Annotated in this window: 49 protein-coding genes and 2 pseudogenes (1 of these 51 cut by a window edge); 15 read left to right on the forward strand and 36 right to left on the reverse strand. The window is 72.8% G+C overall.

Features of this window, described 5'->3' with window-relative positions; translation table 11 throughout:
* Nucleotides 1-431 precede the first annotated feature (431 nt).
* The gene (locus ACZ7RU_RS29720; protein ID WP_470344056.1) at nucleotides 432-911 is read left to right on the forward strand and encodes a hypothetical protein; all 480 of its coding nucleotides are present in this window, start codon (nucleotides 432-434) and stop codon (nucleotides 909-911) included.
* A 24-nt stretch (nucleotides 912-935) separates the two neighbouring features.
* On the opposite strand, the gene ACZ7RU_RS29725 is transcribed toward ACZ7RU_RS29720, so the two are convergent.
* Nucleotides 936-2393 carry an AfsR/SARP family transcriptional regulator gene (locus ACZ7RU_RS29725; RefSeq protein ID WP_470344057.1) on the reverse strand — a complete coding sequence of 486 codons (1458 nt, stop codon included), beginning with the start codon at nucleotides 2391-2393 and terminating at the stop codon, nucleotides 936-938.
* 127 nt (nucleotides 2394-2520) lie between these two features.
* Here ACZ7RU_RS29725 and ACZ7RU_RS29730 point away from each other — a divergent pair, with 127 nt between their 5' ends.
* From ACZ7RU_RS29730 to ACZ7RU_RS29745, 4 genes are all read left to right on the forward strand, one after another.
* On the forward strand, nucleotides 2521-5448 hold the full coding sequence (locus tag ACZ7RU_RS29730; RefSeq protein ID WP_470344058.1) for an AfsR/SARP family transcriptional regulator: 2928 nt from the start codon (nucleotides 2521-2523) through the stop codon (nucleotides 5446-5448).
* A 132-nt stretch (nucleotides 5449-5580) separates the two neighbouring features.
* Complete coding sequence (locus ACZ7RU_RS29735) at nucleotides 5581-6483, forward strand: CAP domain-containing protein (protein WP_470344059.1); 903 nt, start codon at nucleotides 5581-5583, stop codon at nucleotides 6481-6483.
* 45 nt (nucleotides 6484-6528) lie between these two features.
* On the forward strand, nucleotides 6529-7392 hold the full coding sequence (locus tag ACZ7RU_RS29740) for a peptidoglycan-binding protein (protein WP_470344060.1): 864 nt from the start codon (nucleotides 6529-6531) through the stop codon (nucleotides 7390-7392).
* A gap of 38 nt (nucleotides 7393-7430) precedes the next feature.
* Complete coding sequence (locus ACZ7RU_RS29745; protein WP_470344061.1) at nucleotides 7431-7994, forward strand: RICIN domain-containing protein; 564 nt, start codon at nucleotides 7431-7433, stop codon at nucleotides 7992-7994.
* Nucleotides 7995-8053: 59 nt separating this feature from the next.
* On the opposite strand, the gene ACZ7RU_RS29750 is transcribed toward ACZ7RU_RS29745, so the two are convergent.
* On the reverse strand, nucleotides 8054-8773 hold the full coding sequence (locus ACZ7RU_RS29750; RefSeq protein WP_470344062.1) for a nucleotidyltransferase domain-containing protein: 720 nt from the start codon (nucleotides 8771-8773) through the stop codon (nucleotides 8054-8056).
* A gap of 296 nt (nucleotides 8774-9069) precedes the next feature.
* Here ACZ7RU_RS29750 and ACZ7RU_RS29755 point away from each other — a divergent pair, with 296 nt between their 5' ends.
* Complete coding sequence (locus ACZ7RU_RS29755) at nucleotides 9070-9777, forward strand: hypothetical protein (RefSeq protein WP_470344063.1); 708 nt, start codon at nucleotides 9070-9072, stop codon at nucleotides 9775-9777.
* A 53-nt stretch (nucleotides 9778-9830) separates the two neighbouring features.
* Here ACZ7RU_RS29755 and ACZ7RU_RS29760 read toward each other — a convergent pair whose 3' ends face one another.
* Nucleotides 9831-10481, reverse strand: coding sequence for a TetR/AcrR family transcriptional regulator (locus ACZ7RU_RS29760; RefSeq protein WP_470344064.1), 651 nt, complete (start codon nucleotides 10479-10481; stop codon nucleotides 9831-9833).
* Nucleotides 10482-10789: 308 nt separating this feature from the next.
* Here ACZ7RU_RS29760 and ACZ7RU_RS29765 point away from each other — a divergent pair, with 308 nt between their 5' ends.
* From ACZ7RU_RS29765 to ACZ7RU_RS29775, 3 genes are all read left to right on the forward strand, one after another.
* Nucleotides 10790-11248, forward strand: a complete 459-nt coding sequence (locus ACZ7RU_RS29765; RefSeq protein WP_470344065.1) for a DUF6542 domain-containing protein — start codon at nucleotides 10790-10792, stop codon at nucleotides 11246-11248.
* A complete protein-coding gene (locus tag ACZ7RU_RS29770) occupies nucleotides 11241-12878 on the forward strand; it encodes an LCP family protein (RefSeq protein WP_470344066.1) in 1638 nt (545 codons plus the stop codon). Before ACZ7RU_RS29765 ends, ACZ7RU_RS29770 begins: the two co-directional genes overlap by 8 nt.
* Nucleotides 12879-13045: 167 nt before the next feature.
* Nucleotides 13046-13426, forward strand: a complete 381-nt coding sequence (locus tag ACZ7RU_RS29775) for a VOC family protein (protein ID WP_470344067.1) — start codon at nucleotides 13046-13048, stop codon at nucleotides 13424-13426.
* 95 nt (nucleotides 13427-13521) lie between these two features.
* Here ACZ7RU_RS29775 and ACZ7RU_RS29780 read toward each other — a convergent pair whose 3' ends face one another.
* The 20 genes and pseudogenes from ACZ7RU_RS29780 to ACZ7RU_RS29875 form a co-directional block, all read right to left on the reverse strand.
* Nucleotides 13522-14577, reverse strand: a complete 1056-nt coding sequence (locus tag ACZ7RU_RS29780) for a 2-oxoacid:ferredoxin oxidoreductase subunit beta (RefSeq protein ID WP_470344068.1) — start codon at nucleotides 14575-14577, stop codon at nucleotides 13522-13524.
* Nucleotides 14578-14650: 73 nt separating this feature from the next.
* Nucleotides 14651-16648, reverse strand: coding sequence for a 2-oxoacid:acceptor oxidoreductase subunit alpha (locus ACZ7RU_RS29785; protein ID WP_470344069.1), 1998 nt, complete (start codon nucleotides 16646-16648; stop codon nucleotides 14651-14653).
* A 295-nt stretch (nucleotides 16649-16943) separates the two neighbouring features.
* Nucleotides 16944-17606 carry a response regulator gene (locus ACZ7RU_RS29790; protein ID WP_470344070.1) on the reverse strand — a complete coding sequence of 221 codons (663 nt, stop codon included), beginning with the start codon at nucleotides 17604-17606 and terminating at the stop codon, nucleotides 16944-16946.
* A 125-nt stretch (nucleotides 17607-17731) separates the two neighbouring features.
* Nucleotides 17732-18742 carry a polyprenyl synthetase family protein gene (locus ACZ7RU_RS29795; protein ID WP_470344071.1) on the reverse strand — a complete coding sequence of 337 codons (1011 nt, stop codon included), beginning with the start codon at nucleotides 18740-18742 and terminating at the stop codon, nucleotides 17732-17734.
* Nucleotides 18743-19053: 311 nt separating this feature from the next.
* Nucleotides 19054-20676, reverse strand: coding sequence for an NADH-quinone oxidoreductase subunit NuoN (gene nuoN, locus ACZ7RU_RS29800; RefSeq protein ID WP_470344233.1), 1623 nt, complete (start codon nucleotides 20674-20676; stop codon nucleotides 19054-19056).
* A gap of 11 nt (nucleotides 20677-20687) precedes the next feature.
* The gene (locus tag ACZ7RU_RS29805; RefSeq protein ID WP_470344072.1) at nucleotides 20688-22337 is read right to left on the reverse strand and encodes an NADH-quinone oxidoreductase subunit M; all 1650 of its coding nucleotides are present in this window, start codon (nucleotides 22335-22337) and stop codon (nucleotides 20688-20690) included.
* 34 nt (nucleotides 22338-22371) lie between these two features.
* Complete coding sequence (gene nuoL, locus ACZ7RU_RS29810) at nucleotides 22372-24285, reverse strand: NADH-quinone oxidoreductase subunit L (protein WP_470344073.1); 1914 nt, start codon at nucleotides 24283-24285, stop codon at nucleotides 22372-22374.
* 14 nt (nucleotides 24286-24299) lie between these two features.
* A complete protein-coding gene (nuoK, locus tag ACZ7RU_RS29815) occupies nucleotides 24300-24599 on the reverse strand; it encodes an NADH-quinone oxidoreductase subunit NuoK (protein WP_195911268.1) in 300 nt (99 codons plus the stop codon).
* Nucleotides 24596-25537, reverse strand: a complete 942-nt coding sequence (locus ACZ7RU_RS29820; RefSeq protein WP_470344074.1) for an NADH-quinone oxidoreductase subunit J — start codon at nucleotides 25535-25537, stop codon at nucleotides 24596-24598. Before ACZ7RU_RS29820 ends, nuoK begins: the two co-directional genes overlap by 4 nt.
* Complete coding sequence (gene nuoI / locus ACZ7RU_RS29825; protein ID WP_470344075.1) at nucleotides 25534-26142, reverse strand: NADH-quinone oxidoreductase subunit NuoI; 609 nt, start codon at nucleotides 26140-26142, stop codon at nucleotides 25534-25536. Before nuoI ends, ACZ7RU_RS29820 begins: the two co-directional genes overlap by 4 nt.
* Before the next feature lie 6 nt (nucleotides 26143-26148).
* Nucleotides 26149-27477 carry an NADH-quinone oxidoreductase subunit NuoH gene (nuoH, locus tag ACZ7RU_RS29830; RefSeq protein WP_470344076.1) on the reverse strand — a complete coding sequence of 443 codons (1329 nt, stop codon included), beginning with the start codon at nucleotides 27475-27477 and terminating at the stop codon, nucleotides 26149-26151.
* Nucleotides 27478-27635: 158 nt separating this feature from the next.
* Nucleotides 27636-30128: pseudogene (locus ACZ7RU_RS29835) on the reverse strand (NADH-quinone oxidoreductase subunit G); the annotation flags it as partial.
* A complete protein-coding gene (gene nuoF, locus ACZ7RU_RS29840) occupies nucleotides 30125-31486 on the reverse strand; it encodes an NADH-quinone oxidoreductase subunit NuoF (RefSeq protein WP_470344077.1) in 1362 nt (453 codons plus the stop codon). The gene nuoF and the pseudogene ACZ7RU_RS29835, both read right to left, overlap by 4 nt.
* The gene (gene nuoE / locus ACZ7RU_RS29845) at nucleotides 31486-32286 is read right to left on the reverse strand and encodes an NADH-quinone oxidoreductase subunit NuoE (protein WP_470344078.1); all 801 of its coding nucleotides are present in this window, start codon (nucleotides 32284-32286) and stop codon (nucleotides 31486-31488) included. The genes nuoF and nuoE overlap by 1 nt, the downstream gene beginning before the upstream one ends.
* Nucleotides 32283-33623: an NADH-quinone oxidoreductase subunit D gene (locus ACZ7RU_RS29850; protein ID WP_470344079.1), complete on the reverse strand. Its 1341-nt coding sequence runs from the start codon at nucleotides 33621-33623 to the stop codon at nucleotides 32283-32285. Before ACZ7RU_RS29850 ends, nuoE begins: the two co-directional genes overlap by 4 nt.
* Nucleotides 33623-34399: pseudogene (locus ACZ7RU_RS29855) on the reverse strand (NADH-quinone oxidoreductase subunit C); the annotation flags it as partial. The gene ACZ7RU_RS29850 and the pseudogene ACZ7RU_RS29855, both read right to left, overlap by 1 nt.
* The gene (locus ACZ7RU_RS29860; protein WP_355265622.1) at nucleotides 34333-34887 is read right to left on the reverse strand and encodes a NuoB/complex I 20 kDa subunit family protein; all 555 of its coding nucleotides are present in this window, start codon (nucleotides 34885-34887) and stop codon (nucleotides 34333-34335) included. The gene ACZ7RU_RS29860 and the pseudogene ACZ7RU_RS29855, both read right to left, overlap by 67 nt.
* A gap of 128 nt (nucleotides 34888-35015) precedes the next feature.
* Nucleotides 35016-35375, reverse strand: a complete 360-nt coding sequence (locus ACZ7RU_RS29865; protein ID WP_030060100.1) for an NADH-quinone oxidoreductase subunit A — start codon at nucleotides 35373-35375, stop codon at nucleotides 35016-35018.
* 476 nt (nucleotides 35376-35851) lie between these two features.
* Nucleotides 35852-36550, reverse strand: coding sequence for a response regulator (locus ACZ7RU_RS29870; RefSeq protein ID WP_470344080.1), 699 nt, complete (start codon nucleotides 36548-36550; stop codon nucleotides 35852-35854).
* A gap of 34 nt (nucleotides 36551-36584) precedes the next feature.
* On the reverse strand, nucleotides 36585-37664 hold the full coding sequence (locus ACZ7RU_RS29875; protein ID WP_470344234.1) for a sensor histidine kinase: 1080 nt from the start codon (nucleotides 37662-37664) through the stop codon (nucleotides 36585-36587).
* A gap of 202 nt (nucleotides 37665-37866) precedes the next feature.
* Here ACZ7RU_RS29875 and ACZ7RU_RS29880 point away from each other — a divergent pair, with 202 nt between their 5' ends.
* Complete coding sequence (locus tag ACZ7RU_RS29880; RefSeq protein ID WP_470344081.1) at nucleotides 37867-38442, forward strand: hypothetical protein; 576 nt, start codon at nucleotides 37867-37869, stop codon at nucleotides 38440-38442.
* Nucleotides 38443-38476: 34 nt separating this feature from the next.
* Here ACZ7RU_RS29880 and ACZ7RU_RS29885 read toward each other — a convergent pair whose 3' ends face one another.
* Both ACZ7RU_RS29885 and ACZ7RU_RS29890 read right to left on the reverse strand, forming a co-directional pair.
* The gene (locus ACZ7RU_RS29885; protein ID WP_470344082.1) at nucleotides 38477-39451 is read right to left on the reverse strand and encodes a DMT family transporter; all 975 of its coding nucleotides are present in this window, start codon (nucleotides 39449-39451) and stop codon (nucleotides 38477-38479) included.
* A gap of 176 nt (nucleotides 39452-39627) precedes the next feature.
* Nucleotides 39628-40320, reverse strand: a complete 693-nt coding sequence (locus tag ACZ7RU_RS29890) for a CatB-related O-acetyltransferase (protein WP_470344083.1) — start codon at nucleotides 40318-40320, stop codon at nucleotides 39628-39630.
* A gap of 69 nt (nucleotides 40321-40389) precedes the next feature.
* On the opposite strand from ACZ7RU_RS29890, the gene ACZ7RU_RS29895 reads away from it, so the two are divergent.
* The 3 genes from ACZ7RU_RS29895 (at nucleotide 40390) to ACZ7RU_RS29905 (ending at nucleotide 42389) form a co-directional block, all read left to right on the forward strand.
* Nucleotides 40390-41076, forward strand: a complete 687-nt coding sequence (locus ACZ7RU_RS29895; protein ID WP_470344084.1) for a TetR/AcrR family transcriptional regulator — start codon at nucleotides 40390-40392, stop codon at nucleotides 41074-41076.
* Nucleotides 41077-41160: 84 nt separating this feature from the next.
* Nucleotides 41161-41868, forward strand: a complete 708-nt coding sequence (locus tag ACZ7RU_RS29900; RefSeq protein WP_470344085.1) for a peptidylprolyl isomerase — start codon at nucleotides 41161-41163, stop codon at nucleotides 41866-41868.
* A gap of 164 nt (nucleotides 41869-42032) precedes the next feature.
* The gene (locus ACZ7RU_RS29905; RefSeq protein WP_470344086.1) at nucleotides 42033-42389 is read left to right on the forward strand and encodes a MazG-like family protein; all 357 of its coding nucleotides are present in this window, start codon (nucleotides 42033-42035) and stop codon (nucleotides 42387-42389) included.
* Between the two features lie 56 nt (nucleotides 42390-42445).
* On the opposite strand, the gene ACZ7RU_RS29910 is transcribed toward ACZ7RU_RS29905, so the two are convergent.
* From ACZ7RU_RS29910 to ACZ7RU_RS29940, 7 genes are all read right to left on the reverse strand, one after another.
* Nucleotides 42446-43756, reverse strand: a complete 1311-nt coding sequence (locus ACZ7RU_RS29910) for a geranylgeranyl reductase family protein (RefSeq protein WP_470344087.1) — start codon at nucleotides 43754-43756, stop codon at nucleotides 42446-42448.
* Between the two features lie 198 nt (nucleotides 43757-43954).
* Nucleotides 43955-44650 carry a demethylmenaquinone methyltransferase gene (locus tag ACZ7RU_RS29915; protein ID WP_470344088.1) on the reverse strand — a complete coding sequence of 232 codons (696 nt, stop codon included), beginning with the start codon at nucleotides 44648-44650 and terminating at the stop codon, nucleotides 43955-43957.
* A 161-nt stretch (nucleotides 44651-44811) separates the two neighbouring features.
* Complete coding sequence (locus ACZ7RU_RS29920) at nucleotides 44812-45399, reverse strand: hypothetical protein (RefSeq protein WP_470344089.1); 588 nt, start codon at nucleotides 45397-45399, stop codon at nucleotides 44812-44814.
* A gap of 250 nt (nucleotides 45400-45649) precedes the next feature.
* Entirely contained in the window at nucleotides 45650-46351 is a 702-nt protein-coding gene (locus tag ACZ7RU_RS29925) for an amidohydrolase family protein (RefSeq protein WP_470344090.1), read from the reverse strand.
* 76 nt (nucleotides 46352-46427) lie between these two features.
* Complete coding sequence (mqnC, locus tag ACZ7RU_RS29930; RefSeq protein WP_470344091.1) at nucleotides 46428-47648, reverse strand: cyclic dehypoxanthinyl futalosine synthase; 1221 nt, start codon at nucleotides 47646-47648, stop codon at nucleotides 46428-46430.
* 176 nt (nucleotides 47649-47824) lie between these two features.
* Complete coding sequence (locus ACZ7RU_RS29935) at nucleotides 47825-49603, reverse strand: serine/threonine-protein kinase (RefSeq protein ID WP_470344092.1); 1779 nt, start codon at nucleotides 49601-49603, stop codon at nucleotides 47825-47827.
* 145 nt (nucleotides 49604-49748) lie between these two features.
* Nucleotides 49749-50615, reverse strand: a complete 867-nt coding sequence (locus ACZ7RU_RS29940; protein ID WP_470344235.1) for a menaquinone biosynthetic enzyme MqnA/MqnD family protein — start codon at nucleotides 50613-50615, stop codon at nucleotides 49749-49751.
* Nucleotides 50616-51073: 458 nt separating this feature from the next.
* Here ACZ7RU_RS29940 and ACZ7RU_RS29945 point away from each other — a divergent pair, with 458 nt between their 5' ends.
* A complete protein-coding gene (locus ACZ7RU_RS29945) occupies nucleotides 51074-51277 on the forward strand; it encodes a cold-shock protein (RefSeq protein WP_189920031.1) in 204 nt (67 codons plus the stop codon).
* Nucleotides 51278-51559: 282 nt separating this feature from the next.
* Here ACZ7RU_RS29945 and ACZ7RU_RS29950 read toward each other — a convergent pair whose 3' ends face one another.
* Nucleotides 51560-52900, reverse strand: coding sequence for a dicarboxylate/amino acid:cation symporter (locus tag ACZ7RU_RS29950; RefSeq protein ID WP_470344093.1), 1341 nt, complete (start codon nucleotides 52898-52900; stop codon nucleotides 51560-51562).
* Between the two features lie 470 nt (nucleotides 52901-53370).
* Here ACZ7RU_RS29950 and ACZ7RU_RS29955 point away from each other — a divergent pair, with 470 nt between their 5' ends.
* Complete coding sequence (locus tag ACZ7RU_RS29955; protein ID WP_470344094.1) at nucleotides 53371-54579, forward strand: MFS transporter; 1209 nt, start codon at nucleotides 53371-53373, stop codon at nucleotides 54577-54579.
* Between the two features lie 143 nt (nucleotides 54580-54722).
* Here the strand turns inward: ACZ7RU_RS29955 and ACZ7RU_RS29960 are convergent, their stop codons facing one another.
* From ACZ7RU_RS29960 to ACZ7RU_RS29970, 3 genes are all read right to left on the reverse strand, one after another.
* Nucleotides 54723-55889: a LacI family DNA-binding transcriptional regulator gene (locus ACZ7RU_RS29960; protein ID WP_470344095.1), complete on the reverse strand. Its 1167-nt coding sequence runs from the start codon at nucleotides 55887-55889 to the stop codon at nucleotides 54723-54725.
* Nucleotides 55890-55917: 28 nt separating this feature from the next.
* On the reverse strand, nucleotides 55918-56262 hold the full coding sequence (locus ACZ7RU_RS29965; protein ID WP_470344096.1) for a DUF4229 domain-containing protein: 345 nt from the start codon (nucleotides 56260-56262) through the stop codon (nucleotides 55918-55920).
* A 123-nt stretch (nucleotides 56263-56385) separates the two neighbouring features.
* A protein-coding gene (locus ACZ7RU_RS29970; RefSeq protein WP_470344097.1) for a GNAT family N-acetyltransferase crosses the window boundary here: on the reverse strand, nucleotides 56386-56803 show its 3' portion. Its footprint extends 110 nt past the window's final position; only the last 418 of its 528 coding nucleotides appear in the window; the start codon falls outside the window, past its right edge — the gene reads right to left on this strand; the stop codon is at nucleotides 56386-56388.

Genomic DNA, 56803 nt, shown 5'->3' on the forward strand with positions numbered 1-56803 from the left:
TCATCCAACTCGCCGGTGTCTTCCGGGGTTTGACGCCCTGTCCGACGTTTCAAACTCTAGCCGATCCCCGCTCCGAAAAGCGAATCCAGCCGCAACCCAATTAGACGCGCACGCCGAATAAGCACCAGGCCACGACGCAGACAAGGCGAAGCGACCCGGCCCGAACCGGGAAGTGGTGTTTCAGAGGATTGGCCGCCCCGGGACCGTCCGCGCTGATGCGTGTCCGGTGCTCCCTGTCGAGCGACTAGAGAACACTACTCCCTCTCCGCTCCCAGGCCAAACGCCCTGTCCCGATCCCACCTCGTCCAGCCCCAGGACGCCGATCAACGCGGGCGTTCATCGTTTGTCTACCGCGTTCCTCCATGATCGTTCCCATCGGACGCCACGAAGACCTCGTCGGCGCCGACAGCACGAGAGAGGTCCACGGGGACATGAAGACGACGAAGACGCTGCGACACATGGTCATCGGGCTGGCGGCCAGCATGTTGGCGTTGGTCGGGGCGATGTCCTCGACCGGGACCGCGCAGGCCGCCACCGCGCACGGATCGACGTTGGACGAGCCCGGAGTGCTCTACCCGGGCGACTACCTCGAGTCCGACGACACCCGGCTGTACATGCAGGGCGACGGCAACTTCGTCCTCTACAAGTACGCCACGTGGAACCCGACGCCGGTCTGGGTCGCCCCGGGCACCCAAGGCTGCGGCCAGAAGGCGATCATGCAGGGCGACGGCAACCTCGTCGTCTACGGCGCCGGCAACCGCATCTGCTGGGCCCGCGGCGTCTACAAGAGCAGCTCCCTGCAGACCGCCAGCCTGGTGGTGTCCCCCAAGGGCGGCCTCGCGGTCGTCTACGTCACGCCCCGCCAAATGAGCATCGTCACGGACACGCTCCGTAGCTCGGACCTGTACTGAACCGTTTCCCCGCCACCCGGGCGCTCAGCCCCGTTCGGCGAACCACCGGACCAGCTCGGCCACCGACCACTGCGGCCGGGCTGCCAGCCGGTCCGCCGCCGTCCGCAGCAGGACCGGCAGGTGACCGCAGAGCGCGGCCAGCTCGGCCACCGCCTCCGGCTCCCGCCGGATCCGCTCCGCGCCGACGATCCGGGCCAGCAGCTCGTAGGCGTCGTGCGGCTCCAGCGGTCCCAGCGCCAGCCGCACGGCGTCCTCGGGCAGCGCGCCGGGCTCCGCGCCCGCCACCACCGCGGCGCAGCCAGGCACCGTCGGCAGCAGCGGCCCCGGCTCGGCCACCCCGTCGAGCAGCACCAGCACCCGGCGCCCGGCGAGTGCGGCGCGGTAGCGCGCGGACAGCTCGTCGAGGCCTGCCGAGGAGTCCGTCCGTTCTCCCAGCGCCCGTAGGAAGCCGGCCAGCACCGCGCCGGCGTCGCCACCGCCCGGGTGCTCACGCCCGCCCGCGTACGACTGCCCGCCCGCGTACAGCTGCCCGTCCGGGAAGGCGTCCTGGACGGCGTGCGCCACGTGCACCGCCAGCGCCGACGCGCCGCTGCCCGCCGGGCCCGACAGCCCCAGCACCGGCGCCCCGCCCGCCCGCAGCACCCGCTCCGCCTCCCGCAGCTGCGCCGCCCGCCCGACCAGGTCCGGGATGTCCGGCGGCAGCTGTCCCGGCCTCGGCAGCCGCCGCAGCAGTACGGGGGCGTCCCCGCGCCGGATCTGCTCGGCCAGCTCGACCAGTGCCGGGGCGGGTTCGAGCCCGAGCTCCCCGTCCAGCCGTTCCCGCAGTTCCTCGTACACGGCCAGCGCCTGCGCCGTCCGGCCGCAGCGATGCAGCGCCAGCAGGTGCAGCCGGTGCACCTCCTCGTCCTGCGGGTGCCCGGCCGCCAGCCCGGCCAGCGGCTCCAGCGCCTCGGCGTGCCGGCCGAGGGCCAGGTCCAGGCCGTGCAGCGCCTTCACCGCCGCGAACCGTCCGGCCGCCAGCCGCTCCCGGACCCGCTCGGCGAACGCCCCGGGCACGCCGTCCAGCGCCCGCCGCCCCTGCCAGGCCGCCAGGGACCGCTCCAGCACCTCGCGCGCCCGCAGCGGATCCTGGTGACGCAGCGCGACTGCCTCCGCCACCCCGGCCTCGTAGGCGAAGAGGTCCACCGCCGTGCGCGGCACCTCCAGCCGGTAGCCGCCCGCGGCCCCGACCAGCAGCCCGGGCGCGCCCAGGGCCCGCCGCAGACGGTGCACATGGGTGCCGATCTGCCCGACCGGGTCCTTCGGCCAGCGGGTGTCGTCCCCTCCCCACAGGTCCTCGACCAGCCGGTCCGTCGCCACCAACTGCCCCGGCGGGATCAGCAGCGCCGCGAGCACGGCCCGCTGCTGCGGCCGGCCGAGGTCGAGCTCCCGGTCGTCGCACCGGGCCCGCAGCGGCCCCAGCAGGCTGAAAACGAGCCCCACGGGCCACCCCTCGAACCCTCTAGCCATGCACAATCAGTGACAGAGCATAAGCCGCCGGGACACGGGGGCGCCGCTGTCCGGTCGGAAGTGGCGGGATCCCGGCACTGAACGACTTTCGGGACGGGACATGGCTGACATGGGGGGATCCGGGCTGCGGTTCGGACTGCTGGGACCGCTGCGGGCCTGGTACGGGGAGCGGGAACTGGAGCTGGGCAGGCCGCAGCAGCGGGCCGTGCTCGCCGTGCTGCTGGCCGCCGCCGGACGGACGGTGGCGGTCCCGGTGCTGGTCGAGGGGGTGTGGGGCGGGGCCGCGCCGACCGACCCGCGCAAGGCCGTCCAGCTGGCCGTCTCCCGGCTGCGCACCGCCTTCCGGCCGTACGCGGGGGACGACCCTCAGCGGATGCCGCTGGTCCGGGTCGGCGACGGGTACGCGCTGCGGGTGCCCGGAGCCGAAGTGGACTCGGCCGCCTGGGAGGCGCTGCTGGCCGAGGCCGGACGGCTGCGCGCCGCGGACGCGCCGCCGCAACAGGTCCGGGAGGTGCTGCGGCGCGGCCAGCGGCTGTGGGTCGGCGAGCCGCTGGCCGGGCTGCCGGGGCCGCACGCCGAGGCCGTCCGCGCCGGGCTCACCGAGCAGCGGATCTCGGCCAAGGAGACGGAACTGGAGCTGGACGCCGACCTCGGCGACCGCACCGACCTCACCGCGGCGGCCGCCGCCCTCGCCCTGGAGCACCCCGGCCGGCCCCGGCTCATCACCGTCCTGATGCGCGCCCTCTACCAGGCCGGGCGCAAGGCCGAGGCACTCGCCGTGTACGAGGACGCCCGCCCCTCGCTCCCGCCGGGCGAGGACGGACCGGCCGCCCTGCAACTGCGCATCCTGCGCGAGGACGCCTCGCTGCTCCCCGCCGGCGCGGCCGCCGACCCGGTCGAACCCGCCGCCGACGCCGACCGCTGGCAGGCACCCGACCAGCTCCCCTCCGGCCTGCCCGACTTCACCGGCCGCACCGAGGAGGCCGAGACCCTCACCGACCGGCTCTCCGCCGCCGGCGGGCGGGCCGTCGTGGTCTCCGCCCTGGACGGCATGGGCGGCGTCGGCAAGACCACCCTCGCCGTGCACGTGGCCCACCGGGTCCGCGACCGGTTCCCCGACGGGCAGCTCTTCGCCGACCTGCGCGGCGCCGACCGCATCCCGCCCGACCCCGGCACGGTGCTCGCCGGCTTCCTGCGCGACCTCGGCGTCGACCCGGGTGAGATCCCGCCGGACACCGGCGAGCGCAGCGCGCTCTACCGCTCGGCCCTGGCCGGACGGCGCGTCCTTGTCGTCCTCGACAACGCCGCCACCCCCGGCCACGTCGAACCGCTGCTGCCCGGCTCACCCGGCTGCGCCGTCCTCGTCACCAGCCGCCACCGGCTGACCGGCCTCGCCGGGGCCCACCAGCTGCGCCTGGACACCCTGCCGCCCGAGCAGGCGCTGGAGCTGCTCACCCGCATCGTCGGCGCCGAACGGGTCGCCGCCGAACCCGGGGCCGCCGAGGAGGTCGTCCGGGCCTGCGGACTGCTGCCGCTCGCCGTGCGCATCGTCGCCTCCCGGCTCGCCGCCGACCCGGCGCTCACCCTGGCCGCCCTCGCCGAAGGCCTGCGCCGGGAGCACCGGCTGGCCGAACTCAGCGACGGCGAAAGGACGGTGGAGGCCAGCTTCGCGCTGTCCTACCGCCGTCTCGACGCCGAGCTCGCCCGGGCCTTCCGGCTGCTCGCCCTGCCCGACGCCCCGGACGTCCCGCTGCCCTGCGCCGCCGCCCTGCTCGACCGCACCGAGGCCGAGACCGGCGAACTGCTCGAAACCCTCGTCGACCTCAACCTGCTGCAATCCCCCCGCTTCGGCCGCTACGGCTTCCACGACCTCGTCCGCGCCTACGCCCGCGCCCGGCTCGCCGCCGAGGACGGCGCCGCCGCACGCACCGCCGCCACCGACCGGCTGCTCGACTTCTGCCTCGCCACCGCCCGCAACGCCGACCTCGCCGCCCGCAAGGCGGACCCGGCCGAGCTCAGCCTGCTCGACGTGCCCGTGACCCATCCCGGCCGACCGGTCGCCGACGGCGCCGAGGCGGTGCGCTGGATGCGCGAACAGGCCGAGGTGCACGCCGCCGTCATCGCCCTGAGCTGCGCCGAACCGGCCCTGCCGCTCGACCGCGCCGCCGAACTCGCCGACCGGATGGGCTCGGTGCTCGCCGAACGCACCCGGACCACCGTCATCGCCGACCTCGCCGAACGCCTCGCCGACGAGGCCGAAGCCCGCGGCGAGCACGGCCCGCTCGCCCTCGCCCGCTACCTGCGCGGCGCCATGCTCTGGCACGTCAACCGCTACGCCGAGTCGGAGCGGGAGATCCGCCGGGCCGTCGACCTCTGCGCCTCGCCCGCCACCGAGCGCGTCCTCGCCAAGGCCCTGCTCACCCTCGGCGGCAACGCCCGGATCCACGGCCGCTACGCCGAGGCCGCCGGACACGCGGGCCGGGCCGCCGAGTTGTTCCACCGTCTCGGCGCCGAACGCTCCGAGGGCAGCGCACTGGGCGAGTTCGCCTTCAGCGCCGCCCAGACCGGCCGGCTCGCCGAGGCCCGGGCGGCCGCCGAACGCGGCGCCCGCCTGATGAGCGGCTCCGGCCCGGTCTCCGCCGCGACCGGCCGCTACTACCTCGCCCGGGTCCTGCGGCTGTGCGGCGACCCGGAGGCGGCGCTGGCCCACGCCGTCGGCGCCCGGGAGGAGTTCGCCGCCCTCCAGGTCACCGTCTTCGCCGCCGCGTCCGGGGACCTCGCCGCCCGCATCCACGCCGAGGCCGGCCGCTGGCTGCTCGCCGTCGACGCCGCCGAGGCCGTCCTGCCGCTCGCCCGCCGCACCAGCGCCGCCCTGGAGGCCGCCCTGCTGCGCACCCTCGGCACCGCGCTCACCGGCCTCGGCCGCCCGCGCCAGGCCCGGGCCTGTCTGACGGACTCGCTGGAGGTGTACGAGCGGCTGGGCCTCCAGGAGGAATCGGCGCAGGTCAGGGCGGATCTGGCACGGTAGACACGGCATCAACGGAGGCGCGGGCTACGCGCGTTGACCGGCCGTCTACCGCCGTGCCGGAACGTCTCTCCCGTCAGGCCCCGGGCCGCAGCGGTTGCGGCCCGGGGCGACTCACAGACGAGAGGCGCAACCATGCCCACGCTCCCGCAGCACGGCCAGACCTGGACGCTCAAGTCCGCCAACGGAACCGTCGCCGACCTCCGCTCCAGCCAGACCGCCGCCGGCACCGCCATCCAGTCCTGGGGCCCCAACGGCACCGCCGCCCAGGGCTGGACCTTCTGGGCCAAGGAGAACGGCAGCTTCCTCCTGGAGACCCAGCTGACCGTCGGCAAGCACGTCGGCGGCCAGGCCATGGTCATGGACTTCAACTACTCCATCGGGCAGACCTGGCTGTACAACGAGCACAACCAGCCCAACCAGCACTGGTGCTTCGAGCCGCTCGACAACGACTGGATCCGCATCCGCACCACCCGCACCAACGAGGGCATGCTCTTCCTCACCGCGGCCGCCCCCGGCTCGCCGCTCACCCTGGCCGGGCAGGACGACGGTAACCCGGCGCAGCGCTGGCAGCTCGTCCCGGCCGGCGGCGTCAGCGGCGGCGGCCAGCAGCAGCAGCCCCAGCCACAACCGCAGCCCCAGCCCGGCGGCGGCGGTGACTTCCGCACCGAGATGCTGAACTCCGTCAACGCCGAGCGCGGCCGGGTCGGCGCTCCGCCGGTGCGCCTGGACGACCGCCTCAGCGCGGCCGCCCAGCGCCACGCCAACGACATGGCCTCGCACGACCTCACCCAGCACAACGGCACCGACGGCAGCAGCCCCTGGGACCGCATCAAGGACGCCGGCTTCGTGTCGCGCGCCTCCGCCGAGAACGTCACCCCGGGCAACAGCGTGCCGGAGGCGATGCAGATGTGGATGAACAGCCCCGGCCACCGGGTGAACATCCTCAACCCCGACTACAACTGCATCGGCATCGGCTACACCCCCCGCCAGCGCGGCAACTGGGGCCGCTACGTGCAGACCTTCGGCAAGGCCTGAGCCCCCGACCGACACCCTTCCGGCAACAACAAGGAGTCCACACCCATGTCCTCGAACGCGGCGGACCTGATCCGCATCGCCCGAGACGAGGTCGGCTACCACGAGGGTCGCAGCGGCGGGCACTGGAACAACGTCCAGAAGTTCTCCCCCGCCGTCGCCGGCCTGGAGTGGTCCCAGGGCGAGGCCTGGTGCGCCACCTTCGTCGCCTGGTGCGCCGAGCGGTCCGGCAACGGCGGCCTCTTCCCGGTGACCGCCTCCTGCGCGGAGGGCGTCGCCTGGTTCAAGGAGCGCGGCCGCTTCACCGAGTACCCGGTGATCGGCGGCCAGGTCTTCTTCGGGCCCGGCGGCGGCAGCCACACCGGCATCTGCATCGCCTACACCAGCTCCACCATCACCACCGTCGAGGGCAACACCAACGACGGGGGCAGCTCCGAGGGCGACGGCGTCTACCTCAAGACCCGTGACCGCCGCTCGGACTGGGTCCACGGCTACGGCATCCCGGACTTCGGCGAGGGCGTGGTCCTCGCCGACCCGGAGTGGAAGGACCGGCCCGGGGCGCTCTACTTCGGGCAGGAGGCGTCCGTCGACGACCGGCCGGGCGGCGGCGACGGCCCGTCCGGTGCCGCTCCGGCGGCCGACGGCGGCGGCAGCGGCGACGGCGGCTGCGAGCCCTTCCCCGGCGCCGACTTCTTCCACGACGGCCGGAAGAGCGACGTCATCACGCGGATGGGCGAGCGGCTCGTCGCCGAGGGCTGCTCCGCCTACGCCGAGGGTCCCGGGCCCGAGTGGTCCGACGCGGACCGCGAGTCCTTCCGCAACTGGCAGCACAAGCTCGGCGACTCGGGCGCGGACGCCGACGGGATCCCCGGCCCCCAGCAGTGGGCCGCCCTCGCGGTGCCGCGCGGCTGACACCCGGGTCCGTCCACCACACCAGAAGGAGAAACCCCATGAGCACCATCACCCGTACCCGCGGATTCCTCGCCTCGCTCGGGGCCGTCGCGGCCGTCGCGGGGGCGGTCGTGGCGGGCGCGCCCGCCGCGCAGGCGGCACAGACCGGCGAGTGCGACCTGTCGCCGGCCGTGGGCGGCCGGACGGCCGTGAACAACGGCTCCGGGGCCGGCGCGCTCGACCTGTACCAGGGCGCCGAGGTCAACGGTCAGCCGATCGTCGTCTGGTCGGCCAACGCGTCGCCCGCGCAGACCTGGACGTTCTGGAAGTACTGCGACGGCACCACGGCGATCTCGCACGGGCAGAGCAAGGTGATCGACCTCGACACCGGCTCGGGCGCGGTCCGCCTCTGGGACACCCCCGGCGGGCTGGACGGCCTCAACCAGCCGACCGGCGACTGGATGCCGGCCAACCAGAAGTGGCGCCTGACCGACGAGGACCGCGGCTGGTACCTGGTCCGCAGTGTGGCCACCGGGCAGTGCCTCACCTCCAACGGCGGCGGCCGGGCCACCGGGGTGGCCTCCTGCGACGCCGGCAGCCCGGCCCAGCGCTGGCTGGTCTGATCCCCGCTCCCGGTCCTCCCGTCGGCGCCGACGGGAGGACCGGGCCTTCTGTCCTCTTCCTAGACCGTCCGCTCGATGGCGCCCCGCCAGGTCCGGCGGTAGCCCTCCGAGAGCGGGCCGCCGACCAGGTCGAGCACCGCCCGGGCGGCCTCCGTCAGCGGCCGTGCATCGCCTTCCCGGCAGAGCCTCAGGTGGCCCCCGACCAGGGCCGGGCCGAGCTCCGGGTCGGCGGCGAGGAGGCGGCGCGGCAGCCATTTGCCGGCGCCGGTCCAGACCCGGCGGTGGTCGAGGAGCAGGTCGGCGGCGGCGCCGAGCACGTCCGCGCCGACCGTCAGGCGCTCGGCATCGTCCGCGGCGTCCGCCAGGTCGTCCAGCAGATCGGTCAGGCCGTACCGCCTGGTCTCCACCGCGTCCGCGCCCAGCGCGGGCGGGCCCTGGCGCAGCTCGGCCCGGGCGCGTTCCCGGGCGCGGGCGCCGTGGCCGTCCGGGTCGGTGAGCAGCAGGCCGGCGGCGTACATGTGCTGGAGCACCGCCCGGCGCGAGGCGGCGTCGACGGCGAACAGCTCGCCGAGGCCGGCGGCGGTGTGGACGAAGAGCTCGGCCGCCCGGCCCTCGAAGCGCACCGTCTCCCGGTAGGTCTCGCCGCCGTCCGGGACCAGGACGGCGATGTCCAGGTCGCTGGTCGCGGTGGCGCGCCCGGCCGCCGCGGAGCCGGCCAGCAGCGCGGCGAGCGCGTCGGGGAAGCGGTCGGCCACCAGCCGACGGGCCTGATCGATCATCTCCGGAACCATGGCGGAAAGGATCGCAGGCGGCCGCCCATGGCTCGCGTACGGGCCCCTCACCCGCCCCGCACGGCTGCCCCACAGCCTCCTTACCCGCCCGGACGCCGCCTCGGCGGCCCGGCCCGGGGCGGTTTGATCACGACTCGGTTTCCCTTGTCACAACCGCGCCAGGGACTCGTCACGACCTCGTCAGGGCGGGGTCGGATCCATGGCCCCGGTCATTCGCGCTGCGCTATGAACGTCCCTCAGGAGGATCGCCGGCACCGGGGGTCCGCAACCACGGGGGACCTCACGTGAAGCCCATCCGCAGCAGTCGCCGTGCCCTGGCCCTGGCCTCGATGGCCGCGGTCGGCGCGCTCACCCTGACCGCCTGCAACGACGACGCCGGGGCGGCCGACACCCCGACGACCCCGCCGGCGACCGGTGCGCCCGCCACCCAGGCCGCCTCGCCGACGGCCGCGGCCACCACCCCGGCCGCCTCCGGTTCGGCCTCCGCCCCGGCGGGCGGCGCCGCGTCCGGTGCGCCCGCCGCGCCCGCGCCGGCCGGCAGCGCCCCGGCGGCCGGCACCACGCTGAAGCTCGGCGAGGCCGCCACCATCCCGTTCAGCTCGGGCAGCACCAAGGGCACCATCACGCTCGCGGTCACCTCGATCGAGAAGGGCGACCCGGCCGACCTCGCCTCGCTCAACCTGGGCGACAAGGCCAAGGGCCTGGTGCCGTACTACATCCACTACAAGGTGACCAACGCCGGCAGCACCGACCTGGCCTACACCAGCGTCAACCACATGAAGGGCCTGCTGGCGGACGGCACCGAGGCGCAGGAGCTGATGGTCATCGGCTCCTTCCCCAAGTGCAAGAGCGATTCGCTGCCCAAGGGCTTCACCAACGGGCAGTCCGCCACCTCGTGTGCGGTGGCAATGTCCCCGGAGGCGTCCAGGATCGCGGGCGCCGAGTACTGGGGCGACCCGTACACCCTCGGCAAGGGCCTCAACTGGAAGTGATCCACGGGCGGTCCGGGCGGGGGCGGCGCACGGCCGCCCCCGCCCGGGCGTCCTCAGCCCCGCGGTGACGCCGCCGACGTGCCGTGGATCCGCAGGAAGGCGTCCACACCGGCCGTCGCGACCCGCTCGACCTCCTCGTCCGCGATCGGGAGCGCGCCCCAGAAGGAGCGCTCGGCGATGCCGTGGAAGGTCAGCAGGGTGAACTGCTCCGCGGCCAGGCCGGCGTCCTCGACCGCGAGCAGTCCGCGCCCGGCGAGCGCCTCGAAGTGCGCCGCGAGTTCGCGCTGGGAGGCGATCGGCCCGGCCTCCAGCCAGGCCGCCAGGACGTCCGCCGGGATGTTGGCCACCTCGGCCCGGATCGCCCGGCCGAGCGCGCCGTGCTCGGCGGCGGACAGCACGGCGCGGGCCCGCTCAACGGCGAAGTCGATCAGGTCCCGGCGCGGTTCCACCACCCGGCCTAGGTACTTCGCCATCAACTCCCCGATCCGCTCGGTCAGTTCCACCGAGTTCTGCAGGGCCACCGACAGGAAGAGGTTCTCCTTGTCGGCGAAGTGGTTGTAGACCGTCCGCTTGGACACCCCGGCCTCGGCCGCGATCGCGTCCATGCTGGCCCGGGCGTACCCCTCGCGCCCGAACACCACCGTCGCGGCCCGGGTGATCGCCTTGCGCTTCTCCGGTCGCCCCGCTCCGCCCGTCGCCGCCACGGCCCTCTCCTCCTCCGTCGGCCCCTCGCCGACCGTCGCAAAAACTAGCCGGTGTAGTTTATCCGGGTCGCCACGAACCGGGCGCGCCACCGAACAGACGTGCTCTATGCTGCGTACGACTTCTACACCTGTGTAGAAACAATGGGAAGCGCCTCCGCCCCGGACGGCCGGGCCCCGCACGGGAACCGGCCGACCGGAAAGCGGCGTCCGGAACTGGCAGCGCCACGAACAGACTTCCGGACCGACGGACGGCATGCGGCGCAGGCGCCACCGTGGCGCGCGGGACACGGGAACACCGGGGTGAGGGCGTGACGGGGCAACGAGGACGGCCGGCCGGCCAGCGGGCACGCCGACGAACGGCGGACGGGCCCCCCGGGCACATACGCCCCCTGCCCGGCGGCCCCGCGCTGCCGGTGGCCCTCGCCCTCGGGCTGCCCCTGGCCGGCGCCGCGGTCGACGAGCTCTCCGGCCCCGGCACCGGTCCGGCCCTCGCCGTGACCGCGGTGCTCGGCACCGGCCTGGCGGCCGCGCTGAGCAGCCGCAACGGCTGGTGGTGGGTGCTCGCCGCCTCGCCGCTGGTCGTCCTGGGCGTGACGGCCGCCGTCGAGCTGACCGCCCACCGCGACCGGTACGGGGGCAAGGGCCTGGCCACCGGGGCCGCCAAGTGGGTGGTGCACGGGTTTCCCGTGATGGCCGGGGCCGCGGCCGCGGCCGTCGTCGTGATCACGGTCCGGCTGGTCCGGGCGAGGAGGAGGCGGCATGGCTGACGACACCGGGAACGGCGCGGGCGCCGAGGCCCGCCGCACCTCCCCCGCGCTGATCGCGGGCCGGGCGCTGGCCTGCACCGTCGGGTTCGCGGTGTTCGCCGCCAGCGGGGTGGTCTGGTACGAGTACAAGCAGCTCACCGACGGGATGACCACCTCCGGCGTCATCGCCGAGACCAAGAAGGACGCGCCCAGGCACCTCGACAACTCGGTCAACCTGCTGCTGATCGGGCTCGACAGCCGCAAGAACATGGACGGCACGGACCTCCCGCCCGAGTTCGTCCAGGACGAGCTGCACGCCGGCCACAGCTCCGACATCGGCGGCTACAACACCAACTCCCTGATCCTGCTGCACATCCCGGCGAACGGCGGCAAGGTGCAGGCCGTCTCGATACCCCGCGACGACTACGTGATGACCTACGGCGCGGACGGCTCCCAGCTGGGCATGGCCAAGATCAAGGAGGCCTACGGCGCGGCCAAGGAGAAGGCCGACGCCGGCCTGCGCGCCAAGGGCCTCAAGGGCGCCGACCTGGAGAAGGCCGGCCGGGACATCGGCCGCGCGGCCACCATCCGCACCGTGCAGAAGTTCCTCGACCAGCCTGTCGACCACATCGCCGAGGTCAACCTGATGGGCTTCTACGACATCGCCAAGGCCCTCCAGCCGATCGACGTCTGCCTCACCCACGACACCAAGGACCCGGCCATGGAGGGCCAGGGCTCCGGCGCCGACTTCCACAAGGGCGTCAACCACCTGAACGCCTCGCAGGCGCTCTCCTTCGTCCGCCAGCGCCACAACCTGGACGGCCCGGACGGCAACACCGGCGACTTCGCCCGCACCCACCGCCAGCAGGCCTTCATCTCCTCGGTGGTGCACAACCTCAAGCAGAAGGGCATCCTCGGCGACCTCGCGAAGATGCAGGAGCTGATGGGCGTGATGCAGAAGGACCTGGTGATCGACAACGAGTGGAACGTGCTCGACTTCGCCCAGCAGGCCCCCAACCTCACCGGCGGCAACGTCGAGTTCAACACCCTGACCTTCGACGGGTTCGGCACCAGGAACGGCCAGGACGTCAACCTGGTGACCCCGGCGAAGGTCCAGAAGGTGGTCAAGCAGCTCTTCGGCTACGCCGACGCCGCCCCCGCGCCGGCCCCGGCCGACCCGACGGGCGTCCCCGGCAGCCCGGCTTCCGCCGCCCCGACCGCCACCGCTCCGCCGGCCGCGACCACGCCGCCGGCCGCCGCCAGGCCCGTCACCGTGGACGTCTTCAACGCCTCCTCCGCCGCCGGGGTCACCTCCGCCACCGAGGCCAAGGCCCTGGTCGCCATGGGCTTCAGGGAGGGCCGCACCGGCCCGGCCGCCACCCGGCCGAAGGCCACCACCGTCAGCTACGGCAAGGGCGCCAAGGAGGCGGCCGCACAGATCGCGGCCCGCTACGGGGTGACCGCCACCGAGTCCGCCGCCACCGCCGCCGACCACGTCGTCGTCACCCTGGGCACCACTTTCACCGGCGTCGCAGCCGACCAGCCCGCCGCCCCGGCCGGTGCCGCCCCGACCGACCCGGCCGCCAACCTGCCCATGCAGGGCCCCGCCGTGGACGCCCAGTCCGACGGCGGCATCCCCTGCGTCTACTGACGCGGCCTTCGATCGATCAAGGGAGGCTCCCCGCGCCGGGGAGCCTCCCTTCGTCGCTCCCGCCCCGGAAGGATCTCCTCGGAAAACCCTGGCGCAATTCTCCGTACTATGTATAGTGTACTGCGTACGGGATAATCGCACGAGCACCGACGAGAGGGTCATCCGCCTTGCAGATCACCAAGTCCGCCGTTTCCCTGACCGTCGAGGACGTCACCACCTCCGCCGCCTTCCTCCAGCGGCACTTCGGCTACACCGAGGAGATGTCGGCCGACGGCTTCGTCTCGCTCGCCCACCCCGGCGGTGGGGTCAACGTCGTCTACCTGCGGCGCGGCCTCGAAGTCCTGCCGGAGGAGCAGCGCCACCGGCTCGCCGACGGCGTGATCCTGGCGTTCGTCGTCGAGGACATCGCGGCCGAGGAGCGGCGGCTGCGCGAGGAGGGGGTCGTCATCACCCTGCCGCTGCGCGAGGAGCCGTGGGGCGAGAAGCTCTTCCAGGTCGCCGACCCGAACGGGGTGGTGATCGAACTGGTCGAGTGGGTCGCGCAGTAGGACAGTAGGACAGTCGGGCAGTAGGGCAGTAGGAACGACGACGGCGCCCCTCGTCCCGGCCGGGACGAGGGGCGCCGTCGCGCGTCGGAGGACGGTCAGTCCACCGTCCAGGTGTCGTTGCCGGCGAGCAGCGCGGCCAGGTCGCCCCGGCCGCGCTGGGCGGTGGCGGCGGCCAGCTGGTCCGCCATCAGCTCGTCGTAGACCGGCCGTTCGACACTGCGCAGCACGCCGATCGGCGTGTGGTGCAGGGTGTCCGCGTCGGCGATCCGGGAGAGCGCGAAAGCGGTGGCGGGGCTGGCCGCGTGCGCGTCGTGGACCAGTACGTCCGCCTCGTTGTCCGCCGTGACCGGGGCGGTGAACAGCTCGCCGTCCGGGCCCCGGAAGACACCGTTCGCCAGGTCCGCGCCGAAGCGGACGGGCTGCCCGTGCTCCAGCCGGATCAGCGCCTCGTCCCGGCTGCCGGGCTCCTTCAGCACCTCGAAGGCGCCGTCGTTGAAGATGTTGCAGTTCTGGTAGATCTCCACCAGCGCCGTGCCCTCGTGCCGGGCGGCCGCCCGCAGCACCGACTGGAGGTGCTGGCGGTCCGAGTCGATGGTGCGGGCGACGAAGGTGGCCTCGGCACCGATCGCCAGCGACAGCGGGTTGAACGGCGCGTCCAGCGAGCCCATCGGGGTGGACTTGGTGATCTTGCCGATCTCGCTGGTGGGCGAGTACTGGCCCTTGGTGAGGCCGTAGATACGGTTGTTGAACAGCAGGATCTTCAGATTGACGTTCCGCCGCAGGGCGTGGATCAGGTGGTTGCCGCCGATCGACAGCGCGTCGCCGTCCCCGGTCACCACCCAGACGCTCAGGTCCTGGCGAGCGGTGGCCAGCCCGGTGGCGATCGCCGGGGCCCGGCCGTGGATCGAGTGCACCCCGTAGGTGTTCATGTAGTACGGGAAGCGCGAGGAGCAGCCGATGCCCGAGACGAACACCGTGTTCTCGCGCTTGATGCCCAGTTCCGGCATGAAGGACTGCACCGCCGCCAGGATCGCGTAGTCCCCGCAGCCGGGGCACCAGCGCACCTCCTGGTCGGTCTTGAAGTCCCGGGCGCTCTGCGCGCCCTCGGCCTTGGGCACCAGTCGCAGCGACGGGAAGGCGTGCTCGCTCATGCGCCCACCTCGCTGCGCTCGGCAGGGGCATCCGCCCAGGCGCGCCTCCTGATGATTCGCTCGCTCCGCTCGCTCACCGGTGGTCCTCCTCGTCCAGGGTGCCGATCGCGGCCCACAGCACGTCCGCCAACTGGGCCGCCTTGAACGGCAGTCCGCGCACCTGGTTGTAGGACTCGGCGTCCACCAGGTACTTCGCCCGCAGCAGCAGGGCCAACTGCCCCAGGTTCATCTCGGGCACGATGATCTTCTCGTAACTCCGCAGCACCGAGCCCAGGTTGGCCGGGAACGGGTTGAGGTTGCGCAGGTGCGCCTGGGCCACCTCGCCGCCGTCCGCGCGCACCCGGCGCACCGCGGCGGTGATCGGCCCGTAGGTCGAGCCCCAGCCGAGCACCAGCACCCGGGCGTCGCCGGTCGGGTCGTCCACCTCGACCGGCTTCACCGTGATGCCGTCGACCTTGGCCTGCCGGGTGCGGACCATGAAGTCGTGGTTGGCCGGGTCGTAGGAGATGTTGCCGGTGCCGTCCTGCTTCTCGATGCCGCCGATCCGGTGCTCCAGGCCGGGCGTGCCGGGCAGCGCCCAGGGCCTGGCCAGCGTCCGCGGATCGCGCAGGTACGGCCAGAAGGCGCCGTCCTCGCGGTTCGGCCCGGTGGCGAACCGCGGGTCGATCTCCGGCAGTTCGTCGACCTCGGGGATCCGCCAGGGCTCCGAGCCGTTGGCCAGGTAGCCGTCCGAGAGCAGGAACACCGGGGTCCGGTAGGTGACCGCGATCCGGGCCGCCTCCAGCGCCGCGTCGAAGCACTCCGCGGGCGTGGCCGGGGCGACGATCGGCACCGGCGCCTCGCCGTTGCGGCCGAACATCGCCTGTAGCAGGTCCGCCTGCTCGGTCTTGGTCGGCAGACCGGTGGACGGGCCGCCGCGCTGGATGTCCACGATCAGCAGCGGCAGTTCGAGCGAGACGGCCAGGCCGATCGTCTCGGACTTCAGCGCGACGCCCGGCCCGGAGGTGGTCGTCACGCCGAGCGCCCCGCCGAAGGCGGCGCCGAGGGCGGCGCCGACGCCGGCGATCTCGTCCTCCGCCTGGAAGGTGCGCACCCCGAGGTTCTTGTGCCGGCTCAGCTCGTGCAGGATGTCCGAGGCCGGGGTGATCGGGTACGAGCCCAGGTACAGCGGCAGTCCGGAGCGCTCCGCGGCGGCGATCAGCCCGTAGGACAGCGCGAGGTTGCCGGAGATGTTGCGGTAGCGCCCGGCCGGCAGCCTGGCCGGCGGCACCTCGTAGGAGACCGCGAAGGACTCCGTGGTCTCGCCGAAGTTCCAGCCCGCCCGGAAGGCGCTGATGTTGGCCTCGGCGATCTGCGGCTTCTTCGCGAACTTGGTGCGCAGGAACGACTCCGTTCCGTGCGTGGGCCGGTGGTACATCCAGGACAGCAGGCCCAGGGCGAACATGTTCTTCGCCCGCTCCGCGTCCTTGCGGGCCAGGCCGCTGTCCTTGAGCGCCTCCAGGGTCAGCGTGGTCAGCGGCACCTTGTGCAGGTGGAAGCCGTCCAGCGAACCGTCGGTCAGCGGGTCCGCCGGGTAGCCGACCTTGGCCAGCGCGCGCTTGGTGAACTCGTCGGTGTTGACGATGATCTCGGCGCCGCGCGGCAGGTCCGGCACGTTCGCCTTCAGCGCGGCCGGGTTCATCGCGACCAGCACGTTCGGGGCGTCGCCCGGGGTCAGGATGTCGTGGTCGGCGAAGTGCAGCTGGAAGGACGAGACGCCCGGCAGGGTGCCGGCGGGCGCCCGGATCTCGGCCGGGAAGTTCGGCAGCGTCGACAGGTCGTTGCCGAAGGACGCCGTCTCCGAGGTGAACCGGTCACCGGTCAGCTGCATGCCGTCACCGGAGTCGCCGGCGAAGCGAATGATCACCCGATCGAGTCTGCGGATGGGCTTGCCGGGCTTCACCGGAGGGCCGCCCGGGGCGGGCGGTCCGGCGGGCGCGGCCGGATCCGGGTGCGCGCCACCGCTCCCGGCACGGGCCTCGCCGCCGTCCGGGCCGTCCACTGCCTCTGACTGATCGACCTGACTGGTCACTGCCGCGGACCTCCTCGTGGGCGCACCACCGCGGGCGCGGCCCCGTGCCCCGTCCGCCTGGTGCACCTCTCGCATACTATGCGGGCCGACACGACGGCGGTCGGAACCACGGCAGTTATTTCACCGGCCCGCGGCTGTACCGCACATGAGCGTAAACGCCCGCCCTCCGGAGATCATTCCGGCTCGGGCGGGCGGGCGCGAGCACCCGGCGGACGCCTGGCCGAGCTGCGCTCCCCGGCGCGCCGGGGGCGGCGGAGCCCCGGCGGCGGGCCTCAGGAGTCGGGGTAGGTGAACCTCAGGAGTTGAGGTAGGTGAGCACGGCCAGCACCCGGCGGTGGTCCTCCGCGCTCTGCGCCAGGCCCAGCTTGAGGAAGATGTTGCTGACGTGCTTCTCCACCGCGCCGTCGGAGACCACCAGCTGCTTGGCCACCGCGGCGTTGGTGCGGCCCTCCGCCATCAGCCCGAGCACCTCGCGCTCGCGCGGCGTGAGATTGGCCAGAACGTCGCCCTTGCGGCTGCGGCTGAGGAGCTGCTGCACCACCTCCGGGTCCAGCGCGGTGCCGCCCTCGGCGACCCGGACCACCGCGTCGGCGAACTCCCGCACCTCGGCGACCCGGTCCTTGAGCAGGTAGCCGACGCCCCGGGTGGAGCCCGCCAGCAGCTCGGAGGCGTAGCGCTCCTCCACGAACTGCGACAGCACCAGCACGCCCAGCTGCGGGTAGCGGCCGCGCAGCTCGACGCAGGCGCGCAGGCCCTCGTCGGTGTGGCTCGGGGGCATCCGCACGTCGGAGACCACAACGTCCGGCAGGGCGTCGGCCGCCGCCAGCTCGTGGATGGTCTTCACCAGGGCCTCGCCGTCCCCGACCCCGGCCACGACCTCCAGGCCGCGGTCGGTGAGCAGCCGGGTCAGTCCCTCCCTCAGCAGTACGGAGTCCTCGGCGATGACGACGCGGCGCATAACGACCTTCCCGGCAGGCGTGTGCTGACGGGAGTCAGTCTCCCCCATCCCGGGGGGCGCCGGGGGCCCGGGATGGGACCCGGCTCGGCCGCACCGTGCCCGGGGCCGAACGGGCCCGGCCGGGGTCACATGGTGCGGATCGCCACCGCGTCGCAGAGGCCCTCCAGGGCGGCCTTCGCCGCGCAGGCCGGCAGCGGGGCGAGCAGCGCCCGGGCCTCCTCGGCCCGGCGCAGGGTCTCGGCGCGGGCGCGCTCCAGTGCCGGGTGGGCGCGCAGCAGGCGCAGCGCCTCGGCGTGCAGGTCGTCGTCGGAGAGGTCCTGGTCGAGCAGTTCGCGCAGCCGGGTGTCGTCCGGGTCGGCCGGGTCGGCGGGCATCTGCCGCAGCAGCAGGGTCGGCAGGGTCGGCACGCCCTCGCGCAGGTCGGTGCCGGGGGTCTTGCCGGACTCGTGGCCGTCGCTGGCGATGTCGAGCACGTCGTCGGCCAGCTGGAAGGCGATGCCGATCCGCTCGCCGAACTCGCCGAGGGTCTCCACCAGCTCGCGCTCGGCGCCGGCCATCTGCGCTCCTATCCGGCAGGCGACGGCGATCAGCGAGCCGGTCTTGCCCTCCAGGACGTCCAGGTAGTGCAGCAGCGGGTCCATGTCCTGGCCGGGGCCGCGGGTCTCCAGGATCTGGCCGGTGACCAGCCGCTCGAAGGCCTCGGCCTGCATCCGCACGGCCTCCGGGCCGAGGTCGGCGAGCGTCTGGGAGGCGCGGGAGAACAGGAAGTCGCCGGTGAGGATGGCGACCGAGTTGTCCCAGCGGGAGTTGGCGCTCGGTGCGCCGCGGCGCACCGGCGCCTCGTCCATGACGTCGTCGTGGTACAGCGTGGCCAGGTGGGTCAGCTCGACCACCACGGCGGCGGGCACCACGCCGGGCGCACCCGGGTCGCCGAACTGTGCGGCCAGCAGCAGGAGCAGCGGCCGGAAGCGCTTGCCGCCGGCCTCGAGGAGGTGACTGGCGGTGACGGTGATGAAGGGGACGTCGCTCTTGACGGCCTCGCCGAGCGCCGCCTCCACGGCCTCCAGTCCGGCCTGGATGTCCCGGGTCAGGTCGCGGTCCTGCACGCTGAGCCCGAAGGGTTCCACGACGGTCACGAAGACCACTCCTCTGTCCCTGGTCGATCTAGCGGCCTGGTCCCTGAGTGCCGCCGCTGGCCATACAGGCAGGGTATCCGGTCGCGAGTGGATCACTGCACGGGCGTGCGGATCCTGTCATGATCGGGCCTGATGCCCTGGTCAGGGCGGCTGTGCGGGCCGGATGGCGGTGGGGGCGAATTCGGCTGGAAATAAAGGCGGCAGAGCCCTCGGAACTCCCCCGGCCCCGGGTCCGGACAAAGACCCGTCCGGGCCGCGCCGGCTGGGCGCGGCCCGGACGGGGCCCTGGTCGGGAGCGGTGGAGGCGAAGGTCAGCGAACGAACAGTGAGGCCTTGGACGCGAGGTCGAGGAAGTACTGCGGGAGCAGCCCGAGACCCAGCGTGACCAGCACCCCCACCCCGATCGCGGTCGCCGTGAAGGCGCTCGGGATCACCACCGTGGGACCGCCCGGCTGCGGGTCCGAGAAGAACATCAGCACGATGACCCGGATGTAGAAGAACGCGGCCACCGCCGAGCTCAGCACACCGACCACCACCAGCGGCGTCGCCCCGCCGCTGGCCGCGGCCTGGAAGACCGCGAACTTCCCGGTGAAGCCGGAGGTCAGCGGGATCCCGGCGAAGGCCAGCAGGAACAGCGCGAACACCGCCGCCACCAGCGGCGAGCGCCGTCCGAGCCCGGCCCAGCTGGACAGGTGGGTCGCCTCGCCCTTGGAGTCGCGCACCAGGGTGACCACGGCGAACGCGCCGAGCGTCACGAAGGAGTACGCCAGCAGGTAGAACAGCACCGAGGAGATGCCCTGCTTGTTGACGGCGATCACGCCGGTCAGGATGAACCCGGCGTGCGCGATCGAGGAGTACGCCAGCAGGCGCTTGACGTCCTGCTGGGTCACCGCGAGCACCGCCCCCACCACCATGGTGAGGATCGCCACCCCCCACATCACCGGTCGCCAGTCCAGCCGCAGGCCCGGGAAGGCCACGTAGAACAGCCGCAGGAAGGCCCCGAAGGCCGCGACCTTGGTGGCCGCCGCCATGAAGCCGGTCACCGGGGTCGGCGCGCCCTGGTAGACGTCCGGGGTCCAGGAGTGGAAGGGCACCGCGGCGACCTTGAACAGCAGGCCGACCGCCAGCATCGCCAGACCGGTCAGCACCAGCGCGTCGCTCTGGGTGGTGCTCAGCTGCGCGGGGGTGGTCATCGCCTTGCCGGAGATGACGTCCCCGATGTCACCGAGCCGCACGCTGCCCGCGTAGCCGTACAGCAGCGCGGTGCCGAACAGGAAGAACGCCGAGGCGAAGGCGCCGAGCAGGAAGTACTTGACCGCCGCCTCCTGGGAGAGCAGCCGGCGGCGCCGTGCCAGCGCGCACAGCAGGTACAGCGGCAGCGAGAAGACCTCCAGCGCCACGAACATGGTCAGCAGGTCGTTGGCGGCGGGGAACAGCAGCATGCCGCCGACCGCGAACATGGTGAGCGGGAAGACCTCGCTGGTGGCGAAGCCGGCCCGGACCGCGGCCCGCTCCTGCTCGCCGCCGGGGGTCGCGGCGGCCTGGGCGGCGAAGGCGTCGGCGGGCAGGCCGCCGGCCCTGGGCTCCAGCCTGCGCTCGGCGTAGGTGAGCACCGCTACCACCGAGGCCAGCAGGATCACGCCCTGGAGGAACAGCGCGGGGCCGTCCATCGCGACCGTCTCCATGGCCAGCAGGTCGATCCGGGTGAAGCCGTGGCTCTGCACGGCCAGCACCACCACGGCGACGAAGGCGCCGACCAGCCCGGCCAGGGCGAGCGTCACCTGGGTCCAGTGCCGGTACCGGCGGGGCACGAAGGCCTCCACCAGGACACCGGCCACGGCGACGGCGAACACCACGAGCATCGGGGAGAGCCGGCCGTACTCGATGTGCGGTGCCGGGATGCTGGCGGTGTTGCCGCCGGCGGCGGTGAGCATGGCGGTGGCGCTCACTTCCGCTCACCTCCTGAGGTGGCGGCGACCGGGTGGGCCGGCGCCGGATCGGTCTGGTGGACCTGCGAGAGCGTCGCGTTCACCGAGGGGTTGACCAGGTCGGTGAGCGGCTTGGGGTAGACACCGAGCAGGATGGTCAGCGCCACCAGCGGGCCGACCACGGCGAGCTCGCGGGCCTTGAGGTCGGGCATCGAGCGCACCCCGTCCTTCACCGGGCCGGTCATGGTGCGCTGGTAGAGCAGCAGGGCGTACAGGGCGGCCAGCACGATGCCGAAGGTGGCCACGACGCCGATCGCCGGGTAGCGGGTGAAGGTGCCCACCAGGACCAGGAACTCGCTGACGAACGGGGCGAGCCCGGGCAGCGACAGGGTGGCCAGGCTGCCGATCAGGAACGTCCCGGCGAGCACCGGTGCGACCTTCTGCACGCCGCCGTAGTCGGCGATCAGCCGCGAGCCGCGACGGGAGATCAGGAAGCCGGCCACCAGCATCCACGCCGCCGTGGACAGGCCGTGGTTGACCATGTAGAGGGTGGCGCCGCTCTGGCCCTGGCTGGTCAGCGCGAAGACGCCCATGATGATGAAGCCGAAGTGCGAGATCGAGGCGTAGGCCACCAGGCGCTTGATGTCCTTCTGGCCGACCGCCAGCAGCGCGCCGTAGACGATCCCGATCAGCGCGAGGACCAGGATCGCCGGGGCGAAGGTCTTCGAGGCGTTGGGGAACAGCCCGAGGCAGAAGCGCAGCATCGCGAAGGTGCCGACCTTGTCCACCACCGCGGTGATCAGCACCGCGGTCCCGGCGGTGGACTCGCCCATCGCGTTCGGCAGCCAGGTGTGCAGCGGCCACAGCGGGGCCTTCACCGCGAAGGCGAAGAAGAAGCCCAGGAACAGCGCCTTCTCGGCGGTGCCGCTCAGCTGGATCCGGCCGTCGGCGATCGCCGAGGTCAGCGTCGGCAGGTCGAAGGTGCCGAAGCCCTGGTCCTGCGCGGTGACGTACAGGCCGACCACGGCGGCCAGCATCACCAGGCCGCCGAGCAGGTTGTAGAGCAGGAACTTCACGGCCGCGTAGGAGCGCTGACGCGCCGAGTCGGGGCCGCCCGCCCGGTCGCCGAAGCCGCCGATCAGGAAGTACATCGGGATCAGCATGGCTTCGAAGAACACGTAGAACACGAAGACGTCGGTGGCGTAGAAGGAGACGACCACCATCGCCTCCACCGCCAGGATCAGGGCGAAGAAGCCCTGGGTGCGGCGCCGCCGCTCGAAGGTGGCGGGGTCGGAGGTGGCGGGACCGGCGGTGCCGTCGGGGCCGGCCGGCTCCGGGTCGGCGTCGTGCCAGGAGGCGAGGATCACCAGCGGCACGAGGACGGCGGTGAGCAGGGCGAGCACGGCGCCGATGCCGTCCACGCCGAGCGAGAAGGTGATGCCGAAGGAGCGGATCCAGCTGTACGACTCGTTCAGCTGGAAGCGGGCGCCGTGCGGGTCGAAGCGCGTCGCCACCACGGCGGCCAGCACCAGGGTGACGGCGGAGACGCCCAGCGCGACGGCCTTGGTGGTCCTGCGCCGGCTCTCGGAGGACCCGGCGGGCAGCGCGGCGGTCAGCACCGCGCCGGCCGCCGGGACGGCGCAGGTGGCGGTCAGGAGGACGCTCATGCCCGCTCCTCCCAACGGATATCAGGACGAGTCATCACGTGGACCTCATCAGCAGAGTCGTGGCGACCAGCACCAGCGTGCCGCCGAACATGGAGAGCGCGTACGAGCGGACGAAGCCGTTCTGGACCCGCCGCAGCCGGCCGGAGAGCCCGCCGATCGCGGCGGCCAGGCCGTTCACCACACCGTCCAGGCCCCGGCTGTCGAAGAAGACCAGCGCCGCGGCGAGCGCCGAGCCCGGCCGCACCAGCACCGCGTGGTTGAAGTCGTCCTGCAGCAGGTCGCGGCGGGCGGCCCGGGTGAGCGGGGAGCCGACCGGCGGCACCACCGGGACCGGCGAGCGCCCGTACATCAGGTACGCGAGACCGACGCCGGCCAGCATGCAGGCCGTGGTCAGCAGGGTGACGGTCAGCGGGGCGAGCGGGGAGTTGCCCTCCTCGTGCCCGGTGACCGGCTCCAGCCACTTCAGGAAGGAGTCGTTGAAGGCGAACAGCCCGCCCGCGAAGACCGAGCCGACGGCCAGCAGGACCATCGGGATCGTCATCGTCCGCGGCGACTCGTGCGGGTGCGGGGCGTTGCCGTCCTCGTCCGCCTTCCAGCGCTTCTCGCCGAAGAAGGTCAGCACCATCACCCGGGTCATGTAGAACGCGGTGACCGCCGCGCCGACCAGCGCGCACAGCCCGAGGATCCAGCCCTCGGTGCCGCCCTTGGCGAAGGCCGCCTCGATGATCTTGTCCTTGGAGAAGAAGCCGGACAGGCCCGGGAAGCCGATGATCGCCAGGTAGCCGAGGCCGAAGGTGACGAAGGTGACCGGCATATGCTTCCGCAGGCCGCCGTAGTGACGCATGTTCACCTCGTCGTTCATGCCGTGCATGACCGACCCGGCGCCGAGGAACAGCCCGGCCTTGAAGAAGCCGTGGGTCACCAGGTGCATGATCGCGAAGGCGTAGCCGATCGGCCCGAGCCCGGCCGCCAGCACCATGTAGCCGATCTGCGACATGGTCGAGCCGGCCAGCGCCTTCTTGATGTCGTCCTTGGCGCAACCGACGATCGCACCGAACAGCAGCGTAACCGCGCCGACCACCACCACGGCGGTCTGCGCATCCGGCGCCAGGTCGAAGACCGTCGAGGAGCGGGTGATCAGGTAGACGCCCGCGGTCACCATGGTGGCCGCGTGGATCAGCGCCGACACCGGGGTCGGGCCCTCCATCGCGTCCCCGAGCCAGGACTGCAGCGGCACCTGCGCCGACTTGCCGCAGGCCGCCAGCAGCAGCATCAGGCCGATCGCCGTCAGCTTGCCCTCGCTCGCCTGGTGGGCGCCGCCGACCACGCCTTCCGAACCGAGGATCGGCTCGAAGGCGAAGGAGCCGAACTCCGCGAACATCAGCATGATCGCGACGGACAGGCCGACGTCCCCGACGCGGTTGACGATGAAGGCCTTCTTCGCCGCCGTCGCCGCGCTCGGCTTGTGCTGCCAGAAGCCGATCAGGAGGTACGAGGCCAGGCCGACGCCCTCCCAGCCGAAGTACAGCAGCAGGTAGTTGTCCGCGACCACCAGCAGCAGCATGGCGGCCAGGAACAGGTTCAGGTACGCGAAGAAGCGGCGCCGGCGCTCGTCGTGCGCCATGTAGCCGACCGAGTAGAGGTGGATCAACGTGCCGACGCCGGTGATCAGCAGGACGAAGGTCATCGACAGCTGGTCGAGCCGGAAGGAGACGTCGGCCTGGAAGCCGTCCACCGGGATCCAGCTGAACAGGTGCCTGGTGACCGCCCGGTGCTCGGCGTCACGGCCGAGCATGTCCGAGAACAGGGCCAGGCCGAAGCCGAACGAGAGCGCCGCGAGCGCGGTGGCCAGCCAGTGGCCGTACCGGTCCAGCGCCCGGCCGCCGAGCAGCAGCAGGGCGGCGCCGGCCAGCGGGGCCGCCACCAGCAGCGGAATGAGAGAGTTCACCGAAGGCCCTCCGCCTACAGCTTCATCAGATTGCTGTCGTCGACCGAAGCGGAGTGCCTGGTCCGGAAGATGGAGACGATGATGGCGAGGCCGACCACGACCTCGGCCGCCGCGACCACCATCGTGAAGAACGCGATGATCTGGCCGTCCAGGGTGCCGTGCAGCCTGGAGAAGGTCACCAGGGCGAGGTTCGAGGCGTTCAGCATCAGCTCCACGCACATGAACAGCACGATCGCGTTGCGCCGGATCAGCACCCCGGCCGCGCCGATGGTGAACAACAGGGCCGACAGGTACAGGTAGTTGACCGGGTTCACTCCGCGCCCTCCTCTCCGGTCGGGTGCTTCACGTTGTTCGCCGCCACCGGTTCGCCGTTCACCGGCGCCGGCTCGCCGTTCACCGGCACCGGCTCCAGCGACTTGCGCGGGGCCGCCACGGCCGGGCGCTCCGAGGACGGACGGCCGAGCCAGTCCGCCGTGGTGTTCTCCAGCTCAGCCATCCGCCGCAGCATCGCCTGGCTGACGTCCCGGACCTGGCCGCGCTCGCGCAGCGTCGCCATCACCGAGTCCTCGGCGATCGTGCCGTCCGGCAGCAGTGCCGGGATGTCCACCGCGTTGTGCCGCGCGTACACGCCCGGCGCCGGCATCGGCGGCACCTGGATGTTGTCCCTGACCCGCTGCGCCGCCAGCTCGCGCTGCGTCTTCGGCGCCTTCACGTGCTCCCGGTGGGTCAGCACCATCGCACCGATCGCCGCGGTGATCAGCAGCGCGCCGGTGACCTCGAAGGCCCACACGTACCGGGTGAAGATCAGCCGGGCCAGACCCGGCACGTTGCCCTCGGCGTTCGCCTCGGACAGCCCCGTGAAGTGGTTCAGCTTCGCGTTGGCGATCCCGGCGATCAGCAGCACGCCGAAGCCCAGCCCGCACAGCGCCGCGGCGAACCGCTGGCCCTTCAGCTGCTCCTTCAGGGAGTCCTCGCTGGTGACGCCGACCAGCATCACCACGAACAGGAACAGCATCATGATCGCGCCGGTGTAGACCACGATCTGCACCACTCCCAGGAACACCGCGCCCTGGGCCATGTAACAGACCGCCAGCGCCAGCATGGTGGCCGCCAGGCAGAGCGCGCTGTGCACGGCCTTGCGCATCAGCACCATGCCGAGGGCACCGCCGACCGCGATCACCGCGAGCACCCAGAACTGGACGGCCTCACCCGTCGAGGTCGTCCCGGTCGCTTCCGCCAGCCGCGCGATCACTGCTGCGCCTCCTTCTCCCGGTCGGTGCGCTCCTGCTGGACCGTCCCCGGCGCCGCAGCGGTGACCTCGCCCCGGTAGTACGCGCCCTCGTCGGTGCCCGGGAAGATCGCGTGCGGGGTGTCGACCATGCCCTCGGACAGGCCCACCAGCAGCTGCTCCTTGGTGAAGATCAGGTCCCGCCGGGAGGAGTCGGCCAGCTCGTACTCGTTGGTCATGGTCAGCGCCCGGGTCGGGCAGGCCTCGATGCACAGCCCGCACAGGATGCAGCGGGCGTAGTTGATCTGGTACACCGCGCCGTAGCGCTCGCCCGGGGAGTAGCGCTCCTCGTCCCGGTTGTCCGCGCCCTCCACGTAGATCGCGTCGGCCGGGCAGGCCCACGCGCACAGCTCGCAGCCGACGCACTTCTCCAGGCCGTCCGGGTGCCGGTTCAGCTGGTGGCGGCCGTGGAAGCGCGGAGCGGTGGGCTTCTTCTGCTCCGGGTACTGCTCGGTGAGCCGCTTCTTGAACATGGCCTTGAAGGTCACGCCGAAGCCGGCGGCCGGGCCGAGGATCGACGGACGGTCGGCCCGCTCGGGCCGCTCCGCTCGATCGGACTGGTCGGACATCTCGGTTCAGCTCCCTTCGGAATGGTCGGCCCCGTTGAGGGCGTCCTGGAGTTGCTTCGGGGCGCGGCTGCGCCGACGCGGCACCGGCGGGAGCACCTGACCGGGCAGCGGCGGGACCGGGTAGCCGCCCGCCATCGGGTCGAACCCGGCCTCGGGCGGGGCGGGCTCGGGTTCCGGCTGCTTCTTCAGGAAGTCCCGCAGCAGTGCCAGCAGCAGCACCACCCCGACCGGGGCGCCCACGTACAGCACCACCTGGCCGAAGCCGTAGCCCTCGTTGCGCAGCGCCCGCACGCTCGCGATCAGCACCAGCCACACCAGCGAGACCGGGATCAGGACCTTCCAGCCCAGCTTCATGAACTGGTCGTAGCGGAAGCGGGGCAGCGTGCCGCGCAGCCAGATGAAGAGGAACAGCAGCAGCTGGATCTTCAGCGTGATCCACAGCATCGGCCACCAGCCGTGGTTGGCGCCCTCCCAGAACGTCGACACCGGCCACGGGGCCCGCCAGCCGCCCAGGAAGAGGGTCGAGGCCACCGCCGAGACCGTCACCATGTTCACGTACTCGGCCAGCATGAACATCGCGAACTTCAGCGAGGAGTACTCGGTGTTGAAGCCGCCGACCAGCTCGCCCTCGGCCTCCGGCAGGTCGAACGGCGCCCGGTTGGTCTCGCCGACCATCGCGATGATGTAGACGATGAACGACACCGGTAGCAGCGCCGCGAACCAGGTGGGCTGCTGGTGCGCCACGATCTCCGAGGTGGACATCGAACCCGAGTAGATGAACACCGCCGCGAAGGACAGGCCCATCGCGATCTCGTAACTGATCATCTGCGCGGACGAGCGCAGCCCGCCCAGCAGCGGGTACGTCGAACCCGAGGACCAGCCGGCCAGCACGATGCCGTAGATGCCCACCGAGGCCGTCGCCAGGACGTACAGCAGCGCGACCGGGAAGTCCGTCAGCTGGAGCGGGGTGCGGGTGCCGAAGATCGACACCTCGTTGCCGGCCGGGCCGAACGGGATCACCGCGAAGGCCATGAACGCGGGGATGGCGCAGACGATCGGGGCCAGGATGTAGACCACCTTGTCCGAGCCCTTGACCACCAGGTCTTCCTTCAGCGCCAGCTTCACGCCGTCCGCCAGCGACTGCAGCAGGCCCCACGGGCCGTGCCGGTTGGGCCCGATGCGCAGCTGCATCCAGGCCACCACCTTGCGCTCCCAGACGATCGCGATCAGCACCGTCAGGACCAGGAAGGCGAAGCAGAACACCGCCTTCAGCAGCACCAGCCACCACGGGTCCTGCCCGAAGAAGTGGAGCGTCTCGTACGGCTGCGAAGTCATCGGTCCTCCCCTTCGCCCGCGGTGTCGGCCGCGGTCGCCCCGGTCTGGTCCTGCGGCGCCGGGTCTGCCCCGGCCGCGGGTTCGGCCCCCGTTGCGGCGTCGGGTTCAGCCTGCGTCGGGGCCTCGTGTTCGGCGTCCGTCACGGCGTCCGTCACGGAGGCCGGCTCGGGCTCGGCCGCGGGCTCGGTTGCCGGCTCGGGCTCGGGCTCGGCCGCGGCGATCGTGACCAGGTGGCCGACGGTGGTGCCGAGCGCGCGGTGGGCGCCGCCCGGTGTGGAGTCGAGCGGGACCCAGACCGTGCGGTCCGGGATCGAGTCGGTGACCTCCAGCGGAAGGGTCAGCGAGCCGGCCGGGCCGGTCAGCCGCAACGCCCCGGCCGCCTCGGCGCCGATCTCCTTGGCCGTCTCCGCCGAGATCCGGGCCACCGCCCGGTGCCGGGTGCCCGCCAGGTGCGGGTCCCCCTGCTGCAGCACGCCGTTGTCCAGCAGCAGCCGCCAGGCCGCCAGCACCGCCTGGCCGGCGGCCGGCCGGGGCAGCACGGCGGGGTGGGCCGCCGGGTCAGCCGTGCGGTCGCCCTCCCAGGGGGCGAACCGGTCCAGCTCCATCCGGGCCGCCCGGACGTCCGGCAGGCCCAGCCGCGAGCCCAGCGCGTCGGCCAGCATGCTCAGCACCCGCAGGTCCGACTGGAGGTGACGGCCCATCTGCTGGTCCGGCTTGAGCGCGGACTCGAACATCCGCACCCGGCCCTCCCAGTCCAGGAAGGTGCCGGCCTTCTCCGCCACCGCCGCCACCGGGAGCACCACGTCGGCGCGCGCCGTCACCGCCGAGGGCCGCAGCTCCAGCGACACCAGGAACGGCACCGCCGCCAGCGCCTCGTCGGCGAGCGCCGGGTCCGGCAGGTCGTCCGGGTCCACCCCGCCGACCAGCAGCGCGTCCAACTCGCCCGCGGCGGCCGCCGCCAGGATCCCGTCGGTGTCCCGGCCCGGCCGGGCCGGGAGCTCGGCACCGCCCCAGACCGCGGCCGCTTCCGCCCGGGCCGCCGGGACGGCCACCGGACGGCCGCCGGGCAGCAGGCCCGGCAGCAGGCCCGCCTCCACGGCCCCGCGCTCACCGGCCCGGCGCGGCACCCAGGCGAGTTTCGCGCCCGTGGCGTGGGCCAGCCGCAGCAGCGCCGTCAGCGCGCCCGGGACGGTGGCCAGCCGCTCACCGGCCAGGATCACCGCGCCCGGGGCGCGCAGCAGTTCGGCCGCCCGGCCCGCGTCGTCGTCCAGCGGCTCGTCCGCCGCCAGCGCCGCGAACCACTCCGGCTCGGTGCCGGGGGCGGCCGGCAGCAGCGCGCCGCGCAGCTTCGCCAGGCCCCGGGAGCCGAACGCGGCCACCGAGAACACCTTCAGGCCCGTCGCCCGGGTCGCCTTGCGCAGCCGCAGGAAGACGATCGGCGACTCCTCCTCCGGCTCGAAGCCCGCCAGCAGCACCGCCGGTGCCCGGTCGAGGTCCTCGTACGCCACCCCGGTGCCGTCCACGTCGACGCCCCGCCCGGCCACCGCCGCGGCCAGGAAGTCCGCCTCCTCGCGGCTGTGCGGGCGGGCCCGGAAGTCCACGTCGTTGGTGCCGAGCACCACCCGCGCGAACTTCCCGTACGCGTAGGCGTCCTCGACCGTCACCCGGCCGCCGGCCAGCACCCCGGTCCGGACCCCGCGCAGGCCCTCGGCCGCCCGGGCCAGCGCCTCCGGCCAGGAGGCCGGCACCAGTTCGCCGTCCACCCGCACCAGCGGGGTGGTCAGCCGGTCGCGCTGCTGGGCGTAGCGGAAGGCGAAGCGGCCCTTGTCGCAGTTCCACTCCTCGTTCACCGCCGGGTCCTCGCCCGCCAGCCGGCGCAGCACCTTGCCGCGCCGGTGGTCGGTGCGCTGCGCGCAGCCCGAGGCGCAGTGCTCGCACACGCTCGGCGAGGAGACCAGGTCGAAGGGGCGCGAGCGGAACCGGTACGCCGCCGAGGTCAGCGCGCCCACCGGGCAGATCTGGATGGTGTTCCCGGAGAAGTAGGACTCGAAGTCGTCTCCCTCGCCGGTGCCGACCTGCTGCAGCGCCCCGCGCTCCACCAGGTCGATGAACGGGTCCCCGGCGATCTGCTGCGAGAAGCGGGTGCAGCGCGCGCACAGCACGCAGCGCTCGCGGTCCAGCAGCACCTGGCTGCTGATCGGCACCGGCTTCTCGTAGGTGCGCTTCATGCCGTCGAAGCGGGAGTCGGCGGCGCCGTTGCTCATCGCCTGGTTCTGCAGCGGGCACTCGCCGCCCTTGTCGCAGACCGGGCAGTCCAGCGGGTGGTTGATCAGCAGCAGCTCCATCACGCCGCGCTGGGCCTTCTCGGCCACCGGCGAGCTGAGCTGGGTGCGCACCACCATGCCCTCGGCCACCGGGATGGTGCAGGAGGCGACCGGCTTGCGCTGGCCCTCGACCTCGACGATGCACTGGCGGCAGGCGCCGGCCGGGTCGAGCAGCGGGTGGTCGCAGAAGCGCGGGATCTGGGTGCCGATGGTCTCGGCGGCCCGGATCACCAACGTTCCCTTGGGGACCCGCACTTCGACGCCGTCGATGGTGAGCGTGACCAGTTCGACCGCGGTCTCGGAGGCGGTTGGCTCTGTGATCGTCACGCGTGCACCTCCCTTTCGGTCGCGGACTGGTGGCCGGGGCGGGGGCCGTCGGCCCAGACGGTGGAGGCGGCCGGGTCGAACGGGCAGCGGCGCTCGGCCAGGTGCTGCTCGTACTCGGCCCGGAAGTGCTGGAGCGAGGAGACGATCGGGCTGGCCGCGCCGTCGCCCAGGGCGCAGAAGGACTTGCCGTTGATGTTGTCGGCGATGTCGAGGAGCTTCTCCAGGTCCCCGTCGACGCCCTCGCCCGCCTCGATCCGCTTGAGCAGCTGGACCAGCCAGTAGGTGCCCTCGCGGCAGGGCGTGCACTTGCCGCAGGACTCGTGGGCGTAGAACTCCGTCCAGCGGGTGACCGCCCGCACCACGCAGGTGGTCTCGTCGAAGACCTGGAGCGCCTTGGTGCCGAGCATCGAGCCGGCCGCCCCGACGCCCTCGTAGTCCAGTGGGACGTCGAGGTGCTGGTCGGTGAACATCGGGGTGGAGGAGCCGCCAGGGGTCCAGAACTTCAGCCGGTGCCCGGGGCGGATGCCGCCGCTGAGGTCGAGCAGCTGGCGCAGCGTGATGCCGAGCGGGGCCTCGTACTGGCCGGGGTTGGTGACGTGGCCGGAGAGCGAGTAGAGCGTGAAGCCGGGGGACTTCTCGGTGCCCAGGGCCTTGAACCACTCCTTGCCGCGGGCCAGGATCGGCGGTACCGAGGCGATCGACTCGACGTTGTTGACCACCGTCGGGCAGGCGTACAGGCCGGCGATCGCCGGGAACGGGGGCCGCAGCCTGGGCTGGCCGCGGCGGCCCTCCAGCGAGTCCAGCAGCGCCGTCTCCTCGCCGCAGATGTAGGCGCCGGCGCCGGCGTGCACGGTGATGTCGAGGTCGACGCCCGAGCCGAGGACGTTCCGGCCGAGCAGCCCGGCCGCGTACGCCTCGGCGACGGCCGCGTGCAGCCGGCGCAGCACCGGGACGACCTCGCCGCGCAGGTAGACGAAGGCGTGGTCGCAGCGGATCGCGTAGGAGGCGATGATCATGCCCTCGATCAGCGCGTGCGGGTTGGCGAACAGCAGCGGGATGTCCTTGCAGGTGCCCGGCTCGGACTCGTCCGCGTTGACCACCAGGTAGTGCGGCTTGCCGTCGTTCTGCGGGATGAACTGCCACTTCATCCCGGTGGGGAAGCCGGCGCCGCCGCGGCCGCGCAGTCCGGCGTCCTTGACCAGGGCGATCACGTCGTCCGGCGGCATGGCGAGGGCCGCCTTGAGGCCCTCGTAGCCGTGGTGGCGGCGGTAGGTGTCGAGCGTCCAGGGGCGGCTGTCGTCCCAGGAGTCGGACAGGACCGGGGTGAGCAGCTTCTCGGCCGGCTCGGCGGAGGTCATCACGCCTCGCTCCCTTCCTGGCCGTTGCCCGCGTGGCCGTTGCCGGCCTGGCGGGGGGATTCGGGGCGGGCGGAGGCGGGGCGGGGGGAGACCACCTTGGTGCCGGGGGTGCCGGGCAGCGCCTCGCCGCGGGACAGCCGCAGGCCGGCCAGGGAGGGCGCGCCGCCGGCGCCGGACTCGTCGTTGGCGCCCGGGCGCTCGTCCGGGAAGCCGGCCAGGATCCGGGAGGTCTCCTTGAAGCCGCAGAGCCGGGCGCCGCGGGTGGGCCGGACCTCGCGACCGGCGCGCAGGTCGTCGACCAGCTGCCGGGCGCTCTCCGGGGTCTGGTTGTCGAAGAACTCCCAGTTGACCATCACCACGGGGGCGTAGTCGCAGGCCGCGTTGCACTCGATGTGCTCGATCGAGACCTCGCCGTCCTCGGTGGTCTCGTTGTTGCGCACGCCCAGGTGCTCCTGGAGCTCGGCGAAGATCTGGTCGCCGCCGAGCACCGCGCACAGGGTGTTGGTGCAGACCCCGACGTGGTACTTCCCGGCCGGGCGGCGCCGGTACATGGTGTAGAAGGTCGCGACCGCGGTGACCTCGGCGGTGGTGAGGTCCAGCCGCTCGGCGCAGAAGCGGATCCCGGTCGGGCTGACGAAGCCCTCCTCGGCCTGCACCAGGTGCAGTAGCGGCAGCAGCGCCGAGCGGGGCTGCGGGTAGCGGGCGATCAGCTCGGCGGCGTCGGCGGCCAGCCGGGCGTGCACCTCCTCGGGGTACGGTGCGGCCGGCAGTGCCGGCAGTCCGAGTTCGACGTTGGTCACCGGTCCACGCCTCCCATCACCGGGTCGATCCCGGCCACCGCGACGATCACGTCGGCCACCTGGCCGCCCTCGCACATCGCCGCCATCGTCTGCAGATTGGTGAACGACGGGTCCCGGAAGTGGACCCGGTATGGGCGCGTCCCGCCGTCGCTGACGACGTGCACGCCCAGCTCGCCCTTGGGCGACTCGACCGCCGCGTACGCCTGGCCGACCGGGACCCGGAAGCCCTCGGTGACCAGCTTGAAGTGGTGGATCAGGGCCTCCATCGAGGTGCCCATGATCTTGCGGATGTGGTCGAGGGAGTTGCCCATCCCGTCCGGACCGACGGCCAGTTGGGCGGGCCAGGCGATCTTCTTGTCGGCCACCATGACCGGGCCCGGACGCAGCCGGTCCAGGCACTGCTCGACGATCCGCAGCGACTGCTTCATCTCCTCCAGCCGGATCAGGAAGCGGCCGTAGGAGTCGGCGCTCTCGGCGGTCGCGACCTCGAAGTCGTAGTCCTGGTAGCCGCAGTACGGATCGGTCTTGCGCAGGTCGTGCGGCAGGCCGGTGGCGCGCAGGATCGGCCCGGTGGCGCCGAGGGCCAGGCAGCCGGGCAGGTCCAGGAACCCGACGTCGACCAGGCGGGCCTTGAACACCGGGTTGCCGGTGGCGAGTTTGTCGTACTCGTGCATCCGGGAGCGGAAGACCTTGACCGCCTCGCGGATCTGGTCGACGGCGCCGGGCGGCAGGTCCTGGGCGAGGCCGCCGGGGCGCACGTACGCGTGGTTCATGCGCAGGCCGGTGACCAGCTCGAAGACGTCCAGGATCAGCTCGCGGTCCCGGAAGCCGTAGATCATCAGGGTGGTGGAGCCGATCTCCATGCCGCCGGTGGCCAGGCAGACCAGGTGCGAGGCGATCCGGTTGAGCTCCATCATCATCACCCGGATGACGTTGGCGCGGTCCGGGACGTCGCCGGTGATGCCGAGCAGCTTCTCGACCGCCAGGCAGTAGGCCGTCTCGTTGAACAGCGGCGTCAGGTAGTCCATGCGGGTCACGAAGGTGGTGCCCTGGACCCAGCTGCGGAACTCCATGTTCTTCTCGATACCGGTGTGGAGGTAGCCGATGCCGCAGCGGGCCTCCTTCACCGTCTCGCCGTCGATCTCCAGGATCAGCCGCAGCACGCCGTGGGTGGACGGGTGCTGAGGACCCATGTTGACGATGATGCGCTCGTCGTCGGCCCGGCCGACCGCCTCGACCACCTCGCCCCAGTCGCCGCCGGTGACGGTGAAGACCCGGCCCTCGGTGGTCTCCCGGGCGTCCGCTTCCTCGGTCTCTCCATAGTGCTGGGTGTTCATCAGCTGTACGACCTCCGCTGGTCGGGAGCCGGGATCTGGGCGCCCTTGTACTCGACGGGGATGCCGCCGAGCGGGTAGTCCTTGCGCTGCGGGTGGCCCAGCCAGTCGTCCGGCATCATGATCCGGGTGAGCGCCGGGTGGCCCTCGAAGACCAGGCCGAAGAAGTCGTAGGCCTCGCGCTCGTGCCAGTCGTTGGTCGGGTAGACGCCCACCACGGAGGGGACGCGCGGATCGGCGTCGGGCGCGGTGACCTCCAGCCGGATCAGCCGGCCGTGGGTGATCGAGCGCAGGTGGTAGACCGCGTGCAGTTCGCGGCCCTTGTCGCCGGGGTAGTGCACGCCGCTCACGCCCAGGCAGAGTTCGAAGCGCAGCGCCGGGTCGTCGCGCAGGATCCGGGCGGTCCTCAGCAGGTGGTCGCGCTCGATGTGGAAGGTGAGCTCGCCGCGGTCGACCACCGTCTTCCCGATCACCTCGACCGGGTCCAGGCCCTGTTCCTCCAGGGCGCCCTCCAGCTCGTCGGCGACCTCGTCGAACCAACCGCCGTACGGGCGTTCGCTCGGGCCGGGCAGCACGACCGGGGCGGCCAGGCCGCCGAAGCCGGAGGTGTCGCCGCTGCCCTGGGTGCCGAACATGCCCTGGCGGCGGCCGACCACCTCGACCGGGATCTCGCGGACCGGCTGCTCGCGGCGGGTCTCGGGTACCTGGTCGTTCATCGCAGCTGCCCCCGCATCTCGCTGATCGGGGTGGCCTTGAGGGCGAGCGCCTCGCCGAGCTCCTCGGCCCGGCGCTTGTTCACGCCCAGCGGCTCGTGCTGGATCTTGTCGTGCAGCTTCAGGATGGCGTCCATCAGCATCTCCGGACGGGGCGGACAGCCGGGCAGGTAGATGTCCACCGGCACGATGTGGTCGACGCCCTGGACGATCGCGTAGTTGTTGAACATCCCGCCGGACGAGGCGCAGACGCCCATCGAGATGACCCACTTGGGGTTGGGCATCTGGTCGTACACCTGGCGCAGCACCGGGGCCATCTTCTGGCTCACCCGGCCCGCCACGATCATCAGATCGGCCTGCCGGGGAGAGCCCCGGAAGACCTCCATGCCGAACCGGGCCAGGTCGTAGCGGCCCGCCCCGGTGGTCATCATCTCGATCGCGCAGCAGGCCAGACCGAAGGTGGCCGGGAAGAGTGACGCCTTGCGCACCCAGCCGGCGGCCGTCTCCACGGTCGTGAGCAGAAAGCCGCTCGGCAGCTTCTCCTCGATTCCCATCAGATCCCTCTCAATGCCCTCAAGTCCTCTGATACGTGGGCCGGTTCTGGCTTGTCCGCTCGTTCACAAGCGGGCGCGCAGCCGGCGGTCGGGTGGGGACACCACCCCGCGCTCAGACCACCCCGCGCTCAGTCCCACTCCAGACCGCCGCGCCGCCACACGTAGGCGTACGCGACGAAGACGGTGGCGATGAACAGGAGCATCTCGACGAGCCCGAAGATCCCCAGGGCGTCGAAGGTCACCGCCCACGGGTAGAGGAAGACGATCTCGATGTCGAAGACGATGAAGAGCATCGCCGTCAGGTAGTACTTGATCGGGAACCGACCGCCGCCCACGGGCTGCGGGGTCGGCTCGATGCCGCACTCGTACGCCTCCAACTTGGCCCGGTTGTAGCGCTTTGGGCCGGTGAGTGAGGCCATCACGACGGAGCCGACCGCGAACGCCGCCGCGATGGCACCGAGTACGAGGATCGGCGCGTAGGCATTCATAGCCCCCGCTCCCTCCGTCCAGTCGTCCTTGACTGCAGATCGGAACCAGCAGGTCACGCTGAGGTGAACCCGCGTTCCAGTTCCCGAGATCCACCTCATGTGAGGCAGTTCACAAAGCCTGGAACGAGCGCATCCTATGCCCGTCGGCTTGTGATCTGCGACACGCAGTTCACCGTCTTCTTTGTGATCTACGACACCCTTCGAATGGGGTCGAATGTGAACATGCCCAGTTTTGTCGACGCAAAGCAGTCAAATGATCACAAGCAGTCGCATTTACTTGTGAAGCGGCTGGTCAGGGGCGTGTTCCTATATCAACTATGCGTCGACCGGAGCAAATTTCCAGGCGTCATGTTGACGTGTTATAGCGGCTCACTCGGAGGGGTGGCGGGGGGCCGAACGCTCGCTTGACCCTTCGTTCACAAGCGCGCGAGCGCACCCGCCGCCGGCCCCTTCCACCGGCCGCTACCCGCCCTGGGTCACCGGCCCGCGACCGCCTGCTCCCAGATCCAGGCCGCGATGCCCACCCGGTTACGGGCTCCGATCTTGCGCTGGATGTTGGCGAGGTGGTTCTTCACCGTCCCCGGCGAGATGAACAGCCCCGCCCCGATCTCGGCGTTGGTCGCGCCGTCCGCCACCAGCTCGGCGATCTCCCTTTCCCTCGTGGTCAGTTCCTCCGTCGGCCCGGCCATCGGCTGCGCCGCCGCCACAGCCGCCCTGGCGCCCGGCCCCGGCTTCGTCTCCAGACCCGGGAGGGCCATGTGCCGCAGAAGCCGGACGGTGATCTGCGGGCTGATCAACGCGTCCCCGGCCATCGCCGCGCGGACCGCCTCGATCAGCAGCACCGGCCCCGAGCGCTTCAGGAGGAACCCGGCCGCCCCGTGCCGCAGCGCCGTGTGCACGTACTCGTCCAGGTCGAAGGTGGTCACCACGATCACCTTGCACTGGTCGGCCAACTGCCGCGTGACCTCCAGCCCGTCGAGCTTCGGCATCCGGATGTCGGCGAGCACCACGTCCGGCCGCAGCCTCCTCGCCTCCTGGACCGCTGCGGCGCCGTCCGCCGCCTCCGCCACGACCACCATGTCCGGCTGGACGTCCAGGATCATCCGGAACGCACTGCGAACGTCCGCCTGGTCGTCCGCGATCAGGATCCGAACCGGCCCTGTACCGCTGCCCATCTCCACACCTCCCCGTTACCCATCCGCATCGGCTCTACGAGCCCGCCGGCTCTGCGCCGGCCTCTTCCAGCGGCAGCACCGCCGTCACTCGCCAGGCCTCCCGCTCGTGCGGGCCGGCTTCCAGCGAACCGCCGAGAGCCTCCACCCGGGCCGCCAGCCCCGGCAGTCCACTACCGCCGCCCCGGCGCGGCCGCCCCGCCGGACCCGGTGCCCGGCCGTCGTTTGTCACGGTCAGCTCCAGCCGTCCACCGCTGCGGCGGGCCCGGATCTCCACCGCCCGCGCGGCCGGAGCGTGCCGCCGGACATTGGTCAGGGACTCGACCACGATCCGGTGAACGGTGCCCTCCACCTCGCGGGGCACCGGCTCCTTCGGCAGCTCCAAGCGGACTTCGGTGCCGCCCGTCGCGGTGAACCGGTCGGCCACCTCGGCGAGTTCGGCGAGCCCTGGCTGCGGACCTCGGCCGCCGCCCTCCTCGCTGCGCAGCAGCTGTACTGTCCGGTCCAGCGAGGCCAGCGCCCGCTGCCCGGCCTGCTCTATTCGCTGGAACATCTCGGCCGCCCGGGCCGGATCGACCCCGGCCAGATAGGCCCCCGCCTGAGCCTGGGCGACCATGCCGCTGACATCGTGCGCCACGAAGTCGTGCAGGTCGTGGGCCAGCTCCAGCCGCTGCGCCCGCCTGGCCTCGGCCACCGCCTTCCTGCGCCCCTCGTCCAGGCCCCGCAGGTAGAGCCCGATCAGAACGGCCGGCAGGGAGAGCATCGATCCGAAGCCGAAGAGCGTGAGCGCGGCCGCGGGCCCCTCGACGACCGTGAACCGGGACGGCCAGAGGGCGACCGCTCCGCATGCCGCCCAGGCCCCCGCCGCACACCACGGCCCGTCCTCGGTGCGCAGGCCGATCACCACCGACAGCAGCAGCACCGCCAGCTCGGCCAGGCCCACCAGTCCGGCCCAGCGCTGCCCCTCCGTCCAGCGGCCGAGGAGCCAGACGGCGACCGTGACCACGACCGACGCCGCCCCGAGCGCCATGGTCGCGGGCCCCGCTCCGTACCGCCGCCGTGCCACCCAGGCCGGAAGCGCCAGGACCAGGACGACCCCGGACAGGATCTGAGTCATCGTCACCACCTCTCCTCGACTCCTCGACTGCCGTCACACTACGACGCCGCCAAGGCGCGGCGCCTGTGCCGATCGGCATATTTCAAAGGCCGGTTGAGCAGGAGGAACAGCCCGATCGGCATCTGCCGCGAACCCCCGGCGGGCCTCCAGTCTTGAGTCATCGCACCGGCCACGGAGGCCGGAGCCGAAGGGAGTCCGCACCATGTCGAAGCTCGTGATCAACGCCCGCGGCACCGCCCACCGGGCCGGGGCCGTCGCCCCGGACGTCCCGCCCGCCCCGCGCTGGGCCAGGCTCGCCGCCAAGGCCGCCGTCCTCAGCACCATCCCGTCGGGGCTCTGGCGGATCGTCTTCGGCTTCGGCGTCCCGGTGGGCTTCAGCGGCGCGACGGCCGCGGCGTATGCCGAACACCAACCGGGCTGGGGCACGGTCTACTGCGTGGCGCTCAGCGCCCTGGCCGAGGCGCTGGCCTTCCTGACCGTGGGGCTGGTCCGGCCCTGGGGGCTGGTGGCGCCCCGGTGGATCCCGCTGATAGGCGGCCGCCGGGTCCGGCCGCTCGCCGCGATCGTCCCGGCGCTGCTGGGCTCGGCGATCCTCACGTTCATGGGTATGGCGGGGCTGTCCGGCCGCTGGGCCGCCAACCTGGCCGAGCCGGATTCGCCGCACGGCTTCGCCGCCGGGGTGATGACGCTCGCCTACCTGCCCCTGGTCGCCTGGGGCCCGCTGCTCGGCGCGGTCACCGTCGACTACGCCCGCCGGACGCTGCGGCGGCGCCGGTGACGAGGCCTCCGGCGACGGTGACGGGGGCGGGTGGTCACACCTGGGCCGGCTCCGGGCTCGCCCCCACCGCAGCAGGTTCAGCCTCGCCACCGGCCGGGTGCGGCGCGGGGGCGGTGCGCCGGCCCCACTCGGTCGCGACCAGCACCAGGGCTCCGCCGAGCAGGGCGAGCGGGCCCATCCGGTTCCCGGCCACGGTGATCCCGAAGACGGCGGCCCACAGCGGTTCGGTGCCGAGCAGCAGGCTCACCCGTGAGGGCGAGGTGGCCCGCACGGCCCACATCTGGACGAAGAAGGCGAACAGGGTGCAGAACAAGGACAGATGCAGCAGCCAGGCCCACTGGCCGGCCGCGTACGAACGGCCGACCGTCCAGGGCGCGGGCCCGACCGCCAGCGCGACGACGGCGAACACACCGGTGGCCACCGCGAGTTGGACCCAGGTGACGGCGAGCATGTCGGTGTCGCGGACGGCCCGGGTGCGGGCCATCGCAAGGACGTACGCCGTACGGACGAGGGCGGCGCCCAGCACCAGCAGATCACCGAGCGCCGGGGGACGCAGCCCGCCGTCGCCGGTGAGCAGGGCGACGCCGAGGACGGCCAGCCCGGCGGCCGCGAGGAAGGCCTTCGGCGGTGCGGTCCGGCCGAGGGCGCTCTCGCCGAGTGGGGTGAGCACCATCGCGAGGCTGATGATCAGCCCGGCATTGGTCGCGGAGGTGTGCACGGCTCCGTAGGTCTCCAGCAGGAAGATCCCGCTGAGCACCAGCCCCAGTGCGGCGCCGCCGAGCCACTCGGCGCGGCTCAGCCTCCGCAGCGCGCGCCAGGCGACGACCCCCAGCAGCGGCAGCACCAGCCCGAACCGCAGCACGAGCATCGCCACGACCGTCCCGGGTTCGGCCACCCGCTGGACGGCGAGGAAGCTCGACCCCCACACCACCGCCACGAGCAGGACCGGAAGATCACGAAGGACCGACGAGGGCGAGCCCTCGGACAGGTCGGACGAGGAGGCTGGCATGCGGAAGATCCCTCCGAGCGGACGGAACCGGCGGGTGCGAGTACCGTACGGCGTCGGACGGACCCAGGAGCCGGGCACGAGGCCCGGCGGTGGATGGGGTGGGGCGCGGAGCAAGGAGGCGCCATCTTCGCGCACCGGGCCGCCGATGATCAATGCCTTGGCCGGGTCCGGGTGGGTCAGGCGGCGAGCAGACCGTTCGCCGCGGCGATCGCCTCGATGTCGGCCGGGGTCCCGGACATGATGGCGCGGACGTGCTCGGTGACCAGCTCGGCCGGCCAGTCCCACCAGGCCGCACGGAGCAGGCGCCCGGTGTCGGCGTCGTCGAAGCGGCGGCGGATCGGGCGCGCGGGGTTGCCGCCGACGACGGTGTACGGCTCGACGTCGGAGGTGACCATCGCTCCGGCCGCGATGATCGCGCCGTCGCCGATCCGGACGCCGGGCAGGACGGTGGCCCCGTGGCCGAACCAGACGTCGTTGCCGACCACCGTGTCACCCCGACTGGGCAGGCCCGTGACGATGTCGAGGGTCCGCTCGGTCCAACTGCCGCCGAACATCGTGAAGGGGAAGGTGGAGACGCCGATGCTCGGATGAGCGGCCCCGGCCATCAGGAACCGGGTACCGGTGGCGATCGCGCAGTACCGGCCGATCACCAGCCGCTCGGGGCCGTACGCGTAGAGGACGTTGCGCTCCTCGAAGCGGGTGGCTCCGTCGGGGTCGTCGAAGTAGGTGTACTCGCCGACCTCGATCCGCGGATCGGTGACGAGCGGGCGCAGCAGGACGACCCGGTCGTGGCCGGCCAGTGGGTGGAGGGCGGTGGGGTCGGGGATGACGGTGGCGGACAAACGCGAACTCCTCTCGTAATGCGACATGAGTCGCATTACGATGAGCATGGCACGACCACCATCCCACGGCAAGCCTTAACGCGACTGGAGTCGACTTTGACCGGAGCCACCCATCCCGCGCCCCACTCCGCCCCGGAGTCCGCACCCGACCCCACCCCGGAGCCCCGCACCCCCACTCCGCGCCCGGGTGGGCGCAGCGCCCGGGTCCGGGCGGAGGTGGTCACCGCCACGCTCGCCGAGGTCACCGAGAAGGGGTACGACGGCCTCGCCGTCGAGGCGGTCGCCACCCGCTCCGGCGTCCACAAGGCGACCCTCTACCGGCGCTGGGGCGGGGTGGACGGCCTGGTCGCCGACGCCCTGACCGCCTCGTCCGACCAGCCCTGGCCCCTGCCCGACACCGGAGACCTCCAGCAGGACCTCCGCCAGATCACCCAGGAGGTGTTCAGCGTCTTCACCGACCCGGAGCTCGGCCCCACGCCCACCGCACTGATCTCCGCCGCCCAGCGCTCGGACGCCGGCGCGACCGCCCTGCGCGCCTTCTTCACGGCCCGGCACCGCCAAGCCGCCGAGGTGGTCGAACGGGCCGTCACCCGGGGCGAGTTGCCCGCCGGTACGGACGGCGCCGAGGTGGTCCGGGCCGCCACCGCGCCGCTCTACTACCGCCTGTTCGTCTCCGGCGAGCCGCTGGACGCCCGCACCGCCGAGCGGGCGGCCGACGCCGCGACCCTGGCCGCCCGCGCCGGACTCTTCACCTCCACCACGACGTCCCCGGAGCCGAACTGACAGATCATCATCCCGCTCCCGTCTCGGGGGCCCCTGTCGTCCCAACCCCTACCGCATCCCCACCCGGCCGTGGATGATGCACCCATGACAACCCAGCCGTCCACCACGCCCCGGAAGGCCCGTCACGTGAAGCGCAAGCACTGGGCGCTGGTCGCCGCCGCCACCGCCCTCCCGCTCGTGGCGAGCACCGGCACCGCCATCGCGGACACCCCCGCGGCAGCCACCCCCGCCGCCGGCTGCACCTACACGCCGGCCGTCCCGGCCGACAACTTCAAGGGCATCCCGGTGTTCGACGCCAAGAAGGCGGCGAAGCCCTACCGCGCGACACTGCGGACCAGCCAGGGCCAGATCACCTTCGAGGCACTGACCGACAAGGCGCCCTGCACCACCTTCTCGTTCCGGTTCCTCGCCGAGCACGACTACTTCGACCGCAGCCACTGCCACCGCCTCACCACCCAGCGGATCTACGTCCTCCAGTGCGGCGACCCGACCGGCACGGGCAGCGGCGGTCCGGGCTACTCGTTCCCGGACGAGAACCTGACCGGCGCCACCTACCCGGCCGGCACCGTGGCCATGGCCAACGCCGGTCCGAACACCAACGGCAGCCAGTTCTTCTTCGTCTGGAAGGACACCAAGCTCTCCCCCGCCTACACCCCGTTCGGCCGGATCACCGGCGGCCTGGACGTCCTCCAGAAGATAGCCGCCGGGGGCGAGGACGACCAGAACAACCCGGGCGACGGCTTCCCCAACCTGCCGGTGAACATCCGCAACGTGAAGATCAGCACCCGCTGACCCTGCGGGCCGGTCAGCGCCGGCCCCGGCCGGACAGACCCGGCCGGACAGACCCGGCCGGACAGACCTGGCCGGACAGCCCCGGCCCGCCATCCGCCCGCCCGCCCCCGCTCCCGTACGGTGGCAGCACCAACGACACCGCATGGGAGCAGGAGCGACGCCGCATGGACAGCCGGATCTGGGAGAGCGTCGACCACCTGGTCGCATGGCTCGACGAGCGGACCACGCAGTCGCCCCAGGAGGAGCGGCTGCTGCGGATCCTCAAGCTCTCCGAGGAGGTCGGCGAGGTCGGCGCGGCGGTGATCGGCGCCACCGGTCAGAACCCGCGCAAGGGCGTCACCCACTCCTGGGAGGACGTCCAGCACGAGCTCTGCGACGTCGTCTTCGCCGCCCTCGTCGCCCTGCGGACCCTCACGCCCGACGCGGCCCGGGTCTTCGCCGAGCGCCTCGCCTACGTCGAGGAACGCTCGGCCGCCTCCCGCCGGCCGACGGAGGCACCCCGGACGGCCGACGAGGTGTAGGCGACGCCCCGCCCGACCCACTCAAGCGTCGGACCGGACCACGCGCCCGGCCGCCGTCAGGCGTTCGGCGCGACCCGGGCGAGGCCGTTGATCACGCGGTCCATCGCGTCGCCGCCCTGCGGGTCGGTGAGGTTGGCGAGCAGCTTGAGGGTGAAGCGCATCAGCATCGGGTGGGTGAGGCCGCGCTGGGTGGCGATCTGCATCACCCTGGGGTTGCCGATGAGCTTCACGAAGGCGCGGCCCAGCGTGTAGTAGCCGCCGTACACGTCCTTGAGGATGCGCGGGTAGGCCTGGAGGGCGCGCTCGCGGCCGCCGTCGGTGACCCGGGCGAGGGCCTGCACGATGACCCCGGCGGCGATCTGGCCGGATTCCATCGCGTAGGCGATGCCCTCGCCGTTGAACGGGTTGACCATGCCGCCCGCGTCGCCGACGAGCAGCAGGCCGCGGGTGTAGTGCGGCTGCCGGTTGAAGGCCATCGGCAGCGCGGCGCCGCGGATCGGCTCGGTCATGTTCTCGGGGGTGTAGCCCCACTCCTCCGGCATCCCGGCGCACCAGGCCTTGAGCACCTCGCGCCAGTCCAGCTCGCCGAACGCGGGTGAGGAGTTGAGGATGCCGAGGCCGACGTTGGAGGTCCCGTCGCCCATGCCGAAGACCCAGCCGTACCCGGGCAGCAGCTTGCGCTCGCCGCCACGGGTGTCCCACAGCTCCAGCCAGGACTCCAGGTAGTCGTCGTCGTGACGCGGGGAGGTGAAGTAGGTGCGGTAGGCGACGCCCATCGGGCGGTCCTCGCGCCGGTGCAGGCCCATGGCGAGCGAGAGCCGGGTGGAGTTGCCGTCGGCGGCGACCACCAGCGGAGCCCGGAAGGTGACAGGCCGCTTCTCGTCGCCGAGCTTGGCGGTGACGCCGACGATCCGGCCGGTGCGCTCGTCCAGGACCGGCCCGCTGACGTTGCAGCGCTCGTAGAGCCGCGCGCCGGCCTTCTCGGCCTGACGGGCCAGCAGCTCGTCGAAGTCGGCGCGCTTGCGCACCAGGCCGTAGTCGGGGAAGGAGGACAGCTCGGGCCAGTCCAGCTCCAGCCGGACGCCGCCGCCGATGATGCGCAGGCCCTTGTTGTGCAGCCAGCCGTTCTCGGTGGAGACGTCGATGCCCATGTCCACCAGCTGCTTGGTGGCACGCGGGGTCAGGCCGTCGCCGCAGACCTTCTCGCGCGGGAAGGCGGTCTTCTCCAGCAGCAGGACGTCCAGTCCGGCCTGGGCCAGGTAGTACGCGGTGGCGGAGCCGGCCGGGCCCGCACCGACCACGATGACGTCGGCCGTGCTCTCCACGGGGCTGTCCGGCTTCGTCAGATCGGCTGCGGTCTCGGACACGTGGACACACTCCTGGAACTGCGGCTGGGGGACGGCGGCTTTGTCTCCGGCAGTCTAGTTCCGCTCACGCCACCGGATGCGCCCCCGCCCCGACCTCCGGCACGGCCGGAACCGGCCGACTCCGAACCGACCCCGAACCGACTCCGAACCGACTCCGAACCCGACCTGACCCGACCGAACGAACCGACCGGGGCCCGGCTACGCGATCTTGTAGGCCCGGTGCAACGCGACGATCCCACCGGTCAGGTTCCGCCAGGCGACCTTCGACCAGCCGTTGTCCTGGAGCTTGGCGGCCAGCCCCGGCTGGTCCGGCCAGGCCCGGATGGACTCGGCGAGGTAGACGTACGCCTCCGGGTTGCTGCTGACGGCGGTGGCCACCGGCGGCAGCGCGCGCATCAGGTACTCGGTGTAGACCGTCCGGAACGGCGTCCAGGTCGGGGTGGAGAACTCGCAGATCACCAGCTTGCCGCCGGGCTTGGTGACCCGCAGCATCTCGCGCAGCGCCGCGTCGGTGTCCTGGACGTTGCGCAGCGCGAAGGAGATCGTCACCGAGTCGAAGGCGCCGTCCGCGAACGGCAGCCGGGTGGCGTCACCGGCGGTGAGCGCCAGCTCGGGGTGGCGGCGCTTGCCCTCGGTGAGCATGCCGACCGAGAAGTCGCACGGGACGACCTGCGCCCCGGCCTCGGCGAAGGGCAGCGAGGAGGTGCCGGTGCCGGCCCCGAGGTCGAGCACGAGGTCCCCCGGTCCGGCGTCCACCGCCTCGGCCACCGCCCGGCGCCAGGCGCGGGCCTGGCCGAGGGAGAGCACGTCGTTGGTGCGGTCGTACTTGGCCGCGACGTCGTCGAACATGGCGGCGACTTCGTGCGGCTGCTTGTCCAGAGAGGCTCGGGTCACGCCCCCATTGTTCACCCTCGTACGGACACCCCGACCAACGGGGCACGCCGACCCCGGCCGAACCCCGAGCCGCGCCCCTGAGCCGACCCTCCAGGCCGCGCCCCTGGGCCGAAGCCCTGGGCCGCACCCCCCGAGCGCCCCCGGGCGCCCCAGGCGCCCCGTCAGTGCTGGGCGCGCCGCCCGCCCGAGCGGCGCCGTCGGCGGGACCGCTTGCCGTGGGTTATCGCGGGCATCCCGTCCGCCAGCGCCCCCGTCGCCAGTGCGAGGTTGACGGCCAGCTTCCCCTGCCCGCCGCGGATCGCGAGGGCCTTGTGGTGCCGCCGGATCCGCAGCACGCAGATCACGAAGAGCACGACGGCCACCGGCACGCTGAACCGGGCCAGGCCCACCCCGACCGGCTGCGGGTAGGTGTCGCCGCAGATCCGCACCGCGCCCGGGTCGTCGGCTGCGTGCTCCAGGCAGATCCTGTCGCCGAGTCGGGCGCCGTCCGAGAGCGGCAGCGCGGCCGCGGTGTGCGGCTCGCCGCCGGCCCGGTAGCTGACGGCGCTGTAGGTGCCGCCGCCGGTCGGGAGCTGGGTGACGACCCCCTCGACTCTCACCGGGTGCGCCTCGATCCGGTCGGCCTGGTCGGCCTGGCGCCAACCGAGCAGGCACATCCCGACGGCCAGCACGGCGCTGAGCACGGCGGCGAGGTACCAACCACGGCCCATCCGCGGGGTGCGCGGCGGGGGAACGGTCGCGGTTCGCATGGTTCCTGTCCTGGCTTGCCTTCGGGGCCGGGGACACGGCCCCGCCGCCCGCGGGCGCGGGCAGTGGTGTGGTGAGGGTACGGAGTGAGCTGTCCGGGATCGTATCCGCTGGCGGGCCCTCAGGTCACGATGAAGGGACAATCACTCTTCGGGACCGACACCGGAGTTCGGGTGCACACGAAGCAAGTCCTGTGCGCCGCAAGGAAATCCGACTACTGACGAGTACGTCACACCCGCCGTGACGACCGTCTCACCGTCGGCGGTACACCAACCGCCCGCCCAGCACCGTGGCCAGGCACCCGCCGGCCGCCGGTTCGCCACGCCCGCCCCCCGCGACCACCGACCCGCCACGCCCCTCCCCCGCGACCGCGACCGCGACCGCGACCACGAACACCGCGAAGTCCGCCCGGCCCCCGGGCACCACCCGGCCGTGCACGGCCTCCGTGAACGGCAGGACGGCCAGCGGGTCCAGCGGCCCCGCGTCCCCGCCGTCCGCCTCACCGGTCGGAGCGGAACGACCGGGCAGGCCGACGACCCCCGACCGCGCCACCGCCGTCCGCACCGAGGCCCGCTCGAAGGGCCCGGCCACCGCCGTCACCCCGTATCCGAGCATCCGCTGTAGGCCGCGCCGCGCACTGGCCCCGCACCGCGCCTCGTCCGTGGACCCGGCCAGCCCGTCCGCCAGGGGTTCGAGGCCGATCTCCTCCCGCGGATCCGGGTGGTACGCGCGTTCCAGCAGCCAGTGCCCGTACGGATTGCGCAGCCCCGGGGCGAGCACGGCCGCACCCCAGTCCCGCACCCGCGCACCCGGGTGCGCGGCCGCCAGTTCCCCGTACGGTCCGACCGCCTCCACCAGCTCGCCACGCACCACCACCGCCCCGTCGGCGATGGACGGGGCGGTGGGATCGGCCGGGTCGGGCAGCACGAACGCCGCCCGGTGCAGAGTCAGCACGACAACGCCTTCGACTTCGACGGCATCACCGGCACCGGCGACACCAGCAAGACCGGCACCGGCGACACCGGAGGACTCAGTTGTCCAGGATCTTCAGCTCGGGGTGCGCGGTGCCGCCCTCGATCGCCGTGGAGGCGATGTGCGAGGCGACCCGCGGGTCGACCGGGTCGTTGGCCGGGTCGTCCAGCACCCGCAGGTGCTGGTAGGTGGTCGAGCGCTGCGCCGGGACGCGGTCGGCGGCCCGGATGAGGTGGATCAGCTCGGTGAGGTTGGAGCGGTGCTTGGCGCCCGCCGCCGAGACGACGTTCTCCTCCAGCATCACGGACCCGAGGTCGTCCGCACCGTAGTGCAGCGACAGCTGGCCGGCCTCCTTGCCGGTGGTGAGCCAGGAGCCCTGGATGTGGGCGACGTTGTCGAGGAACAGGCGGGCGATCGAGATCATCCGCAGGTACTCGAAGACGGTGGCCTGGGTCGTGCCCTTCAGGTGGTTGTTCTGCGGCTGGTAGGTGTACGGGATGAAGGCCCGGAAGCCGCCGGTGCGGTCCTGCACGTCGCGGATCATCCGCAGGTGCTCGATCCGCTCGGCGTTGGTCTCGCCGGTGCCCATCAGCATGGTGGAGGTGGACTCGACACCGAGGCCGTGGGCGATCTCCATGATCTCCAGCCAGCGCTCGCCGGACTCCTTCAGCGGGGCGATCGCCTTGCGCGGCCGCTCCGGCAGCAGCTCGGCGCCGGCGCCGGCGAAGGAGTCCAGACCCGCCTTGTGGATCCGGGTGATGGCCTCCTCGACGGAGACGCCCGAGATCCGCGCCATGTGCTCGACCTCGGAGGCGCCCAGCGAGTGGATCACCAGCTGCGGGAAGTCGGCCTTGATCGCCGAGAACGCGCGCTCGTAGTACTCCACGCCGTAGTCCGGGTGGTGGCCGCCCTGGAACATGATCTGGGTGCCGCCCAGCTCGACCGTCTCGGCGCAGCGGCGCAGGATCTCGTCGAGCTCGCGGGACCACCCCTTGTCGCTCTTCGGCGGCACGTAGAAGGCGCAGAACTTGCACGCCGTCACGCAGACGTTGGTGTAGTTGATGTTGCGCTCGATGATGTACGTCGCGATGTGCTCGGTACCCGCGTAGCGACGGCGGCGCACCGCGTCGGCGGCGGAGCCGAGCGCGTGCAGCGGCGCCGAGCGGTAGAGCTCCAGCGCCTCCTCCGGGGTGATCCGGCCACCGGCGGCGGCCCGGTCGAGCACGGCCTTCAGGTCGGTGCTGGACGCATCGAGGGTGGTCGCTGCGAGCTCGGTCACCTGGCGGCCTTCTCTCTCTCAAGTGCTACTCGGGTACGGCCGAACCAGCCTACGCCAGCACATTCCGCCGCCCGCGTCAGCCCGCTGAACCACGGCCTCCCCACCCGACACCCTGCCCGAGACCCCGCCCGGACGCCCCGCCCGACACCCTGCCCGAGCCCCCGCCCGGACTCGCCTCAGCCCTCCTCCCCGTCCGCCCCGTCCGCCTGACGCATGGTGCCGGTCGGGTTCCCGGCCGGCGGATCGACGGAGACGAAGCGGATCGTCCCGTCGGGCTGGAGGGTGAGCGTCTCCGTGTTGGACCCGCCGGTGCAGGCGCCGGGGATCGAGGAGCGGACCAGCCGGGACTGGAACACCAACTTGGTGGCGGAGGCCGACTTGAGCGTCCAGACGCCCTCGCAGCTGATCGAGATCAGCCCCGAGACGGCGTTGCGGCTGGTGACGCCCTCCTGCCCGATCGCCGCCGGACGGATGGTGAGCGTGGTGGTCCCGGCGGGCAGTCCCTTGTTGGTGACCATGTCCCCGCTCCAGGTGCCGAGGAAGGCCGCGGGCACCGCGCTCGGCCCGTCCGTCCCGGACGGCACGGCACCCGGGACGGACGCCGTCGCGCTCCCCGGGGCTCCGGAGGCCGAGGCCACCCCGGAGGCGAAGGTCCCGCTCGGCAGGACCGCCGGGCCCGGATCGACGGACACCTCCGGCAGCGGCCCCGCCGACGGCCCCGGCACCGCCGGGTCGGCCCGGTGCAGCCACCCGTACAGCCCGTACCCGCCGCCCCCGAGCACCGCGAGCGCCGCCACGGCCGCCACCGCGATCCGGACCCGCCGCCGCCGCGCCTTCGCGGGTTCGTCCCAGACGCCCACGCGCAGCGGCTGGTGAGCCCCTTCCCCCTCCGGCTCGCTCCCGGACACGAAGGTCGGAGTCCGCACGGCCTCGCCGGCCCCGACCCCGACCCCCGCCCCGGCCGCCGCCCCGGAAGCGCCCGCATCCATCGCCACCCCGCCCGGACCCGTCTCCCCCGCTGTCTCCGCGGTTCCCGGCTCCCCGTTCGGGTCCAGGTCCAGGTCCAGCAGCTCCACCGCGCTGCGCCCCACCCCGGCCGCCAGCTCCGCGGGCAGCCAGCCGCCCCGCGACAGCCGGGTGCCGGCCGTGCCGTCCGGGTCCAGCCGGTCGCGCAGCTGCCACGGGGTAGGCCGGGCGGCCGGGTCCTTGGCCAGGCAGTCGAGCACGGTCCTCCGCAGCGGCTCGGACAGCCCGGCCACGTCCGGTTCCTCGTGCAGCACCCGGTAGAGCAGGACGGCCGCGCTGACCCCCTCGCCGAAGGGGTGCACGCCGGTCGCGGCGAAGGCGAGGACGGCGCCGAGCGAGAAGACGTCCCCGGCCGGCCCGACCGGCTGCCCGTTCGCCTGCTCGGGTGACATGAAGCCTGGCGATCCGACCACGTAACCGGAACGGGTGAGGCCGCCGGCGGCGTCCAGGGCGCGGGCGATCCCGAAGTCGATCAGCCGCGGCCCGTCCAGGGTGAGCAGCACGTTGGAGGGCTTGACGTCCCGGTGCACCAGGCCGAGCCCGTGGACGTGGGCGAGCGCCTCGGTGAGCCCGACGCCGAGCGCGCGCACGGCCGGTTCGGGCAGCGGCCCGTACGTCCGGACGGCGTCGCCGAGCGCGGGGCCCGCCACGTAGCCGGTGGCGACCCAGGGCTGCCCGCCCTCGGTGTCGGCGTCCAGCACGGGCGCGGTCCAGGCGCCGCCGACCCGCCGGGCGGCGGCCACCTCCTGCCGGAACCGGGCGCGGAACTCGGCGTCGTCCGCGAGTTCCGACCGCACCACCTTGACGGCGACGGTGCGCCCGCCGGCCGTCCGGCCGAGGTAGACCCGGCCCATCCCGCCCGAGCCGAGCCGGCGCAGCAGCCGGTAGCCGCCCACCTGGCGAGGATCGTCCGATCCCAGTGCCCGCATCCCCGCACGCTCCCCTCGCCCGCTCGGCCGCGCGCCCGACCGGCCATCGACGGTCAGCCGGCCACCAGCAACGGTCGGCCGGCCACCGCCGGCCAGCCGCCGGTCGCGCCTCGGTGCAGACCGTACCGGCCCGAGCGAACCCCTCTCACGCTCCCGACGGCAACGCCTCCACCGGCACCGCCCCCACCGGCGACGCCGCCGGCTCCAGCAGCCGCACCGCGACGTCCGGGGCGAACCCGCTGTCGTGCGCGACCCGCCGGGCGAACTCCGTGACACCCGCCAGCTGCCGCTCCCCGAGCGAGAAGTCGAGCGCCTCGCTGAAGTACCGCTCCAGCACGTCCGCCCCGAAGGCCTCCCAGCGGGCGGCCTGCTCGGCGACCTTGGCGGCCTCCACCAGCGACAGGTCGCGGGACTCCAGGAAGGCCCGGTGCACCGCGGCGGTCAGCTCCGGGGCACGCTCGGCGAACTCGCGCCGCACCGCCCAGACCGCGAAGACGAACGGCAGGCCGGTCCACTCCTTCCACATCTCGCCGAGGTCGTGGACGGTCAGTCCGAGGTCGGCCGCCTGCCCGAGGTAGGCGCGCAGGGCCGGGTCGCCGATCAGGACGGCGGCGTCGGCCTCGGCGAGCATCGCGCTGAGGTCCGGCGGGCAGCTGTAGTAGTCCGGGTGCACGCCCTCGCGCTCCTCCAGGAGCAACCGGGCGAGCCGTACGGAGGTGCGGCTGGTGGAGCCGAGGGCGACGCGGCGGCCGTCGAGGTCGGCGAGCGGCACCTTGCTCACGATCAGGCAGGACATCACCGGGCCGTCGCTGCCGACCGCGATGTCCGGCAGGACCAGCAGGTCGTCCGCGTTGCGCAGGTACTCCACGCAGGTGATGGGGCCGATGTCCAGGGCGCCGTCGACGAGCTGGTCGCTCAGCTTCTCGGGGGTGTCCTTGGTGAGGTCCAGGTCGAGCAGGTTGCCGGTCCTGGCGAGTCCCCAGTAGAGGGGGACGCAGTTCAGGAACTGGATGTGACCGACCCGCGGCCTGACCGGGGTGTCCTGCCGGGGCTCCCGCGTCCGCGCGTCCGGTGTTCCTGCTTCCGGTGCTGCCACTGCGCCGCTCCCTTGCTGTTCGTGCCTCCACGCAGCGTATGCCCGCTGTTCGCGGCGGCCCCCACCGGCCGGACCCGACACGCCCTCACGCACCGCCGACGCGCCTTTCCGTGGCCGCTCCCGCCCTTACGACACGCGCCTTCCACGCCGTAAGTGACCTCTGGTCGTCACAGCGGCCGCATGCTAGCGTTGCCCTCAGTTGCAGTTTGATTCCCCTTGCAGTACTTGAAGCCTGCGGAGCATGTAACCGCAGGCTTTTTGTAGTTTTTCAGCAATATCGAAAAATTTCGGACACGTCCGGAGGCAGGGCGATCAGCGCAGCGGACCGGGTGTCACACGGTGTGGCCCCCGACACGCATCGCAAGGAGAACGGCATGGCTCAGGGAACCGTCAAGTGGTTCAACGCTGAGAAGGGCTTCGGCTTCATCGCCCAGGAGGGCGGCGGCCCCGACGTCTTCGTTCACTACTCCGCCATCAACGCGAACGGCTTCCGTTCGCTGGAGGAGAACCAGACGGTCACCTTCGACGTCACCCAGGGTCCGAAGGGCCCGCAGGCGGAGAACGTCACCGCTGTCTGACCATCCTCTGATGATCTGATCGCTCGGGACCCGCACGGGTCCGACGGCGGCTCCCGACGGCCGCCACCATGAGCACAAGAGCAGTACCCAAGGGGGCCCGCCCGACCGGCGGGCCCCCTGCCTTTTCGAAATCCGCGCCCGATCCGCGCCCGATCCGCGACCCGCCGGCAGTTCGGGCACGGAGTGCGGAATGCGGAAAGGGCCCTCCCCCGTCGCCCGGGGAGGGCCCTTTCCGTCAAGCCGATCGAACGACCCCTCTGACGTCCGATCGCCCGTTCGACCTCAGACCGCGGCCGGGGTCGCCCGGCCGGCGCCGACGGCCGGCTTCGCGTCCTCGTCGTACAGGTCCGCGGAGGGGTTGTTGTACGCGGTGACGTCCAGGATCTTCTCCCGGGCGGCGACCACGATCGGCACCACGACCTGGCCGGCGACGTTGGTCGCGGTGCGCATCATGTCCAGGATCGGGTCGATGGCGAGCAGCAGGCCGACGCCCTCCAGCGGCAGGCCCAGGGTGGACAGGGTCAGCGTCAGCATGACGATCGCACCGGTGAGGCCCGCGGTGGCGGCCGAACCGACCACCGAGACGAAGGCGATCAGGATGTAGTCCTTGATGCCCAGCTCGATGTTGTAGACCTGGGCGACGAAGATCGCGGCGACGGCCGGGTAGACCGCGGCGCAGCCGTCCATCTTGGTGGTGGCGCCGAACGGCACCGAGAAGGACGCGTACTCGCTCGGGACGCCGAGGCGCTCGGTGACGCGGCGGGTGACCGGCAGGGTGCCGACCGAGGAGCGGGAGACGAAGGCCAGCTGGATCGCGGGCCAGGCGCCCTTGAAGAAGTGCAGCGGGTTGAGCCCGGCCGCGAAGCGCAGCACCAGCGAGTAGACGACGAACAGCACCAGCGCGCAGCCGAGGTAGATGTCCAGGGTCAGCGTGGCGAACGGCTTCAGCAGGTCCCAACCGTACTTGGCGACGGACTTGCCGATCAGGCCGAGGGTGCCGAGCGGGGAGAGCCGGATGACCCACCACAGCGCGGTCTGGGTCAGCTCCAGCACGGACTCGCTGAGCTTGAGGACCGGCTCGGCCTTGGCGCCGAGCTTGATGATCGCCGCGCCGACCACGACCGCCAGGAAGACGATCTGGAGCACGTTCACCTTGGCGAAGGAGTCGACGATGTTGGTCGGGAAGATCCCGGTCAGGAAGTCGATCCAGGTGCCCTTGGAGTCGAGCGCCTTGAGGCCCTCGGTCTTCAGGTCGGTGCCCTTGCCCGGGTTGGTCAGCAGGCCCAGGCCCAGGCCGATGCCGACCGCGATCAGCGAGGTGATCATGAACCAGAGCAGCGTGCGGGTGGCCAGGCGGGCCGCGTTGGTCACGTTGCGCAGGTTGGCGACGCTCACCACGATCGCGGTGAACACCAGCGGCGGGACGGCCAGCTTGAGCAGCTGGACGAAGATCTTGCCGATGGTCTCCAGGGTGGTGGCCAGCCAGGAGATCTCGGCGGTGCGGGCCAGGTAGCCGAGGCCGACGCCGAGCACGAGGCCGGCGACGATCTGCACCCAGAAGGGCGTCTTGCGGATGCGGGCGAGCACGGACGGCGACGAGGTCGCCTCGGGCGCTGTGGACATGGGGGAGCGTCTCCGGGGGAGGGCGTTGCTGACGGTGAGGTGTGGGGCGGAGCAGGCGGCACGGCGCGGGGCCGGACGGAAGACGTCGGACCCCCGGTCAGGGGCGTGCCGCCGCGGTACAGCTCAGGGCGGTACGGCGCATGGCGCGACAACGGCGCGGGCTGTCCACAGCACCGGCCGGAGCACACGGGCGGGCGGCGCCGGGCAGTCGGCCCGGGCCGTTCATCCGCAGTGTCTCCGAGGCTGTCATGGCCGATACGTTAGCAGCAAAGGTTTGAGATGTTCAAAGTACTTGTTTGAGGTCACGCAGAGTCCCTGCCCGCGCCGAGCCGGCGCGAACCCGCACTCCGGGCACGAACGAAGCTGACGCCCCATCAGGCCAGCCGGGCGGCCCGATTGACCGCTGAGCGGTTATACGTATAACTTTGACGTCGTCCCCACCCCCGCCTGCCCACCCGGAGAGGACCCCGATGGGCTACCTCGCCCTGCTCCGTGCCCCGCACGTCACCCGTCTGCTGCTCGGCACCCTGCTCGGCCGGCTGCCCGCCGGCATGACCGCCCTCGTCATCGCCCTCGCCCTGCGCGACGCCGGAGTGACGTACGGCCGGGTCGGCCTGGCCACCTCCGCCTACGCGATCGCCGCCGCCGTCGGCGGGCCGGTGCTCGGCCGGATCGTGGACCGCACCGGACAGCCGCGCGTCCTGCTCGCCTCCGCCGTGGTGGCCGGCGGCGGGTACGCGCTGCTCGCCCTCGCCCCCGGCTCCGCGATCGCCGCACCCGTCGGCGCCGCGATCGCCGGTCTGGCCATGCCCCCGCTGGAGCCCTGCCTGCGCTCGCTCTGGCCGGACGTGGTCGAGGAGAAGCAGCTCGACACCGCGTACGCCTTCGACTCCGCGTCCCAGCAGATCCTCTACGTCGCCGGCCCGCTGGCCGTCGCCGCGATCTCCGGGCTGTTCAGCCCGGTCGCCGCGCTCTGGGTGGCCGCCGGGCTCGGCCTCCTCGGCGCGCTGGTCGTGGCCACCGCCGGGCCCGCCCGGGCCTGGCGCGCCCCGGCCCGGGAGCAGTCCGCCGGACTGCTCGGACCGCTGCGCTCCCCCGGACTGGTGCTGCTCCTGGTCGGACTGGCCGGGGCCGGCTGGGCGGTCGGTTCCCAGAACGTGCTGTTCATCGCCTACGGCGAGCAGCACGTCGGCTCCCTGCCCGGCGGCGGAGGCACCCTGCTGGCGCTGGCGGCGCTCGGCGGCCTGCTCGGCGCCCTCGCCTACGGCGCGGTCGAGTGGCGGCAGACCACGGCCACCCGCACCTGGGTGATGGCCCTCGCGATGGCCGCCTCCTACCTGCCGCTGTTCGCCCTGCCCGGTCCGTACCCGATGGCCGCGCTGGCCTTCCTCTCCGGGATCATGCTGGCCCCGCTGCTGGCGGCCGCGTTCGTGCTGGTCGCCGAACTGGCGCCGACCGGCACCGTCACCGAGGCCTTCGCCTGGCTGGTGACGCTGTTCGCCACCGGCAACTCGCTCGGCTACGCCGTCTCCGGCAAGCTCGCCGAGGACTCGCTGCGCCCGGTGGCGCTGTGCGCGGCGGGCGGGATCGCGCTCGGCGGGCTGCTGCTGTTCGGCGCCCGGCGCTGGTTCCACCCGGTGCCGCTCGCCCCGTCCGCGCAGCCCGTCCCGGTGGGCTGACCCACCCCACGAACGACCGCGCCCGCCGGTGGTCTGGCCGGCGGGCGCGGTCCTCTCCTTCACTCGCCTACGGGTGATCAGCTGCGGCGGCCCCGACGACCCGGGCGGCCACCGTGGACAGCGCGCCGAAGGCCGGGCCGTGATCAGCGCGCCGGAGCCGTGCCGGCCGGCGCCGTGGAGGAGCGCAGCACCAGCGAGGTGGCCAGCGGCGCGACCGGTGCGACCGGCTCCCCGCGCAGCAGGGCCGCCAGCGCGGCCGCGCCCGCCCGGCCCAGCTCCTCGCCGGGCAGGTCGACGGTGGTCAGCGGCGGGGCGAGCAGCGCTGCCACCGCGACGTTGTCCATGCCGACCACCGACAGGTCCTCCGGCACCCGCAGCCCCAGCTCGGCGGCGGCCTGGTAGACCCCGGAGGCGACCACGTCGTCGTCGCAGACCACCGCGCGCGGCCGGTCCGCGCGCTCCAGCAGCCGGCCCGCCACGGTCCGGGCGGCCCGGTGGCCGTCGTTCAGGCTCACACCCAACTCGACGACGTCCAGGTCGAGTTCACGGGTCGCCAGCTCGAAGGCGGCCTGCCGGACCCGGAAGGTGTACGCGGAGTGGCTGGAGCGCAGCCGGCCGATCCGGCGGTGGCCGAGCGCGGCCAGGTGCTCGACCGCGGCGCGCATCCCGCCGGCCACGTCGAGCTCGACGGTCGGACGCGCCCGGTCGGTACCGGGGTCGGCGTCCAGGAAGACGGCGGGGGTGTCGGCGGGCAGTTCGCCGAGCTGGCTGTCGTCCGGGGAGCAGATCAGCAGGCCGTCGAAGCGGCCGGCGGTGGCGGCCTCGGCGAGGGTGGCACTGCCCCAGCCGGAACTGACCACCACGGCCAGGCCGTTGCGGCCGGCCTCCTGGTGGACACCCTCCAGCACCCGGCCGAAGAACGGGCCCTGGAGGTTCGGCACGGCCAGCAGGATCATCCCGCTGCGGCCGAGCCGCAGCTGCCGGCCGGCCGCCTGCGGGCGGTAGCCGAGGCTGCGGGCGGCCTCCCGGACCCTCCCGCGGGTGGCCTCGGAGACCCGTCGGCCGGCCTCGGCGCCGGAGAAGACCAGGGAGACGGTGGCCTGGGAGACCCCGGCGAGCCGGGCCACGTCCCGCCCGGTGGGCCGGCGGACGGGGGCCGGCCAGGTGCCGGAAACCCCCTCGGAGGGCGGCTGTTCGACGGTTGCCCCCTCGTCGGGCGGCTGCTCGGAGGATGCCACCTCGACGGGCGGCTGCTCGGACGACGGCTCCGGCGACGGCTCGGACGGCACGGAGTCCCGGGTGGCGGACACGGCGGCTGCGCTCGTGGGCGGGGCCGGGTCAGCTCTGGCCGGCGGTGGCCGCGCGGGCGGCGTCGTCGGCGGCGTCCTCCTCGGCGTTCTGCGCGGCGATCCGCTCGGCGGTACGGCTGCGCATCCCGGAGACCTTGCCGCTGATCTGCGCGGACATCGCGTCGCGCTGCTTGCTCAGCAGCGCGTAGCTGAGCGGCGCGGAGGCGACCGCGGCCAGCAGGAACAGGAAGATCATGCCGGCCTCACCGCTGACCGGGATGACCTGGAAGTGCCCGAGCAGCAGGGCCACCAGCAGGCAGCCGAGGAAGATGCTGACCCGCATGGAGGTGTAGCGGAGCGTGGCGTGCGACTTCTCCGGGCCGTTGCTGGTCACTGGACACATCCTTCTTCTTGCGCTGGGGCGGGTCCTCCAGTCAAGCATGCCTGACAGCACGGGCGGGGCACGGGTCACCCGATCCGGTTCACCCGGCCCGGTCAGCCCGCGCCCGGGCGGCTGTCAGCGCAGATCGAGCCACATGGTGATGTCGTCCCGGTCGTCCCCGGGGGCGACCCGGATCGCGGCCGGCACCCGGCCGACCTCCCGGTAGCCGCAGCGGGCGTAGAACCGCTCCAGTCCCAGGCCGCCGCGCGCGGTGAGCCGCAGCGCCTCCAGCCCCCACCCCCGGGCGACCCGCTCGGCCTCGGCCAGCAGTCGGGCGCCGTGGCCGTGGCCCTGGAAGTCGGGGTGCACCATGACCCGCTTGAGCATCCGCCAGTGCTCCATCGGGCCGAACCGCATCGACTCGAAGAACAGCGCCCCGACCAGCCGGCCCGTCGCGCTCTCGTGCGCGACCAGCAGCCGGTCCGGACCGTCCGGCTCGACCCCGGCGAACTGGTGGTCGGCGGTGTCCCAGACCTCCTCCTCGGTGACCGGC

The sequence above is a fragment of the Kitasatospora sp. NPDC114501 genome, from assembly GCF_055633695.1.

Excerpts from the sequence above, each read along its gene's own strand:
- ACZ7RU_RS29720 (WP_470344056.1), top strand. The coding sequence starts at position 432 with ATGAAGACGACGAAGACGCTGCGACACATGGTCATCGGGCTGGCGGCC.
- ACZ7RU_RS29730 (WP_470344058.1), top strand. The coding sequence starts at position 2,521 with ATGGCTGACATGGGGGGATCCGGGCTGCGGTTCGGACTGCTGGGACCG.
- ACZ7RU_RS29735 (WP_470344059.1), top strand. The coding sequence starts at position 5,581 with ATGCCCACGCTCCCGCAGCACGGCCAGACCTGGACGCTCAAGTCCGCC.
- ACZ7RU_RS29740 (WP_470344060.1), top strand. The coding sequence starts at position 6,529 with ATGTCCTCGAACGCGGCGGACCTGATCCGCATCGCCCGAGACGAGGTC.
- ACZ7RU_RS29745 (WP_470344061.1), top strand. The coding sequence starts at position 7,431 with ATGAGCACCATCACCCGTACCCGCGGATTCCTCGCCTCGCTCGGGGCC.
- ACZ7RU_RS29750 (WP_470344062.1), bottom strand. The coding sequence starts at position 8,773 with ATGATCGATCAGGCCCGTCGGCTGGTGGCCGACCGCTTCCCCGACGCG.
- ACZ7RU_RS29770 (WP_470344066.1), top strand. The coding sequence starts at position 11,241 with ATGGCTGACGACACCGGGAACGGCGCGGGCGCCGAGGCCCGCCGCACC.
- ACZ7RU_RS29780 (WP_470344068.1), bottom strand. The coding sequence starts at position 14,577 with ATGAGCGAGCACGCCTTCCCGTCGCTGCGACTGGTGCCCAAGGCCGAG.
- ACZ7RU_RS29790 (WP_470344070.1), bottom strand. The coding sequence starts at position 17,606 with ATGCGCCGCGTCGTCATCGCCGAGGACTCCGTACTGCTGAGGGAGGGA.
- nuoN (WP_470344233.1), bottom strand. The coding sequence starts at position 20,676 with ATGCTCACCGCCGCCGGCGGCAACACCGCCAGCATCCCGGCACCGCAC.
- ACZ7RU_RS29805 (WP_470344072.1), bottom strand. The coding sequence starts at position 22,337 with ATGAGCGTCCTCCTGACCGCCACCTGCGCCGTCCCGGCGGCCGGCGCG.
- nuoI (WP_470344075.1), bottom strand. The coding sequence starts at position 26,142 with ATGTCCGACCAGTCCGATCGAGCGGAGCGGCCCGAGCGGGCCGACCGT.
- nuoH (WP_470344076.1), bottom strand. The coding sequence starts at position 27,477 with ATGACTTCGCAGCCGTACGAGACGCTCCACTTCTTCGGGCAGGACCCG.
- nuoF (WP_470344077.1), bottom strand. The coding sequence starts at position 31,486 with ATGACCTCCGCCGAGCCGGCCGAGAAGCTGCTCACCCCGGTCCTGTCC.
- ACZ7RU_RS29850 (WP_470344079.1), bottom strand. The coding sequence starts at position 33,623 with ATGAACACCCAGCACTATGGAGAGACCGAGGAAGCGGACGCCCGGGAG.
- ACZ7RU_RS29860 (WP_355265622.1), bottom strand. The coding sequence starts at position 34,887 with ATGGGAATCGAGGAGAAGCTGCCGAGCGGCTTTCTGCTCACGACCGTG.
- ACZ7RU_RS29865 (WP_030060100.1), bottom strand. The coding sequence starts at position 35,375 with ATGAATGCCTACGCGCCGATCCTCGTACTCGGTGCCATCGCGGCGGCG.
- ACZ7RU_RS29870 (WP_470344080.1), bottom strand. The coding sequence starts at position 36,550 with ATGGGCAGCGGTACAGGGCCGGTTCGGATCCTGATCGCGGACGACCAG.
- ACZ7RU_RS29875 (WP_470344234.1), bottom strand. The coding sequence starts at position 37,664 with ATGACTCAGATCCTGTCCGGGGTCGTCCTGGTCCTGGCGCTTCCGGCC.
- ACZ7RU_RS29880 (WP_470344081.1), top strand. The coding sequence starts at position 37,867 with ATGTCGAAGCTCGTGATCAACGCCCGCGGCACCGCCCACCGGGCCGGG.
- ACZ7RU_RS29885 (WP_470344082.1), bottom strand. The coding sequence starts at position 39,451 with ATGCCAGCCTCCTCGTCCGACCTGTCCGAGGGCTCGCCCTCGTCGGTC.
- ACZ7RU_RS29890 (WP_470344083.1), bottom strand. The coding sequence starts at position 40,320 with ATGTCGCATTACGAGAGGAGTTCGCGTTTGTCCGCCACCGTCATCCCC.
- ACZ7RU_RS29900 (WP_470344085.1), top strand. The coding sequence starts at position 41,161 with ATGACAACCCAGCCGTCCACCACGCCCCGGAAGGCCCGTCACGTGAAG.
- ACZ7RU_RS29905 (WP_470344086.1), top strand. The coding sequence starts at position 42,033 with ATGGACAGCCGGATCTGGGAGAGCGTCGACCACCTGGTCGCATGGCTC.
- ACZ7RU_RS29920 (WP_470344089.1), bottom strand. The coding sequence starts at position 45,399 with ATGCGAACCGCGACCGTTCCCCCGCCGCGCACCCCGCGGATGGGCCGT.
- ACZ7RU_RS29935 (WP_470344092.1), bottom strand. The coding sequence starts at position 49,603 with ATGCGGGCACTGGGATCGGACGATCCTCGCCAGGTGGGCGGCTACCGG.
- ACZ7RU_RS29945 (WP_189920031.1), top strand. The coding sequence starts at position 51,074 with ATGGCTCAGGGAACCGTCAAGTGGTTCAACGCTGAGAAGGGCTTCGGC.
- ACZ7RU_RS29950 (WP_470344093.1), bottom strand. The coding sequence starts at position 52,900 with ATGTCCACAGCGCCCGAGGCGACCTCGTCGCCGTCCGTGCTCGCCCGC.
- ACZ7RU_RS29955 (WP_470344094.1), top strand. The coding sequence starts at position 53,371 with ATGGGCTACCTCGCCCTGCTCCGTGCCCCGCACGTCACCCGTCTGCTG.